Raw genomic sequence first — 53,915 nt, forward strand, 5'->3', positions numbered from 1 at the left:
TTCGTGCGGCGCCTTTTCTATTGTGCGAAAGGATACCCCAAAAAGGCAAAAGCCGCGCCCGAAGGCGCGGCCTGGCCCAACGCTGGAAATCGCCCGCGTCAGCGGGCGCTTTCAGCGGCGGGAGAGCCTAGGATTTGATGACAACGTTGGGAGAGACGACATCAATGCCCAGAGCTTTGCCAACCGCATAGTAGGTCAGTTGACCGGCGTGTACGTTCAGACCGTTCAGCAGGTGCGGATCGTCCTGACACGCCTGTTTCCAGCCCTTGTCGGCCAGCGCCAGCATGAACGGCATCGTTGCGTTCCCCAGCGCGATGGTCGAAGTCCGCGCGACCGCGCCCGGCATGTTGGCGACGCAATAGTGCATGATGCCATCCACGTCGTAGATCGGATCAGCATGGGTGGTCGCCTTCGAGGTTTCAAAGCAACCGCCCTGGTCGATGGCCACGTCTACCAGAACCGCGCCGGGCTTCATGGTCGACAGTTGCGCGCGCGATACCAGCTTGGGCGCTTCGGCGCCGGGGATCAGAACCGCGCCGATAACCATGTCGGCGGTCTGGATCAGTTCAGCCGTCGCGCCAGCGGTCGAGTACTGGTTCTTGAAGGTGCGGCCAAAGACGTCGTCCAGATAGCGCAGACGCGGCAGCGAGCGGTCCAGGATGGTGACATCCGCGCCCATGCCTGCTGCGATCTTGGCTGCGTGCGTGCCAACAACACCACCACCGATCACCACAACCTTGGCCGGGCCAACGCCGGGAACGCCGCCCATCAGAACGCCGCGGCCACCATTGGCCTTTTGCAGCGTCCACGAGCCGACCTGCGGGGCCAGACGACCGGCAACCTCGGACATCGGGGCCAGCAGTGGCAGGCCGCCATTGCGGTCGGTCACGGTTTCATAGGCAATCGCGGTGCAGCCCGACTCCAGCAGGTCACGGGTCTGATCCGGATCGGGGGCCAGGTGCAGATAGGTGAACAGCAGCTGGCCTTCGCGCAGCATCTTGCGCTCGACCGCCTGCGGTTCCTTGACCTTCACGATCATGTCCGCTGTCGCAAACACCTCGGCTGCGGTGTCAACGATGCTGGCACCTGCTGCCACGTAATCTTCATTGGCAAAGCCGGATCCCAGACCCGCGCCGGTTTCGATGATGACCTCATGGCCGCGCGCGATGGCTTCCTGTGCGGCGTTGGGTGTCATGCCGACACGGAATTCCTGAGGTTTGATTTCCTTGGGGCAACCGATTTTCATTTTGGCTCTCCGTTCATAAACTGCTCAAATTATGTGCATTACGTTACGCAATTTTTGTGAAACAATGCCCGCCAATGGATTTTCTTTCGAAAGAATCTCCTGCAATAGGGCAAAACCTTGCAATGGATGTGCGTGAATGAGCTTGGATACGACTGATCGTAAGATTCTTGCCGCTCTGCAAAAGAACGGCCGCCTTTCGAATGCGGGCCTGTCCGAGATGGTGAATCTGTCGCCGTCAGCTTGCCATCGTCGCGTACAGCGATTGGAACTTGAAGGGTACATTCGAAATTACGTTGCGTTGCTGAACGCCCGGAAGATGAATGTGCCGACGACCGTGTTTGTCGAGATCACATTGCAGGGTCAGGCCGAAGAGGTTCTGAACGCGTTCGAAAAGGCCGTGGCCCGCATTCCGGATGTGCTGGAATGCCACCTGATGGCCGGGACGGCGGATTACCTGTTGAAAGTTGTGGCCGAAAACACCGAGGATTTTGCGCGCATCCACCGGCAATATCTGTCCCGTCTTCCGGGTGTGGCGCAGATGCAGAGCTCGTTTGCACTGCGGACCGTTTTCAAAACCACGGCCCTGCCGGTTTAGGTCTCAGGCCGGACCCGGATAGGTGAAAAACGCCAGATGCACGAAGTTGAACGCAAAATGCATCGCAATCGGAACCCACAGCCGACCCGTCGCGGCATAGGCGCAGCCCACGCCCACACCAAGTAGCGTCGCAAAGACCACCAGGGCCGGACCGCCGCCGAAATGGACCAGCCCGAACAACAGGCTTGCCGCAGCTATCCCTCCGGCTGTTCCCAGTTTGGAACTCAGGATGGATTGCAGGTAGCCGCGAAAAAACGCCTCTTCCGCGATGCAGGTCAGGAACAGGTTTGAAAGCGAGAAGAGCAGCCACCACGGCGGCAGGCCCATTTCCGGCTGAACCGCGCCAGAGGCTACAGCAGCCGCTATCAGCAACGGCAGCAGAGCACACCCGGCGGCAAGCAGCGCGACATTGGTTTTATGTGCAGCCCCAACCATCCCTGGCCAGGCAAGCAGGACCGCAAACACCACCATTGGTTTGTCGAGGTTCAGGTGCATCGTGAATGCGGCGCTGTTTGCTCCGGCATGAACGGCATCCAGAACGCGCAGGTTGTTGAAGCCGGGTATCAAATGCGCCCCCAGGGCCAGACACCACAGGATCAGCAACACGTGCCCGACAACCGCACCCCATCCCGTCAGGCGGGGCAGGACGGACGCGCCGATCAGCCCCAGTGCGACAACTGCAACCGCCAGCGGTGTCATCAGGTCTGTGACCGAGGCGACGCTGGCAAACAATACCAACAACGCCAAACCAACGCTCATGCGCCCCGACACCGCTGTGACCAGCGCTGCAATAAGGATCAGCCAGGGCCAGATCGCGGGAAGAATGGAAAATACGTACGCCAATTCTATCTCTTCATGTCAACGACCTCAGTGATGTACAGCAATGCAAGACCGACTCAAGATTTCCGAACTGCTTTTTGGGTCAAGCTGTTCAGATTGCGGCAATTCTGACGCTTGTATCCCCGGCCCGCGCGGGTCAAACTTGTGCAAAGGGTCGCAAAGCCGCCCGGACCCGGTGCAGGTTCGGGCCGGCGCATCATGTCATCAATTTGTCCGATGACATCAGGCGGTTACACACAGCCGATACGGTCCGCACCCGATGACCAAAAAGGAACAGACTTTGGCATATGAAAACGATGACGCCCCCAAAGACTGGCTGGAAGCCGAACTGGAAGACACGCTGGACGAAGATTTCGAGATCGAATTCAGCGAGCCAATGCTGTCGATGGAAGTCCGCAAGATCTACAAGGATCAGCATCCGGATATGCTGGACCGCAAGGTCTATTTCCGCAACCTGCTGCGCCTTCAGGCCGAGCTGATCAAGGTTCAGGATTGGGTGCAGCATACCGGTGCCAAGGTCTGCATTCTGTTCGAAGGCCGCGACAGTGCGGGCAAGGGCGGCGTGATCAAACGGATCACCCAGCGTCTGAATCCCCGTGTTGCGCGCGTGGTTGCCCTGCCTGCACCCAGCCGCCGCGAGCAGAGCCAGTGGTATTTCCAGCGCTACGTCCCGCATTTGCCCGCCGCCGGAGAGATCGTGTTCTTCGACCGCTCATGGTACAACCGCGCGGGTGTCGAGCGGGTCATGGGCTTTGCCACCGAAGATCAGGTGGAACAGTTCTTTCAGGACGTTCCCGAATTCGAACGGATGCTGGTGCGGTCGGGGATCATCCTGCTGAAATACTGGTTCTCGATCACGGATGAGGAACAGCAGTTGCGATTCCTCATGCGCATCCACGACCCGATGAAACAGTGGAAACTGTCCCCTATGGATCTGGAATCCCGCATCCGCTGGGAGGCCTACACCAAGGCCAAAGAGGATATGTTCTTCCGCACCAACATCTCTGAGGCGCCGTGGTACATCGTTGAAGGCAACGACAAGAAACGCGAGCGGTTGAACTGTATCGAGCATCTGCTGACTAAGATCCCCTACACGGATGTGCCGCAGGAAAAGGTCAACCTGCCGGATCGCCGCTACAACCCCGACTACGAACGCCGCGTCCTGCCGGACGAGCTTCACGTTCCCAAAATCTATTGAAACGAAACGCCCCATGTTTGGGGCGTTTCTTGTTTGGGTGTTGGGGGTGATCAGAAGATAAAATCATCCCGGCCGAGATCGGCCAACAGTGTATCCTCAAGTATCAGCCTGTTGCCCAAACCGTCATTGATCACAACGTCGTCGCCGGATTGGGTCATGTGGTTGTTCCTGAGGTCAGAGTAGCCGGTTATCGGGTCGGCAAACTTAAGGACGATCCTATCGACGTCTTGAAAGTCGGTGATCCGGTCAGTGCCTGGCCTGAACACGAAACTGTCCGCGCCACCCCCGCCAGTCATGATGTCATTGCCGACGTTACCGGCCAAAATATCGTTACCGCCGCCTCCGACCAGCGTGTCATTGCCCTGTCCGCCCCTGAGAATATCCGAACCGGTTCCACCTTTCAGTACGTCGTTACCATTTCCGCCATCCAGTGTGTCCGACCCTCGTCCACCATCCAGAGTATCAGATCCGAAACTTCCAAACAGTCGGTCGTTCTGATACCCGCCGAAAATTCTGTCATTGCCATGCCCACCGTCAAGGAGGTCTGCGCCATTGTTTCCGCGTAGCGTGTCATCGCCAGAGTTGCCGTATACTCTGTCGTTGCCGCCTTGGCCTGTCAGGTTGTCATGGCCGGACCCGCCGACGAGGACGTCCCTTCCGTTTTGGCCGGTCAAAGTGTCATTGCCGCCTTTACCTTCAAGTCGCCCCGCAGTTCCTGCTGCCAAGACAAAGATATCGTCTTGACTATCCCCGACAGTCCCCGGCGAGACAGTGCTAGGCTTTGGCGTAACAGGACCGGGCGTGCTGCCGGTGTCCAACTGCACCGGAGCGGATGTGCGCGCGAAGTTCTGGGTGACAATGACAGCGTCCCAGCCCTGGAAATTCCCGATCTCGATCCCGATCCCGATATATTCGAAATCGGGATTCAGGATGTTGGCGCGGTGGCCAGGGCTGTCCATCAGGCTTTGGTGCAATTGCGCGACATCATCAGCGGCCCCGCTGGCGCCACGCTCGGATTGCCACGCGATGTTTTCGCCGGATCGCCAGTTGCCTGTGAAGTCAAACCCTGCGTCTCGCATCCGCTGTGTGGCGCTGGATCCGCCTGCACCGGTGTGACTGAAGATATCCCTTTGAAGCATCCACTCGCTGTGGTCCTCGGCAGACTCATTCAGCTGCAGTTCAAGTTGCAGAGGATTAAGGCCACGTTTTGTGCGTTCTTCGTTGATAAGCCTGAGCATCTGACGTTCAAGATTGCTGGCGCTGGACATGATTCTGCCTCCGGTTGATTGTGTAATTTTGTGGGGACATTAGTGGCGAGACTTTGGCGAAATAAAGCCGCAGGTCGGGCTGTTCCGCCGGCTGAGCGAATTGTTACCAGCCATTGTCGGGGTCTGTGCAGAAACTCGCGCAGAAGCGGGGCGTGTTTGGCCCCGCCACATCATTTTTTCGCGATCAGGCAGCATCCATCATACAGCCCGGTTCAAAGGGCGTGAACTCCAGCATGTCATCGTCATCGCCCAAGTCCGCCATGGGGTCCGAAGGTGTGTCGTCGGTGCTTGGGTCGGGCAGCAGCAGCAGGTCGTCGTCCGTTCCGGCGTCTACGGTCTGTGTGTCCGGCAGTTCGATGTCGATCCAGTCAAAGTCGTCGATCAAGGCCAGAATTTCGTTCACGAACTGCTCGATCGCAGCAAGGAACGCTTCGACGTCAAAAGTGTATTCATCCACTGGCTCGGGCGTATCGGGTTGCTCGGCAACGTCGGGGTCCTCGGGCGCGACCGGTGCGTCTGGGTCTTCCGCCACATCAGGTGTATCTGGTTCGACCGGCGTGTCCGGGTCGTCGGTTACGTCTGGCGTATCAACCACGTCCGGTGTGTCGGGTGTGTCGGGTGTATCAGCCACGTCAGGAGTATCTGGTAGATCTGGCGTATCAGGCGCGTCGGGCGTATCCGGTGCGTCCGGGACATCCGGGATGACAGGTGGCGGGGTCGGGGCCGAGCCCGTGTCCAGCACAACCGTGCCATCCGTGGTGGCAAAGTTCTGTGTGACCATCACGGCGTCAAAGCCTTGCATGTCCCCGGTCTCGATACCGATCCCGATATATTCGAAATCCGGATTCAGGATGTTGGCGCGGTGGCCGGGGCTGTTCATCAGATTCTGATGCAGCTGTGCGACATCGTCACTGATCCCCGGCGCACCACGTTCCGATTGCCAGGCGATGTTCTCGCCCGTGCGCCAGCTACCCGACAGATCGAATCCGGCATCCTCCATCCGCTGTGTCGCGCTAGACCCGCCCGAACCGGTATGGCTGAAGATATCGCGATCCAGCATCCATTCGCTGTGATCCTCGGATGATGCGTTCAGCCGCGTTTCCAATTGCAGCGGATTCAGTCCGCGGGATGTGCGCTCTTGATTGATCAGCGCGAGCATTTCTCGCTCGATATTGCTTGCAGTCGACATTGTAGCCTCCGTTTTTTGATGTGTCGTCTTGGGTGACGGGAGGCTGATACAAAGACCCGCAACGCGGCCGATAGCGGCGCTGAGCAATCAGGCGAATTTGGGCAGGCCCGCGCTACCGATGCGGGATTCGTTGCGCTGCAAAATGCCGGGCAAAATCCTGCCGGGGGCGAAATGGCAGCTTGCCGCACAGCCGACATGTTCGAGTCGGCGAAATGAGACCGGTCCTTAAAACGACAAACCCCCGGGCGATGCCTCGGGGGTCGTCAAATAGTGTCATCCAAAGCTGGACGAGACCAAAGGTCTTAGAGCAAACCTTCGCGCTGTGCTTTCTTACGTGCCAGTTTACGGGCACGGCGGATCGCTTCAGCCTTCTCGCGCGCTTTTTTCTCGGACGGTTTCTCGAAATGTTGCTTCAGCTTCATTTCACGGAACACGCCTTCGCGCTGCAGCTTTTTCTTCAGGGCACGAAGCGCCTGATCGACGTTATTGTCGCGAACACTAACCTGCATGTGGTTGTCACCACCTTTCTAGATAGAGTTGCAAGGAAATTGCAGGAGTTGGCCGTATAGCAAAGCCGTTCTAACTTGTCTAGTACTGGCCCCGAACACCGGAGAACCGCCATGACAGTGACTTATGAAGACGCAAAACAGCAACTTCTGGACGCGATGCTGATCCACGTGCCGTTTGACGGCTGGTCCGAAACCAGCTTTCGCGCGGCGATCGCCGATTGCGATCTGGATGACGGTCTGGCCCGGGCGATCTGCCCGCGCGGCGCGGTTGATCTGGCGCTGGCCTATCATGCGCGCGGCGATCAGATGATGCTGGACCGGATCAAGTCCGAAGACCTCAGCGCGCTTAAGTTCCGCGAAAAGGTCGCCGCTGCCGTTCGGTTCCGGCTGGAAGCGGTCGAGGATAAGGAACTGGTCCGCCGGGGCATGACGCTATTTTCGCTGCCGATACATGCGGGCGAGGGGGCCAAGGCGGTCTGGCAGACCTGCGATCTGATATGGGATGCGCTGGGCGATACATCGGATGACGTGAACTGGTACACCAAGCGGGCGACGCTGTCGGGGGTCTATTCCTCGACCCTGCTGTTCTGGCTGGGGGACGATTCGCCCGATCACCACAAAACGTGGGAGTTTCTGGACCGACGCATTGGCGACGTGATGCAGTTCGAAAAGCTCAAGGCGCAGGTGAACAGTAATCCGCTGTTCAAGCCGTTTCTGGCGGTGCCGAACTGGCTGGCCGGTCATGTGAAGGCTCCGGTAAAGATGCGGGCCGATCTGCCGGGTCTGTTGAACCCTCGCAAGTAGTCAACGCTTGGCCTTTGGCCGGTTGACAGCTAGGCATTGGGCAAAGGAGATTTGCCCATGACCCAGATGATGCGCGCTGTCGAAATCAGCCAGCCCGGCGGCCCCGACGTTCTGAAGCTGACGGAACGCCCGATCCCCACAGCCGAGGCGGGGCAGGTTGTTCTAAAGGTTGCCTATGCCGGGGTGAACCGCCCGGACGCCCTGCAGCGCGCCGGGGCATACGATCCCCCGCCCGGCGCCAGCGATTTGCCGGGGCTGGAAGCGTCGGGCGAGGTTGTGGCCGTGGGCTCGGGCGTCGAGGGTCTGTCGCTGGGCGACAAGGTGTGCGCGCTGCTGCCCGGTGGAGGATATGCGGAATATGTCGCCACGCCTGCCGCGCATTGCCTGCCGGTGCCGGACGGGATGGACATGAAACAGGCCGCCTGCCTGCCCGAGACATTCTTTACCGTCTGGTCCAACGTGTTCACGCGCGGTGGCCTGAAAGCGGCAGATCGGTTTTTGGTCCATGGCGGGTCCAGCGGGATCGGCACCACTGCGATCCAACTGGCCAATGCCTTTGGCGCGCGGGTCTTCGCTACCGCCGGGTCCGCTGAGAAATGCGAGGCCTGCCTGAAACTGGGGGCCGAAAAGGCGATAAACTACAAAGATGAGGATTTTGTCGGTGTCATGCGGGCCGAAGGCGGGGCGAACCTGATCCTCGACATGGTGGGCGGTGATTATATCCCGCGCAATGTGAAGGCTCTGGCCGAGGATGGGCGGCTGGTCCAGATCGCCTTTCTGCAAGGTCCAGTGACCGAGTTGAACTTTGCCCTGATGATGGTGAAACGACTGACGCTGACCGGCAGCACGTTGCGCCCGCAAAGCGATCTGGCCAAGGCGAGGATCGCGCAGGATTTGCGCGAAGCTGTTTGGCCCTTGCTGGCCGCAGGCAAGGTCGCGCCAGTTATGGACAGTGAGTTCCCTATGGCCGAGGCTGCGGCGGCCCATGCGCACATGGAAAGCTCGCAACATATTGGCAAGATCGTTCTGAACGTCGCGGGCTGACCCGCGCCCCCCAAATCAGGTCACGCAACCGCGCGCCGATACAGGTGCCAGGTTGCGTGGCCCAGAACGGGCATCACCACGATCAGACCCAGCAGCATCGGGATTGCGCCCAAAACCAGCAGCGCGGCCACGATGAAGCCCCAGCACAACACAACGCCCGGATTGTGACGCAAAACGCGGACCGAGGTGACGACCGCGACCGGCAGACCCACCTTGCGATCCAGCAACAGCGGGAAGCTGACAACGCTGACGGCCAGCGCGCACAGGGCAAAGACAAACCCGACAGCGGTTCCGAAGATGATCATCGTCCATCCGGCCCCCGTGGTCAGAACTTCGCTCACGAACGCCCCGAATGAGGTTGGGGGTTCCGGGCCGAGGGTCTGCACATAGATGCTCTGCGCGACCATCAGCCAGACCAGCAGCAGCATGACCAGATAGAAACCCAGCGCCAGAATGGCCCCGAAGGACGGTGACCGGAAGACGCCGAACGCGTCCAGCCAATGGACTTCGCCGCCTTCTTCGCGCTTGCGGCTGATCTCATACAGGCCAACAGCGGCGACCGGTCCGATCAGCGCAAATCCTGCGACCAGCGGGGCGAGCAGCGGCACAAGGTTCAGGTTCATCGCAAAGCCGAACATCAGCAGCCCGGCGATCGGATAGATCAGCACGATAAAGATCGCGTCCGCCCGGGTTTCCAGGAAATCGTTGTATCCGGCCCTCAGGCAGGCCTTGAGATCCTGAATCGTAAGTGTCTGGACCATCGGCAGGTGGCGGACATCCGAACTACCAATGCGCGAGACGCTTTCGCTGACGTGATCGCTGGTCGCTCCAAGGCTTTGGGCTGCCCAGCTGATCGGATTACCGATTGTTTTTGCCATCTTGTTCCCTTTCCTTGGCGAAGATGCGCCGCGGAATGGATCCGGCTTGGGGTTGCCCGTGGCCGGACCAGCCGGCAACGCCTGATGCAACTATAGCACAGTTTTCGATAACCGCGAATCACGAGGATGCGTTTCGCGCCGATTGCCCTGTCGCGCAGGCGTGATAGCTTGGGCACAGGCAGAAGGAGGTCAGAATGCAGCACACCGCCCGCACAGTCGTCATCCAGGAATTTGGCGGACCCGAGGTTTTGCAGATCGAAGACAGGTCGTTGGGCGATCCCGGCCCCGGCGAGGTTCGCATCCGCCATCATGCCTGCGGTTTGAACTTCATAGACGTCTACCAGCGCACGGGCCTGTATCCTTTGGAGTTGCCCCATGCGTTGGGCATGGAGGCCGCAGGTGTGATCGAAGCGGTTGGCGAGGGTGTGACCCATCTGGAGCCCGGCCAGCGCGCTGCCTATGCCGCCGCCCCGCCCGGTGCCTATTGCGAGGCGCGGGTGATGCCAGCCGCGCAGGTCTGTCCGCTGCCTGATGGCATATCCTTCGAAGCCGCCGCCGCGATGATGCTGAAAGGCATGACGGTTGAATATCTGTTTCACCGCACCACGCCTTTGCGGCGTGGCGATACGGTGTTGTTCCACGCAGCCGCCGGGGGCGTCGGCCTGATCGCCTGCCAATGGGCCAAGTCCGAGGGGATTACCCTGATCGGCACCGCCGGAACCGATGAGAAATGTTCATTGTCCCAGTTCAACGGCGCGGCCCATTGTATCAACTACCGCACCGAGAATTTTGTCGAGCGGGTGGCCGAGATCACCAATGGCAAAGGCGTCGATGTGGTGATGGATTCGGTCGGGGCGGACACGTTCGAGGGGTCGCTGGATTGCCTCAAGCCGCTGGGCATGATGATTTCATTCGGCAATGCCTCGGGGCCCGTGCCGCCGGTGGATATCGGGATTCTGGGGCAAAAGGGATCGCTCAAGATCACCAGACCGACCCTGTTCACCCATATCGGGGATCACACGGTGTGTCAGGCCATGGCGCGGCGGCTGTTCGGCAAGGTCGAAGGCGGCGAGGTCAAAATCCACATAGACCAGCGCTTTCCGCTGGACCAGATCGCCGATGCGCACCGCGCGCTTGAGGCGCGTCAGACCACGGGCAGTACGATCCTGGATATCTGAACGCAAAGACCCGGCGAATGACGCCAGGTCCCGTTATCTATGTCGCGGTCGTCAGAACCGATAGGTCGCCCGGAATTGCAACGTGGTGGCGTCCACATCCACGCCGGTCGAGTTGAAATCGTCAAACTCGTGATACAGCAACTCGCCCCCGATGCTGACATTGGGCGCAACGAGCTGTTCATAGCCCGCGCCGATGAACCAGCCACTGTCGCTGCCCAGATTGTCGGTTCCGGCTTCGGCATAGCCCCCGACACCATAAAGCAGCCCCTGAGCGGTCACCTTGTACCCGGCGCGCGCCTTGATGCGCCAGACATCCTCGACCGTGGCCGCGCCAGACAGATCGACATCTGCCCAGTCATAATCGAACCCGCCACCCACGACCCAGTCGCCCAGATCATAGTCGTAGCCCAGAACGATGCCGCCGAGCGCGCTGTCTCCGTCCACGCCCGAGAGGCTGGTGTCAACGTCAATATAACCAAGCTGCAAGCCGCCGTAGAACCCGGTCCAGTCGCCCGAGGACTGCGCCATGGCCGACCCTGCCGCCAACGTGGATACAGCTGCGATGAGCGCCAATTTCCCAGTCATCTTTTGATCCTTTCATTCGCAAAATGAGCGCAGCGGCCAGAGGCCTGAGGTTGCGCCTGTGTACAAGCTGTTACGATCCGAAGCCGGGGCCGGATCATCGTTTGCTACATTTTCCGTACTGAATGTCGGTCGATCTGACCGGCCTGCGCCCGTTAAATCCGGGTCTGTCTGTCAAAAAAGATAGGGTGCGTGCCAAGGGCTTCAAATGACATGTCGGCGGCAGATCACTCTGCCGCCGACATGCGTTGGTTTTTAAGCGGATTATTGCTGCAGTTCTGCAGGCGCTTTGTCCGCGATGTCTTCCCAGTTTGCGCTGGCCTGTTCGATGAAGCCCGGGATGTCGCCTTCCCAACGTTCCTGAATGTCTTTCGACAGGTTCAGGTACAGCGTGTTGTCGACGATTTTCCAGTGGTTCGGGTCACCGTCGAACTTGAAGCCCATGGCCGCGCCAAACGCGCAGTAGCCGCCATATGCGGGCAGGTAAGCCTCGGGGTTGGCTTCGAACGCGGCTTTGTTTTCTTCCGACGAGAAGCGGTACAGCGCGTCATCGTGCAGCGTGGTGATGCGGTAATCGCCCTTGGTGGCCTCGCCTTCGGTGAAATAAGCAACCGGGTCATAGCCCTGCATCGCCAGTCCGGTCGAGCTTGCGTTGATTTCAACGCCTGCGGCCAGGGTCGAAGTTGCCAGAGCAACAGACAGGGCAACGCCACCGATCAGAGATTTAAACGTGTTCATAGCTTCACCTTTCGTGAAATGGGCTGCGCGTTCTCACTGCAATTGCGATATGCGCACCCGGGATTTTGTCCTGTGCGGCCGGTAATTGACCGTCACGAAATTTCAGGTGGGAAGCGGGTTGTTCACGTTCAAAACAATCAATTGTGATTGTGCGAGGGTGAAGAGGGTCTGTTCGAAAATGCAGTCGAATCACGCATCCGGGCGAAGCGCCAGAACAAAGGCGACCACCTTCTCGGCGGGCATTTCGCAGGGGCGCAGCAACGCGCCGCTGTTGCGGGTCTGATACAGATTCAGGCTGATGTAATCGGTGCCGTCCAACTGATGCGCGACCAGTTTATGCGACTTGCCGCCCGCCATTTCCTGACGCGAAACAACGTACCGCCCGCCTTGCGCGTGGCCGGTGAACGTGCCCAGTGGCAACGCAAAAAACGCGGCAAGAAACACGTCTGTGGCGGTCACGGCTTTCCGATTTTGGGCTCGGTCCCGGCTTTGATCCGGGCCACGTTGGCGTTGTGACGCCAATAGACCAGCAGCGTCAGGATGATCCCCAGCACAAAGCTGGATCCATCGGTCAGAACCACGACCCATGTGGTGGACAAGGCGGCAGCAGCCAGCGCGCCAACGGATGAGATGCGCCAGATGGCAGCCGCCACAAGCCAGGTCAGGCAGCACGCCACCCCGACCCGCCAGTCCAGCGCCAGCCACAGACCCAGAAAGGTTGCCACGCCCTTGCCGCCCTTGAAGCCCAGCCAGATGGGAAAGCAATGCCCCAGAAACGCCATCAGCGCGGCCACCTGCACGGCGTCTTCCCCCGCAAAGGCCCGCGCAAGCAAAACAGCCGCCGCGCCTTTTCCGGCATCGAACAGCAGCGTCAGCGCAGCCGCAGCCTTGTTGCCCGTACGCAGAACGTTGGTCGCGCCGATATTGCCCGACCCGATCTGCCGCAGATTGCCCAGCCCCATCACCTTGGCCAGGATCAGCCCAAACGGGATCGACCCCAGCAAATAGCCCATAGCCGCCCACAGGATGAGCTGGGTTGTCGTACTATCAATCAAGGGCATCAGGCTCTCCGGTAGACTTCTTTGCCGGCAACATAGGTTGCAATGACCTTACCCTGCATCCTCTGCCCGTCAAACGGCGTGTTCTGTGATTTTGACCTGAGTGTAAACCGGTCCAGCACAAAGGGAATGTCCGGATCGAACACCAACAGATCGGCAGGCGCACCTGTGGACAAACGGCCACTGTTTAGACCCAGCCGTTTCGCCGGGTTCAGCGTCATTGCCCGGAACAGGGTCGGCAGGTCCAGCTGACCCGAATGATACAGGCGCAGGGCCGCAGGCAGCAGCGTCTCCAGCGCGACGGCTCCGGATGCGGCCTCTTCAAACGGCAGGCGTTTGCTTTCTTCATCCTGCGGCGTGTGCATCGAGCTGATCGTGTCGATCAGGCCGGTTCGCACCGCCTCGATCACTGCCTGCCGGTCATCCTCGGACCGCAGCGGCGGCTTGACCTTGAAGAAGGTGCGATAGTCGGCCCCGTCCAGTTCGTTCAGCGTCAGATGGTGGATCGAGGTCCCGGCGGTGATATCCAGCCCGTTGCGCTTGGCGCGCTCCAGCGCGGGCAGGGCACGGCCGGTGGTGATCTGGTCGGCGTGATATTTTGCCCCGGTCATTTCCAGCAATGCAATGTCGCGGTCCAGCCCCATACGCTCGGCCATGGGCGAAACCGCAGGCAACCCGCGCAAGGCTGCAAACTTGCCGCTGGTTGCCGCCGCCCCGGCGCTGAGGCCCGGTTCCTGAGGATGCGCAATCACCAGCGCGCCGCAAGACCGCGCATAGGTCAGCGCGCGCGAAAAGACCTTGGTGTTGGTGACGACATGGTCGCAATCGGTAAAGGCCACCGCGCCCGCGTCCATCAGGAACCCGATCTCGGTCATTTCGCGGCCTTCACGGCCCTTGGTCAGCGCGGCCATGGGCAGCACATTGACCGGAGTGTCGGCCTGCGCGCGGCGGGTTACAAATTCCAAAGTTTCGGGCGTGTCGATCGCGGGCGAGGTGTCGGGCCGCGTGACCATCGTGGTCACCCCACCTGCCGCCGCTGCCTGCCCGGCGGATTTATAACTTTCCTTGTGCCGCTCGCCCGGCTCGCACACTTTGACGCCAATATCGACGATACCGGGGGCAAGGCATTTGCCCTGGCAATCGATGACCTGCCCGTCGATGGCGGGGGCCTCGCCGTCGCCCTTTGCCACGATGCGCCCGTCGGCCACGTGCAGCCACCCGGCCGAGTCCGCCCCGCTTTCCGGGTCGATCAGGCGGGCATTGGTAAACAGAACGGTGCTCATGGCAGGGCCCTTTCGATGGCGGCTTTGGTGGCGGCGGGGTCCGCCTGGTACTTGATCAGATGCTTGTCGCCGCCCTTGGTCACAAGCTGGACAAAGCTGCCCATGGTGTTCACAGCCTCGATCTGGTTCAGCGCAACTTTGCGCGGGCCGGGGCCGGTGAGCATGGTTTCAGTCATTTCCCACGCGGCGGTCAGTTCCTCGGAGGCCAGATACCACGCGCGCAACCCGATTGCGGCGAGGCCAGCGGGGGCTCCGGTCCAGACATAGGGGTTGCCGATCAGCCACAGAATGATCATCGCGCCAGCCATGGCTGCGGCGGCGAGCCATGCGTTGGTGCGGACATAGGCCCCCTTGTCGGGCGCGAAGATCACAGGATCAGCCACAGGGCACCTCCGACGGCCAACAACAGGACAAGGGCCAGAAAAGCCGATCCCATACGGCGCGACGCCTTGCCCCCATCGCCCGCATGTTGCGGGGCCGAGAAGGGTTTGGCGCTGTCCGTTTCGATTTCGCCACCGGTCCAGTTTGTCGCCTCTTCCGTGAACAGACCGATCAGCTTTAGGCGGGGGGCGGGGGTCAGCGTCGCGGGGCGCCGGTGGAACGCGGCGCTTCGCAGGACCATGACCCAGCCCTCGACCGCGTCCAGCGTCGTGCGGTCCAATTGATCCTCGGACACGCCACAACCGTCGTTCAGATAGCCATATAGCCCGAGGTCTTCGAGGTCGGAGACCGGAAAGACGTCGATCTGATCCGGGTCCAGCCCGTCGACCCCCAGAACCTGATCCGCCGCACCCGGCTCGCGCAGGAACTTCGCCTCTTCGGGGCGCATGTCCAGCGTGAACAGGCGGATCACGCCGTGTTCATGGGGGGCGATGGTCAGATCGCTCATGCGGCCTCGCGAAGATTGCGGGCCAGCAGTTCCATGGCGGCCATTCGGACGGCGACGCCCATCTCGACCTGTTCCTGAATGACGGATCGGTTGATGTCATCCGCCAAGGTTCCGTCGATCTCGACACCCCGGTTCATCGGGCCGGGATGCATGACGATGGCGTCGGGTTTGGCCAGCGCCAGTTTGGCGGCGTCCAGACCGTAGCGGTGATAATATTCGCGTTCTGAGGGGATAAAGCCGCCATCCATCCGCTCTTTCTGAAGGCGCAGCATCATGACCACATCGACGTCCCGCAGACCCTCGGCCATATCGTCATAAATCTCGGCCCCGAATTCGGCGAATTGCGCGGGCACCAGCGTCGGAGGGCCAATCAGGCGGATGCGGTTTTCCATCTTGCCCAGCAGGATCAGGTTCGAGCGTGCCACGCGCGAATGCGCGACATCCCCGCAAATGGCGATGTTCAGACGGTGCAGGCGGCCCTTGGCGCGGCGGATGGTCAGCGCATCCAGCAGAGCCTGCGTGGGATGTTCGTGCTTGCCATCCCCGGCGTTCAGCACGGCGCAGTTCACCTTTTGCGCTAGCAGGTCCACCGCGCCGGAATGCGGATGCCGCACCACCAGCAGATCGGGATGCATTGCGTTCAGCGTCATCGCTGTATCGATCAGCGTTTCACCCTTTTTGATCGAACTGGCCTGCATCGCCATGTTCATCACATCCGCACCCAGACGTTTACCGGCCAGTTCGAAACTGGCCTGCGTGCGGGTCGAGTTTTCAAAGAACATGTTGATCTGGGTCAGCCCCGACAACACGTCCGAGTGTTTGGCGGATTGCCGGTTCAGATCGACATATTTTTCGGCCAGATCGAGGATGGCGGTAATATCGGATTGCGACAGATGCTCGATGCCAAGAAGGTGACGATGGGCGAAACGCATTGGGCGGGCTCCTGTCTGACAATCGGACCGCTTATAGAAAGCCGCGCGGGCCAAGGCAACCTAAGGATCAGACCCCTCGGGCAATATCTCGCACCCGCCTTCTGGCAGGCACCGCTCACCGGGTTTGCACCATTTGCCATAGCCGCAATCGACCGCCTTGCCCGGGACACAGCCCTGATTTTTCGAGCATTTGAAGCCCGGGCGGCATTGCGACCCGGTTTTTTCGCATAAGAACCATCCGGCGCGGGAACAACCGCCCTGCGGCAGGCAGAACGATCCGCGCGCGCAAATCCGGCCATCGGCGCAGGGTTGCGGCAGGTTCAGGTGGAGATCGGGTTGGATCGGCTCGCACTCTCCTCGCCCGTTGCAACGGCTGCCGCTTGGGCAATCCAGGCTTGAATTACAGGCGTTTGCGGCCTTTGGCGCACAGCGGGTGCTGCCCGGAACACAGCGTTCAAACGGGCCGCAGGACCGACCGCCACCGCAATAGGTGCCGCCCAATGGGATGCAGTGCCCGTCAAAGCTGCATCTTTGCCCGGCCGAGCAGCACCGGTTGCCGCATTGAAACTGTCCGCCCCGGCATTGCGTGCCACGGTCGAATAACTGCGCATCGGCCGGACCGCTGAGGGGGACCAACAGAAAGGAAATCAAAAGGAATCGCAGGATCGACAACATGGTTGGGGTCATGGTCGGTGCGACCCTGCGCCGTGACAAGGTCTATTCGCTTTCCCTCAGTCAAAAGCTGGTTAGATTGAAGGGCATGGAATCGGGCTTGGACTATCATACCGCGCGGGCGCTGCTGGATTGGCAGATCGAACTGGGCGTGACCGAGGCTATCGGGGACGCGCCGGTGGACCGTTACGCGTTGCCCGATACCGCGCCCAAGGCCAAGAAACCCGCCACCCCGCAGGCGGCCCCGGCCACGCCCAAGCAGGTCGATCCGGTCGCGATTGCGAAATCCGCCGCGCAAAATGCAGGCTCTCTGGACCAGTTGTGCGCAGCGATGGAGGCGTTTGACCATTGCGAGTTGAAACGCGGTGCGCGCCAGTTGGTGTTTGCCGACGGCACGCCGGGCGCTCGGGTCATGATCATCGGCGAGGCTCCGGGCCGGGATGAAGATCGCGAGGGCAAGCCTTTTGTCGGTCGCGCAGGGCAATTGCTGGATCGGATGCTGGCGGCGATTGATCTGGATCGGCGCGAGAACGTCTATATCACCAATGTGCTGCCCTGGCGGCCGCCGCAAAACCGGGATCCCAAGCCGGAAGAGATCGGCATGATGAAGCCGTTTCTGGAACGCCATGTGGCGCTGGCCAGGCCCGAGGTGTTGGTGGTGATGGGCAATATCAGCTGTCAGGCGGTGCTGGGCAAACGCGGCATCACGCGGCTGCGCGGCAATTGGGATCAGGCGCTGGACCTGCCGGTGATCCCGATGTTCCACCCCGCCTATCTGCTGCGCCAACCACAGATGAAGCGCCAGGCCTGGGCCGATCTGCTGGAGTTGAAAGCACGGCTGGGGGCAGGATGATGCGGATTCTGGCCTTCTCGGACCTGCATATGGCGCGCAACCGCGCCGCCGAGCTGGTTGCGGCCAGCGCCGAAGCGGATCTGGTCATCGGGGCCGGGGACTATTGCAATATGCGGCAGGGGCTGGATGAGGCGATGCACATGCTCTCGGGCATATCGGCCCCGCTGGTTCTGGTTCCCGGCAATGCCGAAAGCGCGGGTGAGTTGATCGATGCCGCCCCCGAAGGCGTGCATGTGCTGCACGGTACAGGCATGACCGTCGATGGGGTGCGCCTGTTCGGTCTGGGCTATGGCGTGCCGGTGACGCCCTTTGGCGACTGGTCCTGCGATTTGACCGAGGCAGAAGCAACGGAATTGCTGGATCGCTGCGACGGCGCGGATGTGCTGATCGTGCATTCGCCGCCCAAAGGCTATGGCGATACCACGTCGCAGGGCATCTCGGTCGGCTCGGTCTCAGTGCGCGATGCGGTGGAAAGACTACAACCCGGGCTGGTGTTTTGCGGCCATATTCACGACAGCTGGGGCTATCGCGGCACACTGGGGCGGTCGCAGATCGCCAATCTGGGGCCAAAGGCAAACTGGTTCGAGGTTTCCTTGTGATCGATATCGTTACCCTTTTGGCCTTCATCCCTGCGGCCATCGTGCTGAATTTTACGCCCGGCGCGGACATGATGTTCTGTTTTGGACAAGGGCTGCGTTCCGGCGCAAAAGCGGCGCTGTTGGCAAGCGCAGGGATTTCGTTGGGATCGATGGTGCATGTGCTGCTGGCCGGGCTGGGCCTTGGGGCATTGGTGTCTTCAATGCCGTGGCTGTTCGATGTCATCCGCTGGATGGGCGTTGCCTATCTGCTGTATCTGGCATGGGGCGCGATCCGGAACGGTGCGGTCTCGGCAGAGGGGTCGGTCAGGCCGACCCGCATGGCCTTTCGGGATGGGTTGGTGGTGAACCTGACCAACCCGAAGTTGATCCTGTTTGTTCTGGCCTTCATCCCGCAATTCGTTGATCCCAACTCGGGGTCGATCCTTGCGCAGTTCCTGATCTTTGGCGTCATCATCGCGCTGGGCGGGTTTGTGGTGAACGGGCTGGTCGGCGTGTTCGCCGGCGGAGCGGGCAAGCTTCTGATTTCGAACCCGCGCGCCTCGCGCATCATGGGTTGGGTCACCGGAGGGATATTCATCACTTTGGCGGCCCGGCTGGCAATCATGGAAAGGGCCTGACGCTGCATGTCGCGCATCGATGAAAATATGGAGTTTATCCCGGTCCGCATTGCGGTGTTGACCGTGTCGGACACGCGTTCGCTGGACGAAGACCGCTCGGGCCAGACATTGGTGGATCGGATCGAACGGGCAGGGCATGTACTGGCTGATCGTATGATCATCAAAGACGAACGCGCCGAAATAGCGGCGCAGCTGCGGCTGTGGATCGGCGACCCCGAAATAGACGTCGTGATCTCGACCGGCGGCACCGGACTGACCGGGCGCGATGTGACGGTCGAGGCGCATCGCGATGTTTATGAAAAAGAGATCGAGGCGTTCAGTACCGTATTCACCATCATATCGATGGAGAAAATCGGCACCTCGGCCGTACAGTCCCGCGCCACTGGCGGGGTCGCCGGAGGAACCTATCTGTTTGCGCTGCCCGGCAGCCCCGGAGCCTGCAAGGATGCGTGGGACGGGATTTTGGAAAAACAACTCGATTACCGCCACCGCCCCTGCAATTTCGTGGAAATAATGCCCCGATTGGACGAACATCTGCGACGGAAGTAGACTGGTCCTACGTTCAAGACCTTATAACCGCTTTGTGGCTTGGCATATTTGGCGGTCCGGCTACATTTTGCACAAGGCAGCCCATTGCAACCTAGGGTAAGTGAGAATGCGTTTTCTTAGGCAAAGTCTCGTCGGTGTCTTTCTGGCGTCGCTGACGCTGGCTTTGCTGTTTGTGGCCGCGCAAATCATCTCTGGCGCGGTGCAGGACGTACTGACGCGCGAAAACGAACAACCTCAGGCGCGCGAGCGGGTCTTTGCGGTAACTGTCCGACAGGCCGAGCTTGAGACCGTCACCCCCTATCTGGAAGCGTTTGGTGAGGTGCAAAGCCGCCGCAGGCTGGAATTGCGCGCGGCGCTGGGCGGGCGCGTGGTTGCTCTGGCTGATGATTTTGAGGACGGCGGCTCCGTCACAGCAGGCGAGGTGCTGGTCGAGCTGGACCCGGCAGATGCGCAATCTGCCTTGGATCGCGCCAAATCGGATTTGCTGGATGCCCAGTTCGAAGAACGCGACGCCGAACGCTCGCTATTGCTGGCACAGGATGAGTTGAAATCGGCAGAGGCCCAGGCGGACCTGCGAGAACGCGCCCTGCAACGGCAACGCGATCTGGAATCCCGCGGTGTGGGGGCCACGGCCAGCGTGGAAGAGGCCGAATTGTCCGCCGCCGCCGCCCAGCAATCGGTTCTGGCGCGCCGCATTGCCTTGGCGCAGGCCGAGTCGCGCGTGGATCAGGCAACCACGCTGTTTGCGCGGGCGCGAATTGCGCTGGAAGCAGCGGAACGCGATCTGGACGATATGACCATTCGCGCCCGGTTTGGCGGTACGCTGACCGATGTCACCTTAGTCGAGGGGCGATTGGTGTCGGCCAATGAAAAGCTGGCCGAGCTGGTGGACCCAAATGCGCTGGAGGTGGCGTTCAGAGTTTCTACGGCGCAGTTTGTGCGATTGCTGGATGACACGGGCGCACTGATCGACGCGCCGGTGACTGTCTCACTTGAGGTAACAGGGACCGACCTGACCGCCCAAGGCCGGATCAGTCGGGATAGCGGGTCAGCCGGGGAAGGGCAGACCGGACGTCTGATCTTTGCCCGTCTGGACACCGCCTCGGGCTTCAAACCGGGGGATTTCGTGACCGTGACGGTGCAGGAACAACCTTTGGATGCGGTGGTGCGTTTGCCATCCTCGGTTCTGGATGCGGCTGGAACGGTTCTGGTTCTGGGCGCAGATGACCGGTTAGAGGCGCTGCCGGTGCAGTTGATCCGGCGGCAAGGCGATGAGGTGTTGTTGCGCGGCGAAGGTCTGGAAGGCCGCGAGGTCGTGATTGGCCGGACGCCGCTGTTGGGCTCGGGCGTGCGGGTGCGCCCCTTGCGGGTCGAGGCAAATGCCGACACGGATATGGTCGAGTTGACGGATACACAGCGTGCACAACTCATGGCGCAGGTGGAAGCCAGCGAAGGCATGCCGCAGGACGTCAAATCCCGCATGTTGGGTCAGTTGGAGGCGGCACAGGTGCCTGCCTCGCTTGTCCGGCGTATTGAAAACCGGGCCGGGGGCTAAGCGCCATGATGCGCGAGATCCCAAGCGCGGCCGGTGGTATCCTCAGCTATTTCACCCGGCACCGGACGGTCGCCAATCTGCTGCTGCTGGTCATGCTGGTCTTGGGGGCCGCAGCGATCCCGAACATGCGCGCGCAGTTCTTTCCCGATGTCATTCTGGAACGGGTCGATGTGGCGGTTGAATGGGACGGCGCAGGCCCCGAGGATGTCGACAATGGCATCGTTCAACTGCTGGAACCCGAGTTGCTGGCGGTTGAAGGTGTCACCAGCACAACGGCTACCTCACGCGAAGGTTCGGCCAGCATCCGGTTGGAGTTCGAGCCCAACTGGGACATGGCCCGCGCCATCGAAGAAGTCCGCACCGCCGTGGACAGCGTCACTAACCTGCCGGTGGACGCCGAAGAACCTTCAATCCGGCGCGGCGCGTGGCGGGATCGCGTTACGGATGTGGTTGTCACGGGTCCGGTTGCGCCTGACCAGTTGGCGAAGTTCACCGATGAATTGATCAACCGGCTATTTGCGGTCGGTGTTACCCGCACCACGATCCGGGGACTGGCGGCTCCGCGCGTTGTGGTCGAGGTGCCGACCGCTCAGCTGATCGCCAACGATATCGCTCTGGCCGATATCGCGACAGCCATCGCGGCCGAGGTCAATGCCAGCCCCGCCGGTGATGTCAGCGGTGCCAATGCCCGCATTCGGACGGGGGCCGAGAAACGCACACCGGAAGAGATCGAAGGCATCACGCTGCGCAACTTTGCGGATGGGTCCAAACTGCTCGTGGGTGATGTGGCGACGATCCGGGTCGAAGGGGTCAATCGCAACCGCAGCTACTTTGTGGGTGAGAACCCGGCCATGTCCATCCGGGTGGACCGCTCGAATCTGGGTGACGCCATCGGTATCCAGCATTCGGTCGAAGATGTCGTCGCCGAAATGCAGGCCAGCCTGCCCGAAGGTGTCACGGTTGAACTGATCCGCACCCGCGCGCAGGCGATCACGGATCGGCTGGATATTCTGATCGACAACGGCCTTGTCGGGCTTGGGTTGGTCGTCTGCCTGCTGTTTTTGTTCCTCAACGCCCGGATCGCCTTTTGGGTGGCGGCAGGCATCCCGGTCGCGATGTCAGCGGCGATTGCGCTGATGTATCTGGGCGGTTTGTCGCTGAATATGGTGTCCTTGTTCGGCCTGATCATCACGCTGGGCATCGTCGTCGATGACGCGATTGTGGTGGGCGAACACGCCGATTTCCGTGCCCGCCGATTGGGCGAACCGCCCATGGTTGCCGCCGAGCGCGCCGCCCGGCGCATGGCCATGCCGGTCTTTGCGGCCACGATCACCACGGTAATCGCCTTTTTCGGCCTGACCCTTGTCGGTGGTCGGTTCGGAGAGTTGATCCGAGATATTCCCTTTACCGTGATCGCCGTTCTGGCGGCCTCACTGATCGAATGCTTCCTGATCCTGCCCAACCACATGGCCCATGCCATCGCGCATTCGGCCAAGGAACATTGGTACGACCTGCCCAATCGGGTCGTGAACCGGGGGTTCCGCTGGGTGCGGGATCATCTGTTCCGGCCCTTCATCGCCTGGGTCATCTGGGCGCGGTATGTGGTCGTCGCCCTGATGATCGTTATTCTGGCCAGCCAGATTGCCCTGTTCATCCGAGGCGACGTGAACTGGCGGTTCTTCAATGCGCCCGAGCGTGGCTCGGTCACCGGCAACTTCATCATGGCCGAAGGCGCCACCCGCGCCGATACGCTTGAAATGATGCGCCAGTTGCAGCAGGCCACCGATGAGCTGGGACAGATTTACGAGGAACGCCATGGCCGCAACCCCATCGACTATGTTCTGGCCGAGGTGGGCGGCAGTGCCGGGTTTGGTCTGTCCGCCGCCGAGGGCAAGGACGACGATTTGCTGGGTGGTATTTCGATCGAACTGATCGACGCCGATCTGCGCCCTTATTCGAGCTTTGAGTTTGTGGGCGAGTTGCAGGAATTCGTGCCCCGCCACCCCAAGGTCGAACTGATCAGTTTCCGCGGCTGGCGATCCGGCCCCGGCGGCGATGCCATCGATGTGCAGTTCTACGGCTCGGACGTGAATACGCTCAAGGCAGCGTCAGAGGCCTTGCAGACCGAATTGTCGAAATTCCCCGAGGTCTCGGCGCTTGAGGATAATCTGGCTTATGACAAGGAAGAGTTCATTCTTGATCTGACCGCACAGGGTCAGGCGCTGGGCTTCCGGATCGAAACCTTGGGTCGGGTTCTGCGCAACCGACTGAACGGCATTGAAGCCGCGACCTTCCCCGATGGTCCCCGCAGCGCTGAGATCCGTGTGGAACTGCCCGAGGGCGAGCTAACCGCCGATTTCCTTGAACGCACGCTGATGCGCACGCCGGATGGGGTGTATGTACCGCTGGCCGATATCGTCTCGGTCGAGCGCAAGTCGGGCTTCTCGACCGTGCGGCGTGAAAATGGGCTGCGGGTGATTTCGGTCAATGGCGACATATCCGAGGACGATCCGACCCGCGCGGCCGAGATCGAACGCGCGCTGAACGAAGAGATCCTGCCCAATATTGCCGCCGAACGGCAGGTCGAATGGCGTATGGCGGGCCTTAGCGAACAAGAGGATGAGTTCCTGTCCGAGGCGCGCACAGGCCTTATCCTGTGTCTGACCGGGATTTACCTGGTACTGGCCTGGGTCTTTGCCAGCTGGTCGCGGCCCTTGGTAGTGATGGCAATCATCCCGTTTGGCTTGGTGGGCGCGATCTGGGGGCATTACATCTGGGACGTACCGCTGAGCATGTTCACGGTTGTAGGCCTGCTGGGCATGACCGGGATCATTATCAACGACTCGATTGTGCTGGTGACGACCATCGATGGCCACCAGCAGGAACGCGGATTGGTGCCGTCTATCGTCGAAGGCACCGCAGACCGGTTGCGCCCGGTGATGCTGACGACCCTGACGACGGTGCTGGGGCTGACGCCTTTGCTGTACGAAGGCTCTCAGCAGGCGCAGTTCCTGAAGCCCACGGTGATCACTCTGGTCTACGGGTTGGGCTTTGGCATGTTGCTGGTTCTGGTGCTGGTTCCGGCCCTGCTGGCGATCCTGAACGACGTATCGCGTCCGATGACAGCCATGCGCCGAGCTGTCCGCGCCCCGGATCGGGTGATGCAGGGGGCAGTTGCCGCCACGGGCGCGGCGCTATTGTTCTGGTTTGCCGTGACAATGGTCTGGCCAGCGTTGACAGGCGCTCCGGTCGGTGCCCTGTCCGCCCTCTATTCGGGTGATGAAGGGGTGGCCGTTCTGAACATGGGTCTGGGCGCATTTCTGGTTGGGGCGATCCCGATTGTCGTCCTCAGCTTTATAGCCTCTGGGATGCTTTACGCGCGGCTGAAAGACCGTGTTGGCCCTTAGCCTTCGCGCAGAGCATATTCCAGAAGTTGGGAAACCCGTGCGCTCATCGGCAGATCGCCCTGCCGTATTTGCTCAATCGGAAACCAGCGCGCATCCAGTGCATCATCGCCTGCGACCGGCGCGCCGGATTGATAGCGGCAGGCCACGCCGACCAGAAGGTAGTGCGAAACGACAAGGCCCGTTTCATCCCGCCGCAGCATGTCCAGATTGTCCAGATAATGCGTTGGCTGCGCAGTGACCGAGGTTTCCTCGAAAAGCTCTCGCTGCGCGGCCTCCAAAACGGTTTCGCCCCATTCCAGATGACCGCCGGGAAAGCCCCACAATCCCCGGTCAGGATGTTTGCTGCGTTGCACCAGCAGAACCTGATCCTGATGCAGCACAACCGCCAGCGCGCCGATCTTCGGGGTTTGGCTCATGCACTCACCCTGCGGTGCAGCCCTGAATGTCCACGGCATGGTTTGCGCCCAATACCGTGATCCGAATCTCGGACCGGTCCAGCGCAAAAGGCGCGCCAGAGGCATTGATGACCTCGGCAGTTGCGATCAGCGTGCCACCTTGCCGGACGGTTTTGGGCTGCGAAGCCCACAGCACCGGATTGCCGGGTTCTATTACCGCAATCTCTTGCCCACCCGCCGACGGCATGGTGACACGCGCTTCGATCTGCATGCCGTCCGCCGTTGGGGTCAAACTACACCGCGCGGCGGAGACGTTGGCCTCGCGCGCGGAAAACGGGCGCTGGGCCAGAGCTGCGGCGATGGCCGGGTTGCGGCCCGCTTCGGCATCCAGCGTGTGGTCGAAATCCAGCCGTTCGGGGATGCAGACATCTTTGCAGACGCCCAAATCCATCTCACCGCGCAGACGCACGGGCTTGGCCGGGTTCTTCGGCGTGATCTCGACCGGCAGCACCAGTTGATCCTCATACCCGATGGATTGCAGGCCGTTCTGGTCAAACACATCCGGTGCGGGCCATGTGATCGACACATCGCCCACATTGCGCGACCCGTTCCAGTCGAATTGCGGCGGAATGCCCGCATCGCCCGGTGCGCGCCAATAGGTCTTCCACCCGTCCTTCAAAGTCAGGCGCAAGGCCCCCATATAGGTCCCATTGGCGGTGCGGCCACCGTCCAGAATGTCCAGCCTGACAACTCCGTCCAGCCCCTGGGCCGTGGCCGGGGTGATCGTGCAAAAACAGGCCGCGATGGTGGCGGCAACGGATTTCATCAGCGTGTTCATTGCCTATACATGCGCGGTGCGGCACGAAAATCCAAGTCACGTTCGGGTCACCTGACTGAAATCTGCGGAAAACCCCGCTGCCGACTTGCCAATCCCTGCGCCGCAGGGTCATTGTGAAGCTGAGTTGAAAAAGAGAAGCCACCCAATGGACCTGACCGGAAAACTGTTGATTGCGATGCCCGGCATGGGCGATCCGCGTTTCGACCACTCGGTTGTCTATATGTGCAGTCATGGCGACGATGGCGCGATGGGTCTGATCGTGAATAAACCCTCGGACCTGCGGATCAAGGCCTTGCTGGGACAGTTGAACATCGCCTGCCGCATCCCGATAGTGGGCGAGCGGCTGGTGCATTTCGGTGGCCCGGTCGAGATGTCGCGCGGCTTTGTCCTGCACAGCGCCGATTACGAGGCCAACCTGCATTCCATGCAAATCTCGGACGATTTCAGCATGACCGCGACGCTGGATGTGCTGGAGGATCTGGCCTCGGGCCGGGGGCCGCTGAATTCCGTGCTCGCACTGGGCTATTCCGGCTGGGGGCCGGGGCAATTGGAAGATGAGATCGCGATGAACGGCTGGCTGACGACCGAGGCGAGCTCGAAACTCGTGTTTGACGTGCCGGACGACGAAAAGTGGGAGGCCGCCTTGGCCACGCTGGGCGTCGATCCCCTGACCCTGTCTGCCAGCGCGGGCCGCGCCTGATCAGCTGTCGCGTGGGGCCGCGGCCCGGCGCAGGCGGTCATTGATCGCAGCCCCAAGATCATGGTCCGGGATCGGAGACACGGCAATCGGCCGGCCCGTTTCATTCAAGCTGTGCAGTGCCGCAAAAAGGTTGGCGGCGGCCTCGGGCAAGTTTCCGGCTTCAGACAGGTTCAGATCGCAATCGACGGGGCCAAAGCCCAAAAGAACCTCATCGCCGTGCCTGCTCTGCGCGTTCAGGCGCACGGATGCGTCCGGGGCATAATGTGACTGCAATTGCCCGGGCGCGGTCAGCAGATCGCCGGATTGGTGCAGGTGCAGGCGGGTGTTGAGGGCGGTCTCGATCGCTTCCAGCGCCACACCGCCGGGGCGCAGCAAGGTCGGCTCTCCGGCCAGCCCCACGATTGTGGATTCCAGACCCACGCCACAAGGGCCATCATCCAGAATGGCTGCGATCCGGCCTCCAAGGCCTGCACGCACATGCTGGGCAGTCGTCGGACTGATTTGACCTGAGGGGTTCGCCGACGGGGCCGCGACCGGCCCGTCAAAGGCGGTCAGCAGATCGCGGGCGGTTTGATGCGCGGGCACCCGCACCGCCAGCGTGTCCAGCCCCGCCGTGACCAGTGAAGAAATCCCGTGCCCGTCGCGCAAAGGCAGAACCAGTGTCAGCGGGCCGGGCCAAAAGGCGTTGGAAAGGGTTTCCGCGTGATCCGACCATTCGACAAACCGCCGCGCAGCCTCGGCCGAAGCGACATGGGCGATCAGCGGGTTAAAGCTGGGGCGGCCCTTGGCCTCGTAAATCGCGGCCACGGCCTCTCCGTTGCGGGCATCGCCGCCAAGGCCATAGACCGTCTCGGTTGCAAAGGCGACCAGCAGGCCCTGACGCAGCAGGTCAGCCGCGCGCGCGATGCCGTCTGGGTCTGCTGTCAGATCGAGAGTTGTGGGGATCATGTTTGGTGACGCCGCGTTTTGGTTGCTTGCAACATAAGGACAGGTAGGTAATGCACCCAAGCCTTGATGCATACCGGTGCCGGGCCGGAATTCCAAGCCCGCCTGCGCAATACCGGTCAGACAGCCCCCGAGGGACAACATGACATACCGCGCACCGATTTCAGACTACGAGTTCCTGTTTCAAAATGTGGTCGAATTCGATCAGATTGCGGCGACCGAAAGGTTTGCCGATGCCAGCCCCGACGTCGTCAGCGCGATCCTGTCCGAGGCGGGCAAGATGTGTGAAGAGGTTCTGGCCCCACTGAACGCCACCGGCGATCTGAAACCGGCACGGTTGGAGGATGGTGTGCTGCACAGCCCGCCCGGCTATGCGGATGGCTGGGCCGCGATTGCCGAGGGCGGCTGGATCGGGATCAGCGGCGACCCCGAGCATGGCGGTATGGGCCTGCCGATGACCGTCACCACCGCCGTGAACGAGATGATGAGCGCGGCCTGCCTGTCACTGCAGGTGGCCCCGCTGATGAGCCAGGGGCAGATCGAAGCCCTGCAGCACCATGCCAGTGACGCGCTCAAGGCGCTGTATCTGCCCAAGCTGATGACCGGTGCATGGTCGGGCACGATGAACCTGACGGAACCGCAGGCAGGCTCGGATGTTGGGTCGCTGACATCGAAGGCCGAACCCAACGGCGATGGAACCTATGCGATCTCGGGGCAGAAGATCTTTATCTCATGGGGTGACAACGACTTTGCCGAAAATATCTGTCATCTGGTGCTGGCACGCTTGCCGGATGGGGTGCCGGGCACAAAGGGGATTTCGCTGTTCCTGGTGCCCAAGTTTATCCCGGATGCCGATGGCAATCCGGGTGCGCGCAATGATCTGAAGGTTGTTTCAATCGAGCATAAGCTGGGTCTGCACGGCTCGCCCACCTGTGTGATGCAATATGACGGTGCAACCGGTTGGCTGGTGGGGCAGGAACATGGCGGCATGGCAGCCATGTTCACCATGATGAACAACGCGCGGCTGGGCGTGGGCGGGCAGGGCATCGGTGTGGCCGAAGCCGCCTATCAGCACGCGCTGGCCTACGCGCAGGATCGCAAGCAGGGCAAAACCCCTTCAGGGACAATCATTGACCACGCCGATGTGCGCCGAATGGTCGCCGATATGCGCGCCGATACCTTTGCGGCCCGTGCGATCATGCTGGCCAATGCTGCCGCCATCGACATGGCCGAAGCGACAGGCGACGCTGATTGGGTGGCCCGCGCTGCATTGCTGACCCCGATCTCCAAGGCGTTCGGGTCCCGCACCGGGATGCGCGTGTCTGAAACCGGCATTCAGGTGCATGGCGGCATGGGCGTGATCGAGGAAACCGGGGCGGCTCAGTTCTACCGCGATGTCCGTGTGACCGCGATCTACGAAGGCACCAACGGTATTCAGGCGATGGACCTTGTCGCCCGCAAGATGATGGACGGGGGCGAGGCGGCTTCGCGCCTGCTGGACGAGATCGAAGATCACGCCGAACAGGCCCGCGCCACTGTGCCCGATCTTGCCGGTCCCGTGTGGGAGGCGACCGAGTCCCTGCGCGAAGCAACCGAATGGATGGTGTCACAGGGCAACATGAATGACCGCTTTGCCGGGGCGCTGGCTTATCTGCACGCCTTCGCGCGGGTTCTGGGCGGGCATTTCCATCTGAAAGCCGCCCTGGCGGACCCAGAGGGCGCGCGTGGCAAGCTGGCGCGCTATTACATCAAAGCGCTGCTGCCCGAATATACCGGCCTGCTGGCGCAAGCGCAGAACGGGTCGGCGGACCTGTTTGCCCTTAGCGCGGATGATCTGTCGGCATGATGGACGACCTGCACTCTCCGGCCATCCGCTACCCCTGGCCCGAGCCGCCCGCACCCGGCGAGGCCACGCGGATCGCCAAAGGTGTGCTGTGGATCCGACTGCCGCTGCCGATGGCGCTGGACCATGTGAATGTCTATGCGCTGGATGACGGTGACGGCTGGACCATCGTCGACACCGGGATGTCGTCGCGGAAAACCCGCGCGATCTGGCAGGATCTGATGTCCGGGCCGCTGGGCGGCAAACCCGTCCACCGGGTTGTGGCCACGCATCATCACCCCGATCACATCGGCAACGCAGGCTGGTTTCAGTCCGAATACGGCGCTGAACTGGTGACCAGCCGAACCGCATGGCTGTTCGCGCGCATGCTGACGCTGGACGTGCAGGAAAGCTGGCCGCAGGAAACGCTGGATTTCTACCAAAGCGCCGGAATGGCGGCCGAGGTTCTGGACAAACGCAAAGCCGACCGCCCCTTTAACTTTGCCGACAGCGTCTATCCCATGCCGCTTGGGTTCACCCGTATCCAGCAGGGCGACGTGTTCCGCATGGGCGGGCGGGACTGGGACGTGCATATGGGCAACGGCCACGCGCCGGAACATGTCACGCTCTGGAGCCGCGACGACGATCTGGTTCTCAGCGGGGATCAGATCCTCAGCTTGATCAGTCCCAATCTGGGTGTCTACGCGACCGAGCCCATGGCCGACCCGATCTCGGGCTGGCTAGAGGCGTGTGAACGGCTGGCAACGCTGGCGCGGCCTGAACATCTGGTGCTGGGCGGGCACAAATTGCCGTTCACCGGCCTGCCGCTGCGGATGCGGCAGTTGATCGACAACCATCACGGTGCGCTTAAGCGCTTGTTGAAAGACCTGACCGAACCCAAAGCCGCCGCCGAGTGTTTTGCGCCCCTGTTCAAACGGTCGATCGGCGAGGGGGAATATGGCCTGGCCCTGGTCGAAGCGGTTGCACATATGAACCATCTTTACCACATTGGAGCTGTCATCCGGACGCGCCGCGCAGACGGTGCCTGGGTCTACCAACGCAAAGGGTAAAGAATGCAGGACGAGATCGAAACCTCAGCCGAAGCTGCCGAAGCGGCGGCCCTGCCACGCTGCTACGAGGTCCACGCCAACCCCGAGGCCGAATCCGGCTCGAAAACCCTGCCGGAACCCTTGCAACAACCGGTCGAGACCAAAAGCCCGGCCCAATGGGCGTATGAACGTCTGATCCTTTACATCCAGAACTTTGAAAAGACGCTGGATGGGGATCAGGAAGTTGCGATGGGCTTCACCGGTGGTGACGCGGGTGTCATGCGGATCGAAGGGATGGGGTATTTCGATCCCGATGTCATCACCTTCTACGGCTCGGATGGGTCGGGCGCCCGCACCCAGCTGGTGCAGCATGTCAGCCAGTTGAATGTCATGCTGCGTGCCTTGCCGAAATCGGTCGAGGACAAGCCCGCCAACCGCATCGGGTTCCGTCTGGCCGCAGATCTGGAAGAAAGCTGACTTGCAATTCACGCTTTCGCAGCCTTGAATGAGTAAACCGTTCAGGAGGCCGCGCAAGTGTCAGATTTCTCAGCCGTTACACATGCCTATGGTGCCGCCTGGCGGCGGCGGCGTGTCTTTGTGCCTGTCTACCTTGCCGTCCGCCTGTTGCTGATCGCGCTGATTGCACCGGGCGTGGCGGCGGCGGTCAATCTCGCGGTGTCCCTGTCCAATCAAACGGCCTTGACGGATCAGGACATTGCAGCCTTCATTCTGTCCCCCGCCGGGTTCATCGCGGCACTTGTGGTGCTGAGCCTGTTTCTGATGGCCGAGGTTTTTGTCTTTGCGGTCATGGCGGGTTCGCTGCGCATGGGCGAACCCGATCCGTGGCGCGCAGGCAGCTCTTCGATCCGTCTGGTTCTGTCGCGCCTGCCTGCGCTGTTCAGCTTTGCCGCGCGCTTTATCCTGCGCGTGTTGATTCTGGCGCTGCCCTTTCTGGCCATTTCCGGCCTGATCGCGTGGTGGTGGCTGACCGAATATGACATCAATTACTACCTGACCTTCCACCCACCCGCCTTCTGGATCGCTGTGTTGATGATCGGGGCGGTGATGCTTGTGATGGCTTGGGTCCTGATCCGCAGGCTATCGGCCTGGGCGCTTTCGCTGCATCTGGTGCTGTTTGAAAACGTTCACCCGGCGCATGTGTTCAACATCAGCGCATCGCGGATGGAGGGTAATCGGGGCCGTCTGAAATTCTCGCTGGTGCTGTGGCTGGCCACGCGCCTTGTTATCGCGGCGGCGATTGCGTGGGTTGCGGGTCTCCTGTTTGCACTGGTGCCATTGCAGGGCAGCGGCCATCTGCGACTGGCCTTGATCTACAGCCTGATCATTGCGGGGCTTTGGGCCTTGGCCGGTTTGGTGCTGGCGGCCACGGCGCTGGGCGCTTTGGCGGTTTTGCTGGACCGGTTCTTTGAACCGCAGACAGCGGACCTGCCGCATCCCGAACCGGGGCGTCTGGGGGTGCCGCTGTTCACCGCCGTTGGTCTGGCCTTGGTCGCCGTGCTGGCAGGTGTTTGGTTTGGTCAAAACCTGCTGGAACGGGTGCAGGCCCCGGACCGGGCCGAGGTGATCGGCCACCGCGGGGCGGCGGCGTTGCGGCCTGAAAACACCATGGCCTCGGTCTTGAAAGCCATCGAGGACGGCGCGGACTGGGTTGAGATCGACGTACAGGAAACGGCGGATGATGTGGTGATCGTCGCCCATGACAGCGATTTCATGAAACTGGCCGGGGTCAATCTGAAGGTTTGGGACGCCACGATGGAGGATGTGGCCAAGATTGATATCGGCAGCTGGTTCGGCCCCGAATATGCCGATCAGCGCACCCCGACGCTGCGTGAGGTTTTGGAGGCCGCAAAGGGTAGATCCAAGGTTATTATCGAGCTGAAATACTACGGTCACGATATTGATCTGGAGAACCGCGTGGCCGCTTTGGTCGAAGAGTTGGGAATGCAGGACGACATTGCCACCATGTCGCTGAAATACCCGGCTGTGCAGAAGATGAAGGCGATCCGGCCCGACTGGCGGACGGGCGTTCTGGCCGCGACTGCCGTGGGTGATCTGTCCGGGTTGGAGGGGGATTTTGTTGCCGTGAACGCGGCCACGGTCTCGCCGGGCCTGATCCGGTCCGTTCAGGATGCGGGCAAGGACATTTATGTCTGGACGGTGAATGACCCGCTGCAAATGTCGGCCATGGCCTCGATGGGGGTGGACGGGCTGATCACCGACCGCCCGGCCATGGCGCGCGAGGTTTTGCGCGTTCGTGCCGAGATGGGACCGGCAGAGCGGTTGCTGCTGTGGCTGGCCACAAGTTTCGGAATGCAGGTCGATACCGAGGCGATGCGCGATGACAGCCCATAAGCTGGCGCTGTTTCTGATCTGCCTGTCGGGGCCTGCCGTCGCGCAGGACCTGATGCGCAGCGTCGAAATGCCTGCCCACCGGGCCTTGATCGCGCAGCGGGGAACGGATCCTCTGACACCGTTTGAAACGGACGGATGCTCGGGCGGGTTGTCGGCCAGTTGGCGCTGGGTGGCAGACACCTTCCCGCAGATCGGTGAGCTGTATCAAGCGCATCCCCCTTGGGAGGAATGTTGCATCATCCATGACCGCGCCTATCACAACGCAGGCGGGGCCCTGCGCGCCGAAGACAGCTTTGACGCGCGGCTTTCTGCGGATCAAACCTTGCGGGCCTGCGTCAAGGCCCATGGCAACAGCCATGCCGAGGAATACGCAGAGCGCTATGAGATGACCCCTGATCAGATCCGAAACGTCCATGCACTGACCGCAGATGCCATGTACGGTGCCGTCCGCTTTGGCGGCGGCCCGTGCAGCGGATTGCCCTGGCGCTGGGGATTTGGATATCCGGGATGTTCCGTGTTCGGAGAACGCACCCCTGCAAGCGAGTGACGTCATGCCCTGCGCACGAATGACGTCTTGCCCTGCGCGCGAATGACGTGGTGACAGCCTGACTCTTTTCGATTATCCAACTGGAAAACACGCGAATTGGGATTCTTAGACACATGGCTGACCACAAGCACGGCGAAATGGACATCACCGTCCAGGAAAAAACCTTCAACGGCTTCATCAAGGCCACCACATGGTGTGTGGTTGTCATCGCCTTCCTTTGCCTGTTCCTCGCGGTTTTCGCGTCCTAAGCTGAACCGAGGGCGACCCGTGTTCCGGATTTTGATTGCCTGCCTTCTGGCAGCAACGCTGACAGGCTGCGCGGTGTCCGACCGTCCGCAAGCAGATCAGGCCGAGATTGTCGCCCGGTCTTACCGTGATCCCGGGCCGTCCACCCTGACGCTGTATACGATGATCAACACGCGCACCGGATCCGGCGCGCATACATCCTTGATGATCGGCGGCAGCGAGCGGGTGATCTTTGATCCTGCCGGGTCGTTTCGCGCAGACGTGGTGCCGATCAAAGACGACGTTCTCTACGGGATCACTCCGGCGGTCGAGCAAGCCTATCGCAGCTCACACGCGCGCGAATCCCATTACGCCCGCATCCAAACGATTCAGGTGAGCCCTCAGCAGGCCGAAATCGCACTGCAGCTGGCCAAGCAAAGCGGTCCGGTTGCAGGCGCGTTCTGCGCAAACTCAACCGCCCGGATATTGCAGCAAGTGCCGGGGTTCGAGCAGATCGACGTCACGTTCTACCCGGTGAAGCTCTCGGATCAGTTCGGACAATTGCCCGGTGTGGTGACGGAAGAATACCGCGAGAACGACGATGCCGATCTGCAAAAAGGTCTGGCCGCGAACAATGCGCGCCTGAACCAGTTGGATGCGACGTCAACCCAATAGGAACAGCAACCCATAAAGGGTTGCCGCGCCGGTGAAAATCGCGGCAAGGACGTTTTTCGTCAGAACTCCGACCGATAATGCAACAGCGGCGGCCGCCATGCGCGGGATGTCGGGTTGGCCTTCGGTTGCCGTGGGCCAGACGACCAGTGGCGCAATCAGGGCCGGAATGATGGCCACCGCTGTGTAACGCAGGTGCCGCAACAGCCATGGTGGCATCGGACGGTCGCCAACCAGCCCTATAAAGGCAAAGCGCAGGGCAAAGCTGCCGACGGCCAGCCCGACGATGATGGTCCAGATGGTGACCGGGTCGACCTGAGTCATGATTTCTTCCGCTCCAGCATCAGTTCGGCTTGCGCCCCGGCCACCATCCCCGCCGCTCCGGCGATCAGCAAACCCAGATTGAACGGGACGGCAACCGTCAGCAGCGCGACGACAATTGCAACCAGCGCGGCGACCACATGCGCCAGCGTCCGCATCATCGGGCCCACCATGGCCAGAAAGGTGATCGGCAGCGCAAAATCCAGTGCCCAGCTTTCAGGGATTTGTGCCCCAAGAACCGCACCCAGATAGGTGGTGAGCATCCAAAGCGGCGTGATCGGCGTGACTGACCCGAAGAAATACGCCATGCGCTGAGGCACGGTCATCCGGGGTTCTTTTTCGAACCGCACCACCGAGCAGGCATAGGACTGATCCACGATCAAATAGGCCGCGCAGGCCCTCTGCCACAGGGGCGCCGCCCCCAAATAAGGGGTGAGCGAGGCCGAATACATCGCCACCCGCAGGTTTACCGCCAATGCGGAGGCCAGAATAATGATGGTCGGGGCATTATCCTGCAGCAACTGCAGGGCGGCAAACTGTGCGGCACCTGCAAAAACCGTGATCGAGAAGGCCATTGTCTGAACGATGTCCAGCCCGGCCTCGGTCGCGAAAACGCCGAACAGGGTCCCGAAGGGCATCGCCACGAAGATGAACGGCGTCCCGTCGCGAAAACCCTTCCAGAAGTATGACTTGGATGTGGCGGTTGCCATGGCTAAATCCTATGGTGTCCGCAGAAGAAGTAGCGGTCTTGGGAAAGGGTTGCAATTGGCCACGGAACTGGATGTCACGGACTACATCATCGCCCCAGACCCCGGCGCGGCCCGCCTGACCCGCGCGGTGGAAGGCGTGGACCAGAATGGCGAGGTCAGCCAAATCTCGGTGGTCGAGGAGCGCCCGCTGACGATATTCCTGAATTCGCAGGAAATCGTCACGGCGATGACAATCGGCGACTACCCGGAATATCTGGCACTGGGATTCCTGCGCAATCAGGGCATGTTGCTGGCCGATGACCAGATCACGCGGGTGGACTATGACGACGATCTGGAAACCGTCGTGGTCCGCACGGCGCGTGAGACCTCCTACGAGGACAAGCTGAAGAAAAAGACCCGCACCAGCGGCTGCGCCGTGGGCACCGTGTTTGGCGACATGATGGAGGGGTTGGAGGACGTGCGCCTGCCGCAGGTTCAGGTGCGCACCTCATGGCTCTATGATCTGGCCGCCAAGATCAACCGTACGCCATCCCTGTATCTTGAGGCCGGGGCGATCCATGGCACCGTGCTGTGCCGCGAGAACCGCCCGCTGGTTTATATGGAGGATGTGGGCCGCCACAACGCGGTCGACAAGATCGCAGGCTGGATGCTGTCCGAGGGTAAGGCGGCGGAGGACAAGATCCTTTACACCACCGGGCGGCTGACGTCCGAGATGGTGATCAAAACAGCGATGATGGGCATCCCGGTTCTGGCCTCACGGTCCGGTTTCACCGCCTGGGGCGTCGAGATCGCGCGCGAGGTCGGCCTGACCCTGATCGGCCGGATGCGCGGCCAGCGGTTTGTGTGCCTCTCGGGTGAGGACCGGCTGGTACGCGACGTAGACCCGGCCAGCGTCGCGGTAGAGGACAGGAAACATCGACGGAAAAGTGCGGGGTGAACATTGACATACAATTTCCATTTGTCGGAACAAATAGACGACAAAACTCTTATTAGAGCCATGGGCCCTTGCAGGCAAAATTATAGCGGGAAAGGAGCTTATTGGGGCTACTTGGCTTTGGATGCATCAAGAGGAATTTTGGCTGTTGTTGGCGGAATTGTTGTTGCTTTCATAGTGTTTCGTGCGCTTGGTACTCTACCTCTTACACAAGGTCTTTTTGCACCTGTTTCCGGAGGGGTGATTGGAGCTGGAGTACTCTATTTTGCGGAACGTTCTTCCAAAAGGCTGAAAGTCCGACAGATGCTGGCCTCGCCGATTTACAGCGGTGGAACTGACTTTATGTTCTCGCCAGAAGGTTTGGATATGCGGTCACCTCACGTAACTTGGAATGTGTCTTGGCATGCTGTTGAGCAAGTCGTCGAAGATAGGGCGGGGTTTTTCTTTTACGCAGGTGCCTTCGTGTATGTTCTGCCCAAAAAACTGTTGAGTACAGAAGAGGCTAAGACCTTCCCAAAAACAGTCGAAAACTGGCGTTCTACGGAGAAGACAAATTGATCCGCCCCCTCGGCGTTATCCTCGCAGGCGGTCTAGCAACCCGCATGGGGGGTGGTGACAAGGGCCTGTTGGAAATCGGGGGGCAAAGCCTGTTATCTCATGTTATCGAGCGGCTGTCTCCGCAGGTCGATCATCTTGCCCTCAACGCCAATGGCGACCCCAAACGGTTCGCTGATCTGAACTTGCCGGTCCTGCCGGACACGATCGAGGGTTTTGCCGGTCCATTGGCGGGCGTTCTGGCCGGGCTCGATTGGGCGGCCGAGCAGGGCGCGGACAGTATCGTGACAGCCGCCGCAGATACGCCCTTTTTCCCACGCGATCTGGTGGATCGGTTGACCGCCACAGCGCAGGGGCAGACGCATCCGCTGGTGTTGGCGACGACGCCGCGCACGGGTGAGGAGGCGTTGAAATCCGGCGGCGGCAAGCGGGTGAACCGGCACCCGACTTTTGGCCTCTGGCCGGTGGCGCTGCGCGATGATCTGCGTGCGGCGTTGAACGATGGGCTGCGTAAGGTCGTGCTGTGGACCGATCAGCACAACGGGCGCGAGGCGTTGTTTCCGGCTGACCCCTTTGATCCGTTCTTCAACGTCAATACGCCCGACGATCTGGCGCTGGCCCGAAAACTGTTGGAGCAGGCATGAGGGTTTACGGCGTCACCGGTTGGAAAAACGCGGGCAAAACCGGGTTGATGGAGCGGCTGGTGGCCGAGGTCACCGGGCGCGGGTTCACCGTTTCAACCGTCAAACATGCGCATCATTCCTTTGATGTCGACCAGCCCGGGCGCGACAGTCACCGTCACCGAATGGCGGGCGCCAGCGAGGTGCTGCTGGCCTCGGGCCAGCGCGTGGCCCTGATGCAGGAATTGCGCGGCGCGCCGGAACCTTCGCTGGAGGCTCTGCTGGCGCGTCTGTCGCCGGTCGATCTGGTGCTGATCGAAGGCTACAAACGCGAGCGTCACCCCAAGGTCGAAGCCTTCCGCGCTGAGCCAGGCAATGATCTGATCGCGACCCGAGACGACACGATCCGCGCGGTTGCCAGCGATACGCCTCTGGACCTGGATCGCCCTGTTTTCGACCTGAACGACACAAAGGCAATTGCGGATTTCATCCTGTCCGAGGTCGGTTTGTGAGCCTTTTCGACAGCTTTGCGATGGTGGACTGGTCGGGTGGTAACGATACCGGACCGCGCCCGCGCAAAGACGCGATCTGGGCTTGTGTGGTGCGCGAGGATGCCGTGCAGGCGCTGGACTATTTGCGCAACCGTCAGGTCGCCGAGGACTGGTTGCGCAGGCTGATCGAGACCGAACTGGCCGAAGGTCGCCGCTTGCTCCTGGGCTTTGATTTTCCCTTTGGCTACCCCAATGGCTTTGCCAAGGCGGTTACGGGGACAAGTGACCCCTTGGCTTTGTGGGATTGGTTCGGGGCGCAGATCCAGGATTCTCCGACCGCCAACAACCGCTTCGATCTGGCGGGGCGGATCAACCGTCGGTTTGGCGGCAAAGGTCCGTTCTGGATGAACGCCCTGCGGCGCGAGGTTGATGGATTGCCGCGCACCAAACAGGACTATCACAACCCGTTCCCGGATCGCCGCATTGTTGAGACGCGGGCCAAAGGCAGTTTCACCTGTTGGCAGATGGCCGGGGCGGGCGCGGTGGGCGGTCAGGTGATGATGGGCCTGCCGGTTCTGAACCGTTTGCGGCACGCTTATGCGGGCAAGATCGCCGTCTGGCCGTTTCAACCGCTGGACAGGCCCGTGGCTTTTGTCGAGATATGGCCCTCGCTCAAGTTGGGGAAGGCTCCGCCGGATCGGATCAAGGATGCATGGCAGGTTGAACAGGTCGCATTGACACTGTCGCGCTTGACGGATCAGGAATTGGCAGAGCAATTGACTGTCACGGCCCCAGAGGAGGGGTGGATTTTGGGTGTACCGCAAAACAAACCGACCATAGCGCCGCCGCCATTGCGGAACGATTGTTTCGCCTTGCCCGCGGGCGTGAACTGGACCCCGGTGGATGAGGCATTGGCGCTGTTGCGGGATCGGTTGCGACCGGTAACGGGGGCTGAGACGGTGCCCTTGGCGCAGTCTATGGGTCGGGTTCTGGCCGAGGATGTAGTGGCAAAACGCTCGAACCCACCGCAACCCAATACGGCGGTGGACGGCTATGGCTTTGCAGGTCCCGCCGCAGACGGCGCGCAGGTGATGCCCCTGACCGAGGGCCGCGCGGCTGCGGGCATCCCCTTTGACGGGTCCGTGCCTGCGGGCCATGCGCTGCGCATTCTGACCGGTGCTGCGTTGCCCGAAGGTGTTGATACCGTTGTTCTGGAAGAGGATGTGACCGTTCAGGACGGCTTTATCGCCTTTCACGGGCCCATAAAAAAGGGCGCAAACACCCGCCGCGCTGGCGAGGATGTTGCGCAGGGTGACACCGCCTTGCCCGCCGGGCGCAGGGTGACACCGGCGGATATGGCGCTGCTGTCCGCCGTCGGTATCGCCGAGGTTCCCGTTCGCAAACCCCTGCGCGTCGCGGTTCTGTCCACCGGTGATGAACTGGTCGAGCCGGGCGATGCTGTGGGTGCGGGTCAGATTTTCGATGCGAACCGCCCGATGTTGCTGTCCTTGTTGGAGCGGATGGGGTTTGAGCCCGTCGATATGGGTCGCGTGGCAGACGACCGCGATGTGTTGCGCGCGCGGCTGGATGAGGCGGCAGAACAGGCCGATGCCATCCTGACCAGTGGCGGCGCATCGGCGGGGGATGAGGATCACGTCTCGGCCCTGTTGCGCGAAGCGGGCGCGATGCAGGAATGGCGGATTGCGCTGAAACCCGGACGCCCCCTGGCGCTGGGCATGTGGTCGGACACGCCGGTCTTTGGCTTGCCCGGCAACCCCGTGGCCGCGATGGTCTGCACGTTGATCTTTGCCCGCCCGGCCCTGTGCCTGATGTCGGGCGAGGGCTGGATCGATCCGCAAGGCTTCGACGTGCCTGCCGCGTTTGAGAAGCGCAAGAAACCCGGTCGCCGCGAATACCTGCGCGCGCGCCTGCGCGAGGGCAAGGTCGAGGTCTTTCACTCGGAAGGGTCGGGCCGGATCAGCGGGCTCAGCTGGGCCGAGGGGCTGGTCGAAATCGAAGACGGCGCACGGCACATCCAGCCGGGCGATCCGGTGCGGTTCATTCCCTATGGCAGTTTCGGGCTATGACCGTAATCGTCTCGCAAGGATTTACCGAGGCGGAACGATCCAAGGCCGCAGCCCTGTTCTGGCAGGCATTTGCAGCCAAACTGCACAAGGTCATGGGCCCCGATGACAAGGGGCTGGCCTTTTTCGAACGCGCGCTGGCCCCGGACTTTGCATTGGTCGCGCGGGATTCGTCTGGCCGGTTGCTGGGCCTTGCGGGGTTCAAGACGACCGAGGGCGGGTTGGCGGGCGGAAGTCTGTCGGACCTCGCGCGCGTTTATGGCTGGTTTGGCGCGCTGTGGCGCGGCATGGTGCTGAGCGTGCTGGAGCGGGACCTGAAACCCGGCGTGTTTCAGATGGACGGCATCTTTGTTGCCGCCGAGGCGCGCGGGCAGGGCGTCGGGACGATGCTGTTATCCGCGATCAAGGACGAGGCGCGCAACAGGGGCATGGCCGAGGTGCAGTTGGACGTGATCGACACCAACCCGCGCGCGCAGGCTTTGTACGAACGCGAAGGTTTCAAACCGGTGGGTTATGAGAAAACCGGTCCGTTCCGCCATCTGTTCGGGTTCAGCCGCGCCACCAAGATGAGCTGGGCGGTTTCGCCCGCCTAGGGTCCTGACCCTAGTCGAAGGTCCCCGCAACGCGGCCCACCAGCATGAAGGCCCGTGCCGTTCTGGTGTCGCCAAGCGCGGTCAGTTCAGCATCGCTGGCATCAAGTTCAAACTCGACAATCATGTTGTCGAAGCGCCGCAGGAAGTGATGGGCAGCATCCCGAAAGATCGGGTCCTGTTTCATCCGCGCGGCGGTTAGCGCCAGCGAAGACCGGTCCCGGATCCCGCCCAGGGCCGCAACGGACCGCCCGCGCGCGCCTTGGGCAAATTGCCGCCAGATTTCTGGCCGCGCCATGTCGGGGCGCAGGTCGTCCATATAGATGCCCTCCTGGCTGAGCAGGGTCAGAACATCCTGAGAGGCCTGCACCAGTTGTGCGGTTTTCCGATCTTTCAACGCCATTCGCAAGGCGTTGAACCCTTCGGTGTCTTTCTCGGTCTCGGGGAAATTCAGGGCGCGGATAAAGGTGTCGGTTGTCAGTGGCGGCGCGATATCTTCGGCGGTGGTGCCAAGCGCCAAAGATGTCTGATCGCCCGGAGCCAGCGTGGGCTGGCCGCCCGACGCAGGCTCTCGCCGTTTGGTCGAAAAGGTGGCCAGAGCATCCTCGGCCTTCTTCGTGGCAGCGGCGATTTCGTCCAGTTTCTTGGCAGCCGCAGGCTCAACGGAACTGGCCGCCCGCTGCTGTTGCAGAACATAGGCTTGTCGGATCGCGTCAATCGCTGTCTGCAACCGCGCGCTTTCCTCGCGCATCACACGGCTGGCCCGCATCGCCGTGGCCGCAACCCAGATCATCGCCACCGGCATGAACACCGCAAGGAAGGTCACGATGAACCCGCTGCCTTCGTTCTGGTCGGGCAGCACCAGAAACACAACCGACACCACCAGCCAGATGACGCTGAGCACACCTGCGGCGATTTCGATCGAGGTCACGCCCGTCCGCTCGGGGCGATCATAGATGCCCAGAGAGGTTGGCCGTTCGGTTTCCTGGTCAGGTTGGGTCCCCGACATATCAGACGCTCCGGTCAGGCGTATTCGATGCTCAGAACTTCGTAAGACCGCACACCACCGGGGGTGCGAACCTCGACACTGTCGCCTTCGTCCTTGCCGATCAGGGCGCGGGCCATGGGCGATTTGATATTCAGCAGGCCGTTTTCGATATTGGCCTCATACTCTCCGACGATCTGCCAGGTCTTTTCTTCGTCGGTATCTTCATCGACTAGCGTGACCTTGGCGCCGAACTTGATCGCACCGGACAATTTGGCAGGGTCGATCACGTCGGCCAGCGACAGGATGCCTTCCAGTTCCTTGATACGGCCTTCGATAAAGCCCTGTTTTTCGCGGGCCGAGTGGTATTCGGCGTTTTCCTTCAAATCACCCAGTTCCCGCGCCGAAGCGATGGCTTCGATGATCGCCGGACGCTCGACGGATTTGAGGTTTTTCAGCTCTGCTGCCAGCGCGGCATTGCCCGCAGGCGTCATTGGAATCTTTTCCATAGTCTTGTGGTCCACGCATAAATTGAGCCGCCCCGCCGCAGGGAAAGCGTCGGGGCGAATGATGGGTCGTTCAGTACCTGACCCAAATGGGGCGTGAATTGCAAGAGGCCAAGGGGCAGTCAGCGTTCGATTCGCGACTTAGCGCCGTTCAGGCGGAACCGGTTCGCGCCTGTGACGGTGATCAGGGGGCTTGTTGCGCCGCCAGCGGCGCGAAGGGGTGCAAAGCCACAGCATATCAATCATATTGCACCACTTCGAACTCGATGCCGTTGTCATCGTCGAAATAGAACCGTCTGCCCGGTTCGTAATCGGCGTGGTTATGCGGTGTGAACCCGGCCTCGCGCACCTTGGCTTCGGTGACGTCGATGTCTTCGACCAGAACGCCCACGTGATTGAGCCCGCCGACGATGTCATAGCTGCTTTCGCCTGCGGGTTTCGGGTCACTGGGCGCATAAAGCGCCAGATAGGTGTGCTGGCTGCCGACATGAACGGTATAGCCGCCCGCGATGGCGGGGCCTTCCCAGCGGGTCTTCCAGCCAAAGACCTTTTGCATCCAAGCCGCCGAGGCCTGCGGGTCGCGGACGGTGAAATTGGTGTGTTCAAGCGTCGCCATCATGGGATCTCCTTTGCGAATTTGTTGCTTGTCACGACTCAGCGTAATTACTAAACCTAACTTTAGGTCAAGATATTTTTTGCGAGGGTTCTATGGCGGTTTCCGAAGGGCTGGCAATTGGCGCATTGGCCCGGCGCACGGGGTTGGCGGTGTCAGCCATCCGGTATTACGAGGCGCAGGGCCTGATCGCACCCTGGCGCAACGCAGGCGGGCAGCGGCGCTATCAGCGGGCCGACATAAGACGGCTGAGCTTTGTGATGATTGCGCAGCAGTTCGGCCTGACCCTGCCGGAAATTCGCGAGGTTCTGTCCGGCCTGCCCGGCAACCGCACGCCCACGCCGCAGGACTGGAAGGATATCAGCATCACCCTGCGCGCCCGGCTGGATCAGCGAATCGATACTCTGATGCGGTTGCGCGACAATCTGGACGGGTGCATCGGCTGTGGCTGCCTCAGCCTGCCGAAATGCGCGCTTTACAATCCTGATGACCGGGCCAAGTCCCATGGTAGCGGTCCCAGATACCTGATGGGGGACGCTCCGGATACATAACTGCCGCATTGCAGCAATGTTACGCCGTGTTTTGATTGACCAAGGTCTTTCGGACCGGGTAATCACCCGTGAAACAAAATTGCGCAGACCACGCAGTGAAAGCGCCAATTCGGAAAGTTAGCTAAGGAGCCCGCGATGGCCGAGATTGAACGCGAAGCGATGGAATACGACGTAGTGATCGTGGGCGCTGGCCCTGCGGGTCTGTCTGCGGCCATCCGTCTGAAACAGCTTGATGCCGACCTGAACGTTGTTGTTCTGGAAAAAGGCTCGGAAGTGGGTGCGCATATCCTGTCGGGCGCGGTGCTTGACCCTTGCGGGCTGGACGCGCTGATCCCGGACTGGAAGGAAAAAGGCGCGCCACTGAACGTGCCGGTGCATGAAGACAATTTCTACATGCTGGGCGAAGCCGGTCAGATCCGCATCCCCAACTTCCCGATGCCGCCGCTGATGAACAACCACGGCAACTACATCGTGTCGATGGGCAATATCTGCCGCTGGATGGCCGAGCAGGCCGAGGAGCTGGGCGTGGAAATCTTCCCCGGCATGGCCTGTTCCGAGCTGGTCTATGGCGACAATGGCGAAGTCAAAGGCGTGGTCGCCGGTGTCTTTGGTCTGGAAGCGGATGGCTCTTATGGTCCGAACACCGAGCCGGGCATGGAACTGCACGGCAAATATGTCTTCCTGTCGGAAGGTGTGCGCGGTTCGCTGTCCAAGGAAGTCATCGCCAAATACGACCTGCAGGCCGGTAAGGAAGTGCAGAAATACGGCGTCGGCATGAAAGAGATCTGGGAGATCGACCCCGCCAAGCACAAAGAAGGCAGCGTCACCCACACCATGGGCTGGCCTTTGGGCAGCAACGCAGGTGGCGGTTCCTTCATCTATCATCTTGAAAACAATCAGGTCTATGTCGGTTTCGTGGTTCACCTGAACTACAAGAACCCGCACCTGTACCCCTACATGGAATTCCAGCGCTTCAAGCATCACCCGATGGTGGCCGAGCTGCTGAAAGGCGGCAAGCGCGTCGCTTACGGTGCCCGTGCGATCACCGAGGGCGGCTATCAGTCGATGCCCAAGCTGGTCGCGCCGGGCGTGGCGCTGCTGGGCTGTTCGGCGGGTATGGTCAACGTGCCGCGCATCAAGGGCAACCACAACGCCATGCTGTCGGGCAAAGCCGCAGCCGAAGCGGCGTTCGACGCCATCAAGGCCGACCGTTCGGGGGATGAGCTGACCGCTTATGAGACCGACGTGCGCGATGGTGCCATCGGCAGCGACCTGAAGAAGGTGCGCAACGTCAAGCCGATGTGGTCGAAATGGGGTCTGACCGCCTCGCTGATGCTGGGCGGTCTGGATATGTGGACCAACACGCTGGGCTTTTCGCTGTTCGGCACGCTGGGCCACGGCAAGAACGATGCGGATTCCACCGAAGATGCCAGCAAGCACAAGCCCATCGATTATCCCAAACCCGATGGCACGCTGTCCTTTGACCGCCTGACCAACGTGTCCTTCGCGGCCACCAACCACGAGGAAGCCCAGCCTTGCCACCTGCGCCTGGCCGACCCCGAGATCCCGGTGAAGGTCAACCTGCCCAAGTTCGACGAACCGGCGCAGCGCTACTGCCCCGCGGGCGTGTACGAGATGGTCGAGGATGAAAACGGTCCGCGATTCGTCATCAACTTCCAGAACTGCGTCCATTGCAAAACCTGCGACATCAAGGATCCCAGCCAGAACATCACCTGGACCACGCCGCAGGGTGGGGATGGCCCGAACTATCCCAACATGTAAGCAAAAAGATGGGCACTGGCAGGGTCGTGAAGGCTCTGCCATTGCCTCTTGCTGGCCAAGGCCCTAGCTTATCGCCCAGTCAATGACAGCAAGGCAGGCTTTTGGTGATTTCCATTGTTCGTCGCACGGTATTGGCCGTGTTGCTCTCTTCTTCCGTTGCGGTTCCGGTGTCTGCGGATACAGGCGCAGGCTCTTATCTGGCTGGGCGTCAGGCGATCTATGAAAGCGATTATGCGGCGGCCGAGAAATACTATGCTCAGGCACTGAAATTCGACCCCCAGAACGCGCTGCTTCTGGAAAGCGTTGTCGTCGCACGGCTTGCGCTGGGTGAGATCGAGCGCGCCTTGCCCGTTGCGCAGTCAATTGAAGAGGCGAACCTGCCCAGTCAGGCTGCGCGGATGGTGGTCGCCGCCAACCTGATCGCCGATGATAATCTGGCCGAACTGTTGGCCCGCGATCCTGAAACTCAGGGTGTTGGGCCATTGGTCGATGGTTTGATGATGTCCTGGGCCTATCTGGGTCAGGGTGAGATGACCAAAGCGATGGAGCAGTTCGATACAGTCTCGACCCAAAACGGACTGCGCGAGTTTGCGTTTTACCACAAAGCCATGGCGCTGGCCTCGATCGGGGATTTCGAAGGGGCCGAGGCGATTTTTGCGGAAAATGACGGTGCAATCGCGCAATTCTCGCGCCGTGCTGCGATGGCGCGGGTCGAGGTCTTGTCACAACTGGACCGCAACGCCGACGCATTGGCGTTTCTGGACGACGTCTTTGCGGCGGGCAGCGATCCGTCCATCGAAGACTACATCAGCCGTCTGACAGCCGGTGAGACCTTGCCCTTCACCCATGTGCAATCCGCGCGTGATGGGATGGCCGAGGTGTTTTTCTCGGTCGGGGCGGCGCTGAATGCCGAAGCATCGCCCGACTATGTCTTGCTTTACGCGCGCATGGCCAGTTTCCTGCGTCCCGATCACGTCGATGCCATTCTGCTGAGTGCCGAGTTGCTGGACGAACTGAACCAATACGATCTGGCGGTGGATGCCTATCGTCAGGTGCCCGCAGACAGCAATGATCATCACGCCGCTGAACTGGGTCGGGCCGAGGTTCTGGGCCGGTCGGGTAAAACGGATGCCGCCATCGAAGTGCTGCAGAATCTGGCCGCGCAAAAGCCCGACCTGCCGGGCGTTCATGTCGCGCTGGCGGATATTCAGCGCCGGGAAGAGAATTACGCGGCGGCGGTAGACTCCTACGACACGGCCATTGACCTGACTGAAACCGAATCCAGCGGCAACTGGTTCCTGCACTATGCCCGTGGGATCTCGCACGAGCGTCTCAAGCGATGGGATCAGGCCGAGGCCGATTTCCGGCGCGCGTTGGAATTGAACCCCGATCAGCCGCAAGTGTTGAACTATCTCGGCTACTCGCTGGTCGAACGGCGCGAAAAGCTGGACGAGGCGCTGGACATGATCGAACGCGCCGTGGCTGCGCGCCCGGACAGCGGCTATATCGTCGACAGTCTGGGTTGGGTCCTGTTCCGTCTTGGCCGCTATGACGAAGCGGTCGAGCATATGGAGCGTGCCGTTGAACTGATGCCGGTCGATCCGGTGGTCAATGACCATCTGGGCGATGTCTACTGGGCCGTTGGCCGCGCCCGCGAGGCCGAGTTTCAGTGGAAACGGGCGCTGTCGTTCATCGACGCCGAAGATACCGACAGCGAGGCCGATCCCGAACGCATCCGCCGCAAGCTTGAGGTTGGGCTGGATGTGGTTCTGGCCGAGGAAGGCGCTGATCCATTGAAGGTCGCCAATGGCAACTGAGGCCTTCGCGCCCGCCAAAATCAATCTGACCCTGCATGTCACCGGCCAGCGCGCGGATGGCTATCATCTGCTCGATTCCCTTGTGGCTTTCGCGGATGTGGGGGATCAGTTGGAATTTGCGCCGGGGCCTGACCTGTCGATCTCGGTTGCCGGAGAGCATGCGACAGGCGTTCCCATCGACAATCGCAACCTGATCTGGAAAGCGGCCGAGGCTGTGGGGTGGACGGGCCATGTTTCGTTGAACAAGGTCCTGCCGCATGGCGGCGGGATCGGCGGTGGCTCATCTGACGCCGCGGCCATGCTGCGCCATGCGGCGGGTCAGGGCATCGAAATCCCCTCGGACCTGCCAGTCTCGCTTGGTGCAGATATTCCGGTTTGCATGGTTGCCCAAGCGTCCCGGATGCGCGGGATTGGCGAGCAGGTTGCGCCGATGGTCCTGCCTGTGTTGCCTGCATTGCTGGTGAATCCCGGCGTTGAAGTCCCAACGGGGTCTGTTTTCAAGGCCATGGGCACCCGCGACAATCCAGGGATGCCGGATGATATTCCTGCGTTTGGCGACATTGGGGCGTGCGCCGATTGGTTGTCCGCCCAGCGAAACGATCTGCAAGGTCCCGCTGTGGCCATTGCCCCACAAATCGGGCGGGTGCTAGAGGAATTGGCGGCCACGCGCGATGTGTTGCTGACGCGAATGTCCGGCTCAGGCTCGACCTGCTTTGCGCTTTTTCCGTCGATGAAGGCGGCCCATTTCGCAGCCTATGAGATCGGTGCGGCCCATCCCGATTGGTGGTGCCGCGCGACCCGGCTTAGTTAAGCCGCGACACCACGTAATCCGCCAGATCGCGCAGCAGGGTGCGAACCTCGTGATCCGGCAACGCGTCCAGCGAAGCCTTGGCCTTGTTGGCCCATCCCAACGCATCCTGGCGGGTAGCTTCAAGCGTCTGGTACTTGTCCATCAGGCCAAGCGCATGGTCCAGATCGCCGTCTTGCTGGCGGCCCTTTTCAATGGTGCGCTCCCAGAAAGCACGCTCATCCGCTGTGGCTTGTGCGACTGCTTTGATCACCGGCAGGGTCAGCTTCCGCTCGCGGAAATCGTCGCCGATATTCTTGCCGGTTGTTTTGCTGTCGCCCTGATAATCCAGCAGATCGTCGGCAATCTGGAAGGCGATACCCAGCGCATCGCCATAGTCGAACAAGGCCTGCACCTGCGGGTCCGAGGCCCCGGCGATGACGCCACCTACCTCGGTCGCGGCTGAAAACAGCGCCGCTGTCTTGCCGCGCACGACCTGCAGGTAAACACCCTCATCGGTGCCCAGATCGGTGGCGGCGGTCATTTGCAGTACTTCACCTTCGGCAATCGTGGCCGAAGCGTTGGCCAGAATGTCCAGAACGCGCAGCGATCCGGTTTCGACCATCAACTGAAAGCTGCGAGAGAACAGATAATCGCCCACCAAAACGCTGGACTTATTATCCCAAAGCAGGTTGGCCGTGGGCCGCCCGCGTCGCTGGGCGCTTTCGTCGACCACATCGTCATGCAACAGGGTCGCGGTGTGAATGAACTCGACCGTCGCGGCCAAACGCACATGATGCTCGCCCGTGTACCCAAACAACCGCGCTGCCGCCAATGTCAGCATCGGGCGCAGACGTTTGCCGCCCGCTTCGACCAGATGCGCGGTGACCTCGGGGATGCGGGGCGCGTGCTCTGATGCCATCCGCGTCTGGATCAGCGTATTCACCGCCTCCATCTCAGCGCTCAGAATTTCGGCGAGCCGCTCATGCGGTTTCGAGATTGTGCTGACGTCCATCACACTCCTGATACAAGGCTCGACTTCTGTCCTGCCTTGCCCTTACATCCATCCCCATGAAAGAACTATTGCGCAGCACCGATCCGACAATCCTGGCCTTTGCATCCGCTCTTCTTGAAGGCGAGGATATAGACTGCTTTCAGATGGACGTAAATATGAGCATCCTCGAAGGCGGCATTGGAATCTTCCCCCGCCGCCTGATGGTGCGGGCCGATGACCTGACCCGCGCCGAACGGGTGATGCGCGACAATGAGATCCCGCTGGGGCGATGACAGGTTTCGCCGACCATGAACTAAGCCGGAACGATTTTCTGGGCGGTCGGGTGCGCCTTTGGCAGCCGACAAAAGGCTATCGCGCCGGTGTAGACCCTGTTTTGCTGGCCGCTTCGGTGCCTGCAACCAGTGGCCAATCGGTGTTGGAGCTTGGATGCGGGGCAGGGGCTGCGATCCTGTGTCTGGCCGCGCGGGTGCCTGGTTTGCAGATGTGCGGGGTCGAACTGCAACCGGCCTATGCGGATTTGGCCCGCCGTAATGCCGCCGATAACAATATCGTGCTGGATGTGGTGACATCCGATCTGTCCGCACTTCCGGTGGATTTGAAACAACGCCATTTCGACCATGTGATCGCGAATCCACCCTATTACCGCGCCGGTGCCCATAGCCCGGCCACAGATACCGGGCGCAGCGTGGCCTTGGGCGAGGAAACGCCTCTGGCTGATTGGATCGACGTGGCAGCCAGACGGCTGGCTCCGCGTGGCTATCTGCACATGGTCCAAAAGGCCGACCGCCTGCCGGACATGCTGATGGCCTGTCAGGATCAGCTTGGGTCGGTCGAGGTGCTGCCGCTTGCGGCACGCGCGGGCCGCGAGGCTGAGTTGGTGATTTTGCGCGCCCGCAAAGGCGGCCGGGCCGCGTTTCGCCTGCATGCGCCGTTGATCTTGCATATGGGCGCGCGGCACGAAAAGGACGGGGAAAGCTACACCCCGGATGTTTCCGCGGCCCTTCGGGACGGGGCTGCGTTGGGTCCGTTTCACAGCCTTAGGCAATGACCAGCCGAATTTGTCGGATTTATTACAGAATCTGTGCGTCTGCAGCGTGACAGGGTGGAAACGATGTGCTCAACTTCTTACGTGACATATACACTCGCAACCAAGGAGGATCGCCATGAGCGTGAGCGCACATCTGACGGAACTGAAGAAGAAGCACGAATCTCTCGGTCTCGAAGTGGAACAAGCCCAACGCTCGCCAGGCATCGATGATCTCCATATCGCCCAGCTCAAGAAGCAAAAACTAAAGCTCAAGGAAGAGATCGAGCGCCTGTCAACTTAACCTTTCAGGCTGGCGCGTGCCGCAATCAACGCACCGCCGGTGATCAGTAAAGCCGCGATCGCCAATGTCCATGTCGGCATGGCGATCCCGGCAAGTACCAAAACCACGGTGGACAACAAGGGCGCCGCGTATGAGCTGGTTCCCAGCATTTGTATGTCACCCTGTTTGACCCCGATATCCCACACGTAAAACGCCAGCCCCACCGGCCCCAGACCAAGGGCCAGGGTTGATGCCCAGCCAAGCGTCGTACCCGGCCAGACGGTTGTTTCCAGCGCAAAGTGCAGCGCCCATGACGCGATCGCCGTCAGCACGCAGAAGACCGCAACCGAGCTTGTCGGCGTTTCACCCAGTCTGCGGGACAGAACCGAATAACCCGACCAAGTCAGCGCGCAGAGGAAGGCCAGCGCGTATCCGGGCAGGTGGTCGACCTGAAAACCCGCGCTGCCGCCACCGGTGATGATCAGCGCGGCCCCGGCAAAGCCCAGACAGGCCCCGATCAGATGGCCGGCGCGCAAATGCTCGCCGGGAAGCAGCCCCGAGAACAGAACGATCAGCAAGGGCCAGAGATAGGCGATCAGCCCCGCCTCGGCCGCAGGGGCCATGCGCAGGGCCGAGAAATACAGCGCGTGATAGCCGAACAGGCCCACCGTGCCGAAAGCGTAGATCTTCCAACTGATGCTGCGCAATTTGGAAAAGCCGCCTGACCGCCATGTCCATATCAACCCCAGGGACCCGCCGATGCTGAAGCATATGGCGTTCAGCAACAAAGGCGGCGTTGGGGCCGAGCCAACCGTGAACAGCGCCAGAAGGGCCCAAAGCAGGACGGCGATAAATCCGATGGCAGTGGCGCGATTTCTGGTCATTTCGGGGATACGTCTTCTACAGGAATGATCGTGAATTCATCCGAGATATGGGCGGTCTTTTCAATCTCGGCCGCGAACCAATCGCGGAATGCAGCGATCTGTGGCCGGTTTTCCGCACCGGGCAGGCACAGAAACCGGAACCGCCCCTTGGTTTCAATGGCGGTTTTGAACGGCGCGACCAGCCGGCCTTCGGTTATGTCCTTGATGATCATCGCGCGCCGACCCAAGGCAACACCGACCCCCGCCACCGCCGCATCAATCGCGTGATCCGCGTTCGAGAAATGCGCGCCATGGGTCGGCGTGAAATCAACACCAAACGCCCGAAACCAGGTGGGCCAGTCGGCGGGCGGCTTGAGAAACGCGATTGAATCGTCATGGATCAGCGGCGCATCGCGCAGGCTTTCAGGCGTCGTGAATTGCTCGGCCAGCTCCGGCGTCATGACCGGGGTCAGCCATTCCTTGCGCACGGGCAGGCAATACAAGCCGTCATCCTGGCCATAGCCAAAGCGGATTGCGACATCCACATCGTCCCGCTCAAGATCCATATTGCGCAAGGTGGCCGAGAATCTCAGGTCGATCTCCGGATGGGCGCGGGCAAAGTCATAAAGGCGTGGGGCCAGCCATTTCGCCGTCAGGGCAGGCCCAGCCGTGACCGTAAGCGTGGTGTTGTCCTGCAATCTGCGCGTCGCGGCCCATGCGGATTTGAGCGCGGCAAAGCCTTCGGCCGCGCCGGGGGCCAGCGCTTTGCCAGCTTCGGTCAGTTCCACCGCGCGGTTCAGACGTTTGAACAGGGGGTGGCCCAGATGCTCCTCCAGCGATTTGATCTGGAAGGACAGCGCAGCGGGGGTCACGTTCAGTTCATCCGCTGCCTTGGCAAAAGACATATGGCGCGCGGCGGCGTCAAAGGCCCGTAAGGCGGTAAGAGGGGGAAGTCTGTCGCTCATGTCGCTTAAGAATTTCTTGTCCGAACCGTCGAAAACTCTCGTTTGTACGTTTTGAAATCAAACGCCATGTTGAAGGCAAGTCAAGTTCAGCTTTAGCCAAAGGGGATATGCCATGATCGAGATGACGACAAACCCGTCTGTTCAGGATGCGATCCGTCGCGCGCATGAAGAACGCAGCAAGATGGTCCATCAGGTCTGGGGTTGGCTATTCGGTTCCCGCTGACCGCAGCGCGCGCGGGCTTACGGGATAAAGAAGGGCCGGCCCAAAAGGACCGGCCCGATTTTGTTGCACTGCTTCGGGTTTAGACGAAAAACTGCGCGCCGTTTGCCGAGATGGTCGAGCCGTTGATGAACTGAGACTCGTCTGAGGCCAGGAAGGCCACGCAGCGGGCAATCTCTTCCGGCTCACCCAGACGGCCAGCAGGGATCTGGCTGATGATCGATTCACGCACCTTCTCGGGTACCGCCATCACCATTTCGGTTGCGATATAACCGGGGCAGATCGCGTTGGCGGTGATGCCCGCGCGTGCACCTTCCTGCGCCAGCGATTTCACGATGCCCAGATCACCCGCTTTGGTCGCGGCATAGTTCACCTGCGCGAACTGGCCTTTCTGGCCGTTGATCGAGCTGATGACGATCACGCGGCCGAACTTACGCTCGCGCATGCCGGGCCAGACGGGGTGAACGGTGTTGAACACGCCGGTCAGGTTGGTGTCGATGACCTGGTGCCACTGCTCGGGCGTCATTTTGTGGAACGGCGCGTCCTTGGTGATACCTGCGTTGGCCACAACGATGTCGATGGGGCCGACCTCGGCCTCTACTTTTTCGATGCCCGCTTTGGACTCGTCATAGTCGGCGACGTTCCATTTATAGGTGGCGATGCCGGTTTCTTCGGTGAACTTCGCGGCGGCTTCATCATTTCCTGCATAGGTGGCCGCAACATTGTACCCTTCGGCCTTGAGCGCCTTGGAAATTGCTGCGCCGATGCCGCGAGAGCCGCCGGTTACGAGTGCTGTACGTGCCATTTAGGAATCCTCCAAATTTAGTCGTCTTGGTAATTCTGTTACTCTGAGGGAGATTGGTGCGCAATATCGTTTCGTGATCGTTTTCGACTTTCTGTTTGGCGATATTGTCGCATCTAACGGATATGCTTCGATTGTAACAAAAAAGGGCGCTGGTAGAGCGCCCTTTTCTATTTGGGTGTCAACGCACTTAGTCGCGCTCCACGCACAGGGCGACGCCCATGCCGCCGCCGATGCACAGGGTCGCCAGACCCTTTTTCGCGTCGCGGCGTTTCATTTCGAACAGCAGCGTGTTCAGGACACGGCAGCCGGATGCGCCGATCGGGTGGCCGATGGCAATCGCGCCGCCGTTGACGTTTACGATGGACGGGTCCCAGCCCATGTCCTTGTTCACGGCGCAGGCCTGTGCGGCGAAAGCTTCGTTCGCCTCGACCAGATCCAGATCGTCAACCGACCAGCCCGCTTTTTCCAGCGCTTTGCGCGAGGCGTAGATCGGGCCGACGCCCATGATCGACGGGTCCAGACCAGCTGTGGCGTAAGACGCGATACGGGCCAGAGGCTCGATCCCGCGCTTTTCGGCGTTTTCGGCCGACATCAGCAGGGTTGCTGCCGCACCATCGTTCAGACCAGATGCGTTTGCCGCCGTGACCGAGCCGTCCTTGGTGAAGGCCGGGCGCAGCTTTGCCATGGCTTCCATGGTTGCGCCGTGGCGGATGTACTCGTCCTTGTCCATCACGATATCGCCCTTGCGGGTCTTGATGGTGAAGGGCACGATTTCATCCGCGAACTTGCCCGCTTTCTGAGCCGCTTCGGCCTTGTTCTGCGAGGCAACGGCGAATTCGTCCTGCTGATCGCGGCTGATCTGCCATTTCTCGGCGACGTTTTCGGCGGTCTGGCCCATGTGGTAGCCGTTGAAGGCGTCCCACAGACCGTCGCGGATCATCGTGTCGATATATTTCATGTCACCCATCTTGTGACCGGCGCGCAGGGCGGCGGCGTGGGGCGACAGGGTCATGTTTTCCTGACCACCGGCAGCAACGATGTCGGCATCGCCTAGCTGAATGTGCTGAGCCCCCAGCGCAACCGCGCGCAGGCCCGAGCCACAGACCTGGTTAATGCCCCAAGCCGCGCTTTCCTGCGGCAGGCCGGCATTGATATGCGCCTGACGGGCGGGGTTCTGGCCCTGAGCGGCGGTCAGCACCTGACCCATGATGGTTTCGCTTACTTCGCCCTTCTCTACTCCGGCGCGTTCTACGACTGCTTCCAGGACGGCAGCGCCCAGATCATGTGCAGGGGTGTTCGCAAACGAACCGCTAAAGCTGCCGACGCCTGTGCGTGCGGCGGATGC

The 53,915-nt window shown here is 61.1% G+C and carries 59 protein-coding genes (1 of these 59 running past the window's edge); 32 read left to right on the top strand and 27 right to left on the bottom strand.

Features of this window, described 5'->3' with window-relative positions; translation table 11 throughout:
• Window positions 1–127 precede the first annotated feature (127 nt).
• The gene (gene ald, locus ACR0MO_RS17425) at window positions 128–1,246 is read right to left on the bottom strand and encodes an alanine dehydrogenase (RefSeq protein WP_170624109.1); all 1,119 of its coding nucleotides are present in this window, start codon (window positions 1,244–1,246) and stop codon (window positions 128–130) included.
• 136 nt (window positions 1,247–1,382) lie between these two features.
• On the opposite strand from ald, the gene ACR0MO_RS17430 reads away from it, so the two are divergent.
• Window positions 1,383–1,841 (top strand): Lrp/AsnC family transcriptional regulator, encoded by a 459-nt coding sequence (locus tag ACR0MO_RS17430; protein ID WP_170453206.1) that lies wholly within the window; start codon window positions 1,383–1,385, stop codon window positions 1,839–1,841.
• Between the two features lie 3 nt (window positions 1,842–1,844).
• On the opposite strand, the gene ACR0MO_RS17435 is transcribed toward ACR0MO_RS17430, so the two are convergent.
• Window positions 1,845–2,684 (bottom strand): CPBP family intramembrane glutamic endopeptidase, encoded by an 840-nt coding sequence (locus ACR0MO_RS17435; RefSeq protein ID WP_480585534.1) that lies wholly within the window; start codon window positions 2,682–2,684, stop codon window positions 1,845–1,847.
• A gap of 256 nt (window positions 2,685–2,940) precedes the next feature.
• On the opposite strand from ACR0MO_RS17435, the gene ppk2 reads away from it, so the two are divergent.
• Entirely contained in the window at window positions 2,941–3,879 is a 939-nt protein-coding gene (gene ppk2 / locus ACR0MO_RS17440) for a polyphosphate kinase 2 (RefSeq protein ID WP_170453205.1), read from the top strand.
• Between the two features lie 50 nt (window positions 3,880–3,929).
• Here ppk2 and ACR0MO_RS17445 read toward each other — a convergent pair whose 3' ends face one another.
• The 3 genes from ACR0MO_RS17445 to rpsU all read right to left on the bottom strand — a co-directional run bounded on the left by ACR0MO_RS17445 (window position 3,930) and on the right by rpsU (window position 6,845).
• Complete coding sequence (locus ACR0MO_RS17445; RefSeq protein WP_480627047.1) at window positions 3,930–5,147, bottom strand: CAP domain-containing protein; 1,218 nt, start codon at window positions 5,145–5,147, stop codon at window positions 3,930–3,932.
• Between the two features lie 184 nt (window positions 5,148–5,331).
• Entirely contained in the window at window positions 5,332–6,336 is a 1,005-nt protein-coding gene (locus tag ACR0MO_RS17450) for a CAP domain-containing protein (protein WP_480892522.1), read from the bottom strand.
• A gap of 302 nt (window positions 6,337–6,638) precedes the next feature.
• The gene (rpsU, locus tag ACR0MO_RS17455; RefSeq protein ID WP_005614280.1) at window positions 6,639–6,845 is read right to left on the bottom strand and encodes a 30S ribosomal protein S21; all 207 of its coding nucleotides are present in this window, start codon (window positions 6,843–6,845) and stop codon (window positions 6,639–6,641) included.
• A gap of 111 nt (window positions 6,846–6,956) precedes the next feature.
• Between rpsU and ACR0MO_RS17460 the strand changes: the two genes are divergently transcribed.
• Both ACR0MO_RS17460 and ACR0MO_RS17465 read left to right on the top strand, forming a co-directional pair.
• A complete protein-coding gene (locus ACR0MO_RS17460; protein WP_480781371.1) occupies window positions 6,957–7,649 on the top strand; it encodes a COQ9 family protein in 693 nt (230 codons plus the stop codon).
• A gap of 57 nt (window positions 7,650–7,706) precedes the next feature.
• Window positions 7,707–8,693 carry an NAD(P)H-quinone oxidoreductase gene (locus ACR0MO_RS17465; protein ID WP_170624101.1) on the top strand — a complete coding sequence of 329 codons (987 nt, stop codon included), beginning with the start codon at window positions 7,707–7,709 and terminating at the stop codon, window positions 8,691–8,693.
• 20 nt (window positions 8,694–8,713) lie between these two features.
• Here the strand turns inward: ACR0MO_RS17465 and ACR0MO_RS17470 are convergent, their stop codons facing one another.
• Entirely contained in the window at window positions 8,714–9,571 is an 858-nt protein-coding gene (locus tag ACR0MO_RS17470; protein WP_170737307.1) for a DUF2189 domain-containing protein, read from the bottom strand.
• 194 nt (window positions 9,572–9,765) lie between these two features.
• Between ACR0MO_RS17470 and ACR0MO_RS17475 the strand changes: the two genes are divergently transcribed.
• Window positions 9,766–10,749, top strand: coding sequence for a quinone oxidoreductase family protein (locus tag ACR0MO_RS17475; protein WP_480627043.1), 984 nt, complete (start codon window positions 9,766–9,768; stop codon window positions 10,747–10,749).
• A gap of 51 nt (window positions 10,750–10,800) precedes the next feature.
• Here ACR0MO_RS17475 and ACR0MO_RS17480 read toward each other — a convergent pair whose 3' ends face one another.
• The 8 genes from ACR0MO_RS17480 to ACR0MO_RS17515 form a co-directional block, all read right to left on the bottom strand.
• A complete protein-coding gene (locus tag ACR0MO_RS17480; protein WP_170624097.1) occupies window positions 10,801–11,334 on the bottom strand; it encodes a porin family protein in 534 nt (177 codons plus the stop codon).
• A 261-nt stretch (window positions 11,335–11,595) separates the two neighbouring features.
• Entirely contained in the window at window positions 11,596–12,069 is a 474-nt protein-coding gene (locus tag ACR0MO_RS17485; RefSeq protein ID WP_170453197.1) for a YHS domain-containing (seleno)protein, read from the bottom strand.
• Window positions 12,070–12,258: 189 nt separating this feature from the next.
• Window positions 12,259–12,528, bottom strand: coding sequence for a hypothetical protein (locus ACR0MO_RS17490; protein WP_170624095.1), 270 nt, complete (start codon window positions 12,526–12,528; stop codon window positions 12,259–12,261).
• Window positions 12,525–13,130, bottom strand: coding sequence for a glycerol-3-phosphate 1-O-acyltransferase PlsY (gene plsY, locus ACR0MO_RS17495; protein ID WP_170624093.1), 606 nt, complete (start codon window positions 13,128–13,130; stop codon window positions 12,525–12,527). The genes ACR0MO_RS17490 and plsY overlap by 4 nt, the downstream gene beginning before the upstream one ends.
• Complete coding sequence (gene pyrC, locus ACR0MO_RS17500; RefSeq protein WP_480892527.1) at window positions 13,130–14,410, bottom strand: dihydroorotase; 1,281 nt, start codon at window positions 14,408–14,410, stop codon at window positions 13,130–13,132. The genes plsY and pyrC overlap by 1 nt, the downstream gene beginning before the upstream one ends.
• The gene (locus ACR0MO_RS17505; protein ID WP_480892530.1) at window positions 14,407–14,793 is read right to left on the bottom strand and encodes a hypothetical protein; all 387 of its coding nucleotides are present in this window, start codon (window positions 14,791–14,793) and stop codon (window positions 14,407–14,409) included. Before ACR0MO_RS17505 ends, pyrC begins: the two co-directional genes overlap by 4 nt.
• Complete coding sequence (locus ACR0MO_RS17510; protein WP_480892533.1) at window positions 14,778–15,299, bottom strand: hypothetical protein; 522 nt, start codon at window positions 15,297–15,299, stop codon at window positions 14,778–14,780. Before ACR0MO_RS17510 ends, ACR0MO_RS17505 begins: the two co-directional genes overlap by 16 nt.
• Complete coding sequence (locus tag ACR0MO_RS17515; RefSeq protein ID WP_170624085.1) at window positions 15,296–16,231, bottom strand: aspartate carbamoyltransferase catalytic subunit; 936 nt, start codon at window positions 16,229–16,231, stop codon at window positions 15,296–15,298. The genes ACR0MO_RS17510 and ACR0MO_RS17515 overlap by 4 nt, the downstream gene beginning before the upstream one ends.
• A gap of 760 nt (window positions 16,232–16,991) precedes the next feature.
• Between ACR0MO_RS17515 and ACR0MO_RS17520 the strand changes: the two genes are divergently transcribed.
• The 6 genes from ACR0MO_RS17520 (at window position 16,992) to ACR0MO_RS17545 (ending at window position 24,483) form a co-directional block, all read left to right on the top strand.
• Window positions 16,992–17,756, top strand: a complete 765-nt coding sequence (locus tag ACR0MO_RS17520) for a uracil-DNA glycosylase (RefSeq protein ID WP_480892632.1) — start codon at window positions 16,992–16,994, stop codon at window positions 17,754–17,756.
• Window positions 17,756–18,355, top strand: a complete 600-nt coding sequence (locus ACR0MO_RS17525; protein ID WP_480892635.1) for a metallophosphoesterase family protein — start codon at window positions 17,756–17,758, stop codon at window positions 18,353–18,355. The genes ACR0MO_RS17520 and ACR0MO_RS17525 overlap by 1 nt, the downstream gene beginning before the upstream one ends.
• Window positions 18,352–18,972, top strand: coding sequence for a LysE family translocator (locus ACR0MO_RS17530; RefSeq protein ID WP_480892536.1), 621 nt, complete (start codon window positions 18,352–18,354; stop codon window positions 18,970–18,972). The genes ACR0MO_RS17525 and ACR0MO_RS17530 overlap by 4 nt, the downstream gene beginning before the upstream one ends.
• Before the next feature lie 6 nt (window positions 18,973–18,978).
• A complete protein-coding gene (gene moaB, locus ACR0MO_RS17535) occupies window positions 18,979–19,521 on the top strand; it encodes a molybdenum cofactor biosynthesis protein B (RefSeq protein ID WP_480892539.1) in 543 nt (180 codons plus the stop codon).
• Window positions 19,522–19,627: 106 nt separating this feature from the next.
• Entirely contained in the window at window positions 19,628–21,076 is a 1,449-nt protein-coding gene (locus tag ACR0MO_RS17540) for an RND family efflux transporter (RefSeq protein WP_170453189.1), read from the top strand.
• 5 nt (window positions 21,077–21,081) lie between these two features.
• On the top strand, window positions 21,082–24,483 hold the full coding sequence (locus tag ACR0MO_RS17545) for an efflux RND transporter permease subunit (protein WP_480892543.1): 3,402 nt from the start codon (window positions 21,082–21,084) through the stop codon (window positions 24,481–24,483).
• Here ACR0MO_RS17545 and ACR0MO_RS17550 read toward each other — a convergent pair.
• Window positions 24,480–24,899 (bottom strand): NUDIX hydrolase, encoded by a 420-nt coding sequence (locus tag ACR0MO_RS17550; protein WP_480892545.1) that lies wholly within the window; start codon window positions 24,897–24,899, stop codon window positions 24,480–24,482. The genes ACR0MO_RS17545 and ACR0MO_RS17550 overlap by 4 nt on opposite strands.
• A gap of 4 nt (window positions 24,900–24,903) precedes the next feature.
• Window positions 24,904–25,716, bottom strand: a complete 813-nt coding sequence (locus ACR0MO_RS17555) for a protein-disulfide reductase DsbD domain-containing protein (RefSeq protein WP_480585583.1) — start codon at window positions 25,714–25,716, stop codon at window positions 24,904–24,906.
• A gap of 145 nt (window positions 25,717–25,861) precedes the next feature.
• Between ACR0MO_RS17555 and ACR0MO_RS17560 the strand changes: the two genes are divergently transcribed.
• A complete protein-coding gene (locus tag ACR0MO_RS17560; RefSeq protein WP_170737288.1) occupies window positions 25,862–26,416 on the top strand; it encodes a YqgE/AlgH family protein in 555 nt (184 codons plus the stop codon).
• Here ACR0MO_RS17560 and ACR0MO_RS17565 read toward each other — a convergent pair whose 3' ends face one another.
• Window positions 26,417–27,364: an L-threonylcarbamoyladenylate synthase gene (locus ACR0MO_RS17565; RefSeq protein ID WP_480892549.1), complete on the bottom strand. Its 948-nt coding sequence runs from the start codon at window positions 27,362–27,364 to the stop codon at window positions 26,417–26,419.
• A gap of 139 nt (window positions 27,365–27,503) precedes the next feature.
• Between ACR0MO_RS17565 and ACR0MO_RS17570 the strand changes: the two genes are divergently transcribed.
• From ACR0MO_RS17570 to ACR0MO_RS17600, 7 genes are all read left to right on the top strand, one after another.
• Window positions 27,504–29,207, top strand: coding sequence for an acyl-CoA dehydrogenase (locus tag ACR0MO_RS17570; protein ID WP_170633353.1), 1,704 nt, complete (start codon window positions 27,504–27,506; stop codon window positions 29,205–29,207).
• On the top strand, window positions 29,204–30,253 hold the full coding sequence (locus tag ACR0MO_RS17575; RefSeq protein WP_480892551.1) for an MBL fold metallo-hydrolase: 1,050 nt from the start codon (window positions 29,204–29,206) through the stop codon (window positions 30,251–30,253). Before ACR0MO_RS17570 ends, ACR0MO_RS17575 begins: the two co-directional genes overlap by 4 nt.
• A 3-nt stretch (window positions 30,254–30,256) precedes the next feature.
• A complete protein-coding gene (locus ACR0MO_RS17580; protein WP_170522157.1) occupies window positions 30,257–30,709 on the top strand; it encodes a DUF6173 family protein in 453 nt (150 codons plus the stop codon).
• A gap of 57 nt (window positions 30,710–30,766) precedes the next feature.
• Complete coding sequence (locus ACR0MO_RS17585; RefSeq protein ID WP_480892554.1) at window positions 30,767–32,605, top strand: glycerophosphodiester phosphodiesterase family protein; 1,839 nt, start codon at window positions 30,767–30,769, stop codon at window positions 32,603–32,605.
• Window positions 32,592–33,152, top strand: a complete 561-nt coding sequence (locus tag ACR0MO_RS17590; protein ID WP_480585600.1) for a hypothetical protein — start codon at window positions 32,592–32,594, stop codon at window positions 33,150–33,152. The genes ACR0MO_RS17585 and ACR0MO_RS17590 overlap by 14 nt, the downstream gene beginning before the upstream one ends.
• Before the next feature lie 113 nt (window positions 33,153–33,265).
• Window positions 33,266–33,400: an aa3-type cytochrome c oxidase subunit IV gene (locus ACR0MO_RS17595; protein WP_170453178.1), complete on the top strand. Its 135-nt coding sequence runs from the start codon at window positions 33,266–33,268 to the stop codon at window positions 33,398–33,400.
• 19 nt (window positions 33,401–33,419) lie between these two features.
• Window positions 33,420–34,052 carry a hypothetical protein gene (locus tag ACR0MO_RS17600; protein WP_170453177.1) on the top strand — a complete coding sequence of 211 codons (633 nt, stop codon included), beginning with the start codon at window positions 33,420–33,422 and terminating at the stop codon, window positions 34,050–34,052.
• Here ACR0MO_RS17600 and ACR0MO_RS17605 read toward each other — a convergent pair.
• Both ACR0MO_RS17605 and ACR0MO_RS17610 read right to left on the bottom strand, forming a co-directional pair.
• Window positions 34,041–34,373: an AzlD domain-containing protein gene (locus tag ACR0MO_RS17605; RefSeq protein WP_170522163.1), complete on the bottom strand. Its 333-nt coding sequence runs from the start codon at window positions 34,371–34,373 to the stop codon at window positions 34,041–34,043. The two genes, ACR0MO_RS17600 and ACR0MO_RS17605, sit on opposite strands and share 12 nt — an antisense overlap.
• Window positions 34,370–35,080, bottom strand: a complete 711-nt coding sequence (locus tag ACR0MO_RS17610; protein ID WP_170633343.1) for an AzlC family ABC transporter permease — start codon at window positions 35,078–35,080, stop codon at window positions 34,370–34,372. Before ACR0MO_RS17610 ends, ACR0MO_RS17605 begins: the two co-directional genes overlap by 4 nt.
• On the opposite strand from ACR0MO_RS17610, the gene ACR0MO_RS17615 reads away from it, so the two are divergent.
• Genes ACR0MO_RS17615 through ACR0MO_RS17640 form a run of 6 tightly spaced genes read left to right on the top strand, consistent with a single transcriptional unit; the run spans window position 35,079 to window position 40,357 of the window.
• Window positions 35,079–36,017 (top strand): formate dehydrogenase accessory sulfurtransferase FdhD, encoded by a 939-nt coding sequence (locus tag ACR0MO_RS17615; RefSeq protein WP_480627027.1) that lies wholly within the window; start codon window positions 35,079–35,081, stop codon window positions 36,015–36,017. The genes ACR0MO_RS17610 and ACR0MO_RS17615 overlap by 2 nt on opposite strands.
• Window positions 36,018–36,020: 3 nt before the next feature.
• On the top strand, window positions 36,021–36,572 hold the full coding sequence (locus ACR0MO_RS17620) for a YcxB family protein (RefSeq protein ID WP_480627026.1): 552 nt from the start codon (window positions 36,021–36,023) through the stop codon (window positions 36,570–36,572).
• Window positions 36,569–37,213, top strand: coding sequence for a molybdenum cofactor guanylyltransferase MobA (gene mobA / locus ACR0MO_RS17625; protein ID WP_480627025.1), 645 nt, complete (start codon window positions 36,569–36,571; stop codon window positions 37,211–37,213). The genes ACR0MO_RS17620 and mobA overlap by 4 nt, the downstream gene beginning before the upstream one ends.
• Window positions 37,210–37,701: a molybdopterin-guanine dinucleotide biosynthesis protein B gene (gene mobB / locus ACR0MO_RS17630; protein ID WP_170453172.1), complete on the top strand. Its 492-nt coding sequence runs from the start codon at window positions 37,210–37,212 to the stop codon at window positions 37,699–37,701. Before mobA ends, mobB begins: the two co-directional genes overlap by 4 nt.
• Window positions 37,698–39,767 carry a molybdopterin-binding protein gene (locus tag ACR0MO_RS17635; RefSeq protein WP_480892559.1) on the top strand — a complete coding sequence of 690 codons (2,070 nt, stop codon included), beginning with the start codon at window positions 37,698–37,700 and terminating at the stop codon, window positions 39,765–39,767. Before mobB ends, ACR0MO_RS17635 begins: the two co-directional genes overlap by 4 nt.
• A complete protein-coding gene (locus tag ACR0MO_RS17640) occupies window positions 39,764–40,357 on the top strand; it encodes a GNAT family N-acetyltransferase (protein WP_480892561.1) in 594 nt (197 codons plus the stop codon). Before ACR0MO_RS17635 ends, ACR0MO_RS17640 begins: the two co-directional genes overlap by 4 nt.
• Window positions 40,358–40,367: 10 nt before the next feature.
• Here the strand turns inward: ACR0MO_RS17640 and ACR0MO_RS17645 are convergent, their stop codons facing one another.
• The 3 genes from ACR0MO_RS17645 to ACR0MO_RS17655 form a co-directional block, all read right to left on the bottom strand.
• On the bottom strand, window positions 40,368–41,363 hold the full coding sequence (locus ACR0MO_RS17645; RefSeq protein WP_480892564.1) for a hypothetical protein: 996 nt from the start codon (window positions 41,361–41,363) through the stop codon (window positions 40,368–40,370).
• A gap of 14 nt (window positions 41,364–41,377) precedes the next feature.
• Window positions 41,378–41,848: a transcription elongation factor GreA gene (greA, locus tag ACR0MO_RS17650; protein WP_170453169.1), complete on the bottom strand. Its 471-nt coding sequence runs from the start codon at window positions 41,846–41,848 to the stop codon at window positions 41,378–41,380.
• A 235-nt stretch (window positions 41,849–42,083) separates the two neighbouring features.
• The gene (locus ACR0MO_RS17655) at window positions 42,084–42,464 is read right to left on the bottom strand and encodes a VOC family protein (protein WP_170453168.1); all 381 of its coding nucleotides are present in this window, start codon (window positions 42,462–42,464) and stop codon (window positions 42,084–42,086) included.
• Window positions 42,465–42,553: 89 nt separating this feature from the next.
• Here ACR0MO_RS17655 and soxR point away from each other — a divergent pair, with 89 nt between their 5' ends.
• From soxR to ACR0MO_RS17675, 4 genes are all read left to right on the top strand, one after another.
• Window positions 42,554–43,009 carry a redox-sensitive transcriptional activator SoxR gene (soxR, locus tag ACR0MO_RS17660; RefSeq protein ID WP_170453167.1) on the top strand — a complete coding sequence of 152 codons (456 nt, stop codon included), beginning with the start codon at window positions 42,554–42,556 and terminating at the stop codon, window positions 43,007–43,009.
• A gap of 135 nt (window positions 43,010–43,144) precedes the next feature.
• Window positions 43,145–44,791 carry an electron transfer flavoprotein-ubiquinone oxidoreductase gene (locus ACR0MO_RS17665; protein ID WP_170453166.1) on the top strand — a complete coding sequence of 549 codons (1,647 nt, stop codon included), beginning with the start codon at window positions 43,145–43,147 and terminating at the stop codon, window positions 44,789–44,791.
• A 101-nt stretch (window positions 44,792–44,892) separates the two neighbouring features.
• Window positions 44,893–46,608 carry a tetratricopeptide repeat protein gene (locus tag ACR0MO_RS17670; RefSeq protein WP_480627021.1) on the top strand — a complete coding sequence of 572 codons (1,716 nt, stop codon included), beginning with the start codon at window positions 44,893–44,895 and terminating at the stop codon, window positions 46,606–46,608.
• Window positions 46,598–47,419 carry a 4-(cytidine 5'-diphospho)-2-C-methyl-D-erythritol kinase gene (locus tag ACR0MO_RS17675; RefSeq protein WP_170453164.1) on the top strand — a complete coding sequence of 274 codons (822 nt, stop codon included), beginning with the start codon at window positions 46,598–46,600 and terminating at the stop codon, window positions 47,417–47,419. Before ACR0MO_RS17670 ends, ACR0MO_RS17675 begins: the two co-directional genes overlap by 11 nt.
• On the opposite strand, the gene ACR0MO_RS17680 is transcribed toward ACR0MO_RS17675, so the two are convergent.
• Window positions 47,412–48,410, bottom strand: coding sequence for a polyprenyl synthetase family protein (locus tag ACR0MO_RS17680; RefSeq protein WP_170453163.1), 999 nt, complete (start codon window positions 48,408–48,410; stop codon window positions 47,412–47,414). The genes ACR0MO_RS17675 and ACR0MO_RS17680 overlap by 8 nt on opposite strands.
• Window positions 48,411–48,466: 56 nt before the next feature.
• On the opposite strand from ACR0MO_RS17680, the gene ACR0MO_RS17685 reads away from it, so the two are divergent.
• The 3 genes from ACR0MO_RS17685 to ACR0MO_RS17695 all read left to right on the top strand — a co-directional run bounded on the left by ACR0MO_RS17685 (window position 48,467) and on the right by ACR0MO_RS17695 (window position 49,738).
• On the top strand, window positions 48,467–48,682 hold the full coding sequence (locus ACR0MO_RS17685; RefSeq protein WP_037316655.1) for a putative signal transducing protein: 216 nt from the start codon (window positions 48,467–48,469) through the stop codon (window positions 48,680–48,682).
• The gene (locus tag ACR0MO_RS17690; protein WP_480882275.1) at window positions 48,679–49,458 is read left to right on the top strand and encodes a tRNA1(Val) (adenine(37)-N6)-methyltransferase; all 780 of its coding nucleotides are present in this window, start codon (window positions 48,679–48,681) and stop codon (window positions 49,456–49,458) included. The genes ACR0MO_RS17685 and ACR0MO_RS17690 overlap by 4 nt, the downstream gene beginning before the upstream one ends.
• A 115-nt stretch (window positions 49,459–49,573) precedes the next feature.
• The gene (locus ACR0MO_RS17695; RefSeq protein ID WP_170453161.1) at window positions 49,574–49,738 is read left to right on the top strand and encodes a DUF465 domain-containing protein; all 165 of its coding nucleotides are present in this window, start codon (window positions 49,574–49,576) and stop codon (window positions 49,736–49,738) included.
• Here ACR0MO_RS17695 and yddG read toward each other — a convergent pair.
• The 4 genes from yddG to ACR0MO_RS17715 all read right to left on the bottom strand — a co-directional run.
• Complete coding sequence (gene yddG, locus ACR0MO_RS17700; protein WP_480882274.1) at window positions 49,735–50,601, bottom strand: aromatic amino acid exporter YddG; 867 nt, start codon at window positions 50,599–50,601, stop codon at window positions 49,735–49,737. The genes ACR0MO_RS17695 and yddG overlap by 4 nt on opposite strands.
• The gene (locus ACR0MO_RS17705) at window positions 50,598–51,545 is read right to left on the bottom strand and encodes a transcriptional regulator GcvA (RefSeq protein WP_480892567.1); all 948 of its coding nucleotides are present in this window, start codon (window positions 51,543–51,545) and stop codon (window positions 50,598–50,600) included. The genes yddG and ACR0MO_RS17705 overlap by 4 nt, the downstream gene beginning before the upstream one ends.
• A gap of 302 nt (window positions 51,546–51,847) precedes the next feature.
• Complete coding sequence (gene phbB, locus ACR0MO_RS17710) at window positions 51,848–52,570, bottom strand: acetoacetyl-CoA reductase (RefSeq protein ID WP_170453158.1); 723 nt, start codon at window positions 52,568–52,570, stop codon at window positions 51,848–51,850.
• A gap of 187 nt (window positions 52,571–52,757) precedes the next feature.
• On the bottom strand, window positions 52,758–53,915 hold the 3' portion of the coding sequence (locus ACR0MO_RS17715) for an acetyl-CoA C-acetyltransferase (RefSeq protein WP_170453157.1). 18 nt of this gene lie beyond the right edge of the window; only the last 1,158 of its 1,176 coding nucleotides appear in the window; its start codon lies beyond the right edge, outside the window — the gene reads right to left on this strand; it ends in the stop codon at window positions 52,758–52,760.

This window comes from Ruegeria sp. K5 (assembly GCF_056531805.1).

What these genes read in the sequence shown, in the direction of transcription:
- ald (WP_170624109.1), bottom strand. Translation starts at nt 1,246, where the DNA reads ATGAAAATCGGTTGCCCCAAGGAAATCAAACCTCAGGAATTCCGTGTC.
- ACR0MO_RS17430 (WP_170453206.1), top strand. Translation starts at nt 1,383, where the DNA reads ATGAGCTTGGATACGACTGATCGTAAGATTCTTGCCGCTCTGCAAAAG.
- ppk2 (WP_170453205.1), top strand. Translation starts at nt 2,941, where the DNA reads ATGACCAAAAAGGAACAGACTTTGGCATATGAAAACGATGACGCCCCC.
- ACR0MO_RS17445 (WP_480627047.1), bottom strand. Translation starts at nt 5,147, where the DNA reads ATGTCCAGCGCCAGCAATCTTGAACGTCAGATGCTCAGGCTTATCAAC.
- ACR0MO_RS17450 (WP_480892522.1), bottom strand. Translation starts at nt 6,336, where the DNA reads ATGTCGACTGCAAGCAATATCGAGCGAGAAATGCTCGCGCTGATCAAT.
- rpsU (WP_005614280.1), bottom strand. Translation starts at nt 6,845, where the DNA reads ATGCAGGTTAGTGTTCGCGACAATAACGTCGATCAGGCGCTTCGTGCC.
- ACR0MO_RS17460 (WP_480781371.1), top strand. Translation starts at nt 6,957, where the DNA reads ATGACAGTGACTTATGAAGACGCAAAACAGCAACTTCTGGACGCGATG.
- ACR0MO_RS17465 (WP_170624101.1), top strand. Translation starts at nt 7,707, where the DNA reads ATGACCCAGATGATGCGCGCTGTCGAAATCAGCCAGCCCGGCGGCCCC.
- ACR0MO_RS17470 (WP_170737307.1), bottom strand. Translation starts at nt 9,571, where the DNA reads ATGGCAAAAACAATCGGTAATCCGATCAGCTGGGCAGCCCAAAGCCTT.
- ACR0MO_RS17475 (WP_480627043.1), top strand. Translation starts at nt 9,766, where the DNA reads ATGCAGCACACCGCCCGCACAGTCGTCATCCAGGAATTTGGCGGACCC.
- ACR0MO_RS17480 (WP_170624097.1), bottom strand. Translation starts at nt 11,334, where the DNA reads ATGACTGGGAAATTGGCGCTCATCGCAGCTGTATCCACGTTGGCGGCA.
- ACR0MO_RS17485 (WP_170453197.1), bottom strand. Translation starts at nt 12,069, where the DNA reads ATGAACACGTTTAAATCTCTGATCGGTGGCGTTGCCCTGTCTGTTGCT.
- plsY (WP_170624093.1), bottom strand. Translation starts at nt 13,130, where the DNA reads ATGCCCTTGATTGATAGTACGACAACCCAGCTCATCCTGTGGGCGGCT.
- pyrC (WP_480892527.1), bottom strand. Translation starts at nt 14,410, where the DNA reads ATGAGCACCGTTCTGTTTACCAATGCCCGCCTGATCGACCCGGAAAGC.
- ACR0MO_RS17510 (WP_480892533.1), bottom strand. Translation starts at nt 15,299, where the DNA reads ATGAGCGATCTGACCATCGCCCCCCATGAACACGGCGTGATCCGCCTG.
- ACR0MO_RS17515 (WP_170624085.1), bottom strand. Translation starts at nt 16,231, where the DNA reads ATGCGTTTCGCCCATCGTCACCTTCTTGGCATCGAGCATCTGTCGCAA.
- ACR0MO_RS17520 (WP_480892632.1), top strand. Translation starts at nt 16,992, where the DNA reads ATGGAATCGGGCTTGGACTATCATACCGCGCGGGCGCTGCTGGATTGG.
- ACR0MO_RS17525 (WP_480892635.1), top strand. Translation starts at nt 17,756, where the DNA reads ATGCGGATTCTGGCCTTCTCGGACCTGCATATGGCGCGCAACCGCGCC.
- moaB (WP_480892539.1), top strand. Translation starts at nt 18,979, where the DNA reads ATGTCGCGCATCGATGAAAATATGGAGTTTATCCCGGTCCGCATTGCG.
- ACR0MO_RS17540 (WP_170453189.1), top strand. Translation starts at nt 19,628, where the DNA reads ATGCGTTTTCTTAGGCAAAGTCTCGTCGGTGTCTTTCTGGCGTCGCTG.
- ACR0MO_RS17545 (WP_480892543.1), top strand. Translation starts at nt 21,082, where the DNA reads ATGATGCGCGAGATCCCAAGCGCGGCCGGTGGTATCCTCAGCTATTTC.
- ACR0MO_RS17550 (WP_480892545.1), bottom strand. Translation starts at nt 24,899, where the DNA reads ATGAGCCAAACCCCGAAGATCGGCGCGCTGGCGGTTGTGCTGCATCAG.
- ACR0MO_RS17555 (WP_480585583.1), bottom strand. Translation starts at nt 25,716, where the DNA reads ATGAACACGCTGATGAAATCCGTTGCCGCCACCATCGCGGCCTGTTTT.
- ACR0MO_RS17560 (WP_170737288.1), top strand. Translation starts at nt 25,862, where the DNA reads ATGGACCTGACCGGAAAACTGTTGATTGCGATGCCCGGCATGGGCGAT.
- ACR0MO_RS17565 (WP_480892549.1), bottom strand. Translation starts at nt 27,364, where the DNA reads ATGATCCCCACAACTCTCGATCTGACAGCAGACCCAGACGGCATCGCG.
- ACR0MO_RS17570 (WP_170633353.1), top strand. Translation starts at nt 27,504, where the DNA reads ATGACATACCGCGCACCGATTTCAGACTACGAGTTCCTGTTTCAAAAT.
- ACR0MO_RS17575 (WP_480892551.1), top strand. Translation starts at nt 29,204, where the DNA reads ATGATGGACGACCTGCACTCTCCGGCCATCCGCTACCCCTGGCCCGAG.
- ACR0MO_RS17580 (WP_170522157.1), top strand. Translation starts at nt 30,257, where the DNA reads ATGCAGGACGAGATCGAAACCTCAGCCGAAGCTGCCGAAGCGGCGGCC.
- ACR0MO_RS17590 (WP_480585600.1), top strand. Translation starts at nt 32,592, where the DNA reads ATGACAGCCCATAAGCTGGCGCTGTTTCTGATCTGCCTGTCGGGGCCT.
- ACR0MO_RS17595 (WP_170453178.1), top strand. Translation starts at nt 33,266, where the DNA reads ATGGCTGACCACAAGCACGGCGAAATGGACATCACCGTCCAGGAAAAA.
- ACR0MO_RS17605 (WP_170522163.1), bottom strand. Translation starts at nt 34,373, where the DNA reads ATGACTCAGGTCGACCCGGTCACCATCTGGACCATCATCGTCGGGCTG.
- ACR0MO_RS17615 (WP_480627027.1), top strand. Translation starts at nt 35,079, where the DNA reads ATGGCTAAATCCTATGGTGTCCGCAGAAGAAGTAGCGGTCTTGGGAAA.
- ACR0MO_RS17610 (WP_170633343.1), bottom strand. Translation starts at nt 35,080, where the DNA reads ATGGCAACCGCCACATCCAAGTCATACTTCTGGAAGGGTTTTCGCGAC.
- mobB (WP_170453172.1), top strand. Translation starts at nt 37,210, where the DNA reads ATGAGGGTTTACGGCGTCACCGGTTGGAAAAACGCGGGCAAAACCGGG.
- ACR0MO_RS17640 (WP_480892561.1), top strand. Translation starts at nt 39,764, where the DNA reads ATGACCGTAATCGTCTCGCAAGGATTTACCGAGGCGGAACGATCCAAG.
- ACR0MO_RS17645 (WP_480892564.1), bottom strand. Translation starts at nt 41,363, where the DNA reads ATGTCGGGGACCCAACCTGACCAGGAAACCGAACGGCCAACCTCTCTG.
- greA (WP_170453169.1), bottom strand. Translation starts at nt 41,848, where the DNA reads ATGGAAAAGATTCCAATGACGCCTGCGGGCAATGCCGCGCTGGCAGCA.
- ACR0MO_RS17655 (WP_170453168.1), bottom strand. Translation starts at nt 42,464, where the DNA reads ATGATGGCGACGCTTGAACACACCAATTTCACCGTCCGCGACCCGCAG.
- soxR (WP_170453167.1), top strand. Translation starts at nt 42,554, where the DNA reads ATGGCGGTTTCCGAAGGGCTGGCAATTGGCGCATTGGCCCGGCGCACG.
- ACR0MO_RS17665 (WP_170453166.1), top strand. Translation starts at nt 43,145, where the DNA reads ATGGCCGAGATTGAACGCGAAGCGATGGAATACGACGTAGTGATCGTG.
- ACR0MO_RS17675 (WP_170453164.1), top strand. Translation starts at nt 46,598, where the DNA reads ATGGCAACTGAGGCCTTCGCGCCCGCCAAAATCAATCTGACCCTGCAT.
- ACR0MO_RS17680 (WP_170453163.1), bottom strand. Translation starts at nt 48,410, where the DNA reads ATGGACGTCAGCACAATCTCGAAACCGCATGAGCGGCTCGCCGAAATT.
- ACR0MO_RS17685 (WP_037316655.1), top strand. Translation starts at nt 48,467, where the DNA reads ATGAAAGAACTATTGCGCAGCACCGATCCGACAATCCTGGCCTTTGCA.
- ACR0MO_RS17690 (WP_480882275.1), top strand. Translation starts at nt 48,679, where the DNA reads ATGACAGGTTTCGCCGACCATGAACTAAGCCGGAACGATTTTCTGGGC.
- ACR0MO_RS17695 (WP_170453161.1), top strand. Translation starts at nt 49,574, where the DNA reads ATGAGCGTGAGCGCACATCTGACGGAACTGAAGAAGAAGCACGAATCT.
- yddG (WP_480882274.1), bottom strand. Translation starts at nt 50,601, where the DNA reads ATGACCAGAAATCGCGCCACTGCCATCGGATTTATCGCCGTCCTGCTT.
- ACR0MO_RS17705 (WP_480892567.1), bottom strand. Translation starts at nt 51,545, where the DNA reads ATGAGCGACAGACTTCCCCCTCTTACCGCCTTACGGGCCTTTGACGCC.
- phbB (WP_170453158.1), bottom strand. Translation starts at nt 52,570, where the DNA reads ATGGCACGTACAGCACTCGTAACCGGCGGCTCTCGCGGCATCGGCGCA.